The sequence below is a fragment of the Streptomyces sp. NPDC048462 genome (assembly GCF_043200175.1).
Taxonomy (GTDB): Bacteria; Actinomycetota; Actinomycetes; order Streptomycetales; family Streptomycetaceae; genus Streptomyces.
Genome location: NZ_JBICXG010000008.1, coordinates 135633 through 193303 on the forward strand (window position 1 = coordinate 135633; position 57671 = coordinate 193303).

The following is a 57671-nucleotide window of genomic DNA, read 5'->3' on the forward strand; positions in this document are numbered from 1 at the left end:
CTCTGGGCTTATTTTTTAATCCCCCCCCAAGCCCCACCCGTACACAAGGGGGCCCGGGGGGGGGGGGGGGGGGGGGGGCCGGTGCGTGTGTGCACGGTCCCGTACGCGCACGCACCGCCCACCGTGTGCCGCCCACCTCTTCACGCCCGGAGGGCACCGACCTGCAGACCACGCCTGTGACCGGCCACGACCACACCAGAACGAGCCAGACCGACTGCATAGGCGCGACTCCGTCCGGGGCCAGGCACCGGCCCGCGCGGGGACGGCGTCCCGCCCTGGTGGCGGTTTGTTCGCCCGCGGCTCAGCGACGCATGGGCCGTTTTGTAACCGTCTCGAGCGCATCGGAGGAGCGCGGAGCCCTTCGAGGCCGCGCAGACCGGATCGCGGATGCGCCCTGGCCGGGCGAATCGCATGATGGAGTAATGGTGGTCGTTGCATCTGACGGGAGGGCCGTCATGGGACAGCAAACGTCGGCACCGACCGAACACAAGGCGCCAGTGGGGATGGCCAGTGTCTTTCTTTCGTTCGCACCATGGATCATCTTCGGAGTGGTCGCCAGCCCCAGCACGTGGGAATTCGCGGCCCTCGCGGCTCTCATCGCGTCGGTCGTTCTCTCCGGGCAGGACCTGCTGGCCGGCCGAATCCGGGTACTCGACATAGCAGCGATCGCGTTCTTCGCGGTGCTGTCGATCCTCGCCCTGATCCTGGACCGCGGTCAGCTTGCCGATCTGGAGAAGTACGCGCAGGTCGTCTCCAACGGCCTGGTCGCCGTTGTGGCCATAGGGTCGCTTCTCGTCGACCCGTTCACCACTCCGTACGCCCGGGAGTCAACTCCGAGTAGCATCTGGAACACGCGGGGGTTCAAGCACGTCAACCGAGTCATCACCGCGGTCTGGGGACTCGCCTTCGCTCTGATGACGCTGTTCTCGTGGCTGGCCGTCAAGTACCCCTCGCAGAGCGACTGGTTGAACTGGGTCATCCCGGTAACCCTGCTCGTCCTGGCGGTCAGGTTCACTCGCGCGTACCCCGCCGCATACCGCGCCGGCCACCACTGACGATGAAGAGTGAGGCGCCTCGCACGCGCCTCGCATTACCCCGTCGAGGGAGGCCGTCATGGCCACGCACACCCCGCAGATGTTCGATCCCACGCGCGTAGCCCACCTCTCCGGCCGGTTCGCCCCGGTCACGGAGGAAGTGGACGAGACGGGGCTTGAGGTGACGGGAGTGCTGCCTGCGGAGCTGGACGGGCTGTTTCTGCGCAACGGGCCCAACCCTCGCTTCAGCCCGATCGGCTCCTACCTCTACCCGATCGACGGCGACGGCATGCTGCACGGTGTATGGCTCTCCGACGGCCGGGCCCGCTACCGCAACCGATTCGTGCGTACCCCTGCGGTGCTCGCGGAGGAGCAGGCCGGACGAGCCCTGTGGGGCGGACTCGAATCGATGATCACTCCCCAGGTCCCGGACGTCGAACCGTCGCTGGCCGGTACCTTCCGTGACCTGCCCGACATCAACGTGGTGCGTCACGCGGGGCGCCTGCTCGCACTCGCCGAGTCCGGATGCCCGTTCCGGATGACGCAGGAACTCGAGACGGTGGGCAAGGAGACCTTCGGCGACGTCCTGCCCAAGGGCATCACCGCCCACCCGAAGGTCGATCCCCTCACCGGAGAGATGGCTGTCTTCTGCTACGACATCGAGCCGCCCTTCCTCACCTGGTCCCTCATCGGGCCCTCGGGCGACGTGGTCCGCGGCCCCACAGCCGTAGAAGGGCTCAACGCCCCGATGATGATCCACGACATGGCCCTGACCGCGCGCTTCCTGGTCCTGGTGCTCGCCCCTGTCTTCTTCGACCTCGCTGCGGCGATGAACGGCGGATCCCTGATCGACTGGCGCCCGGAACAGGGCACGCGCGTGGCACTCATTCCTCGCGACGGCTCTCGGGTGCGCTGGGCATCTGACGACGCCTTCTGGCTGTGGCACACCGTCAACGCGTACGACACCGAGCCCGACGGCGGAGACGTCGTGCTCGAGTACGTGCAGTGGTCGCATCTGTCCATGGGCTCGCCGGACAAGGCGGCCGGAACCAATCCCGGAGGGCTGGCCCGCGCCGTCATCGACCCGGCAGCCAGCACGATGCACCGCACATTGCTGGACGACGCGCGGGTAGAACTGCCGCGCACGGACGACCGGTTGATCGGCCAGAGGCATCAGCAGATGGCGATGGCCTCCGAAGTAGGCGAGCTGGACCTGCTGCCGGGCGAGTACAACGCACTTCGCTGGTACGACGGGAGGGACGCCAACGGCACGAGCGTGGCGTGGGACGCCGGGGACCTGTCCGTCGGCGAGCCGGTGTTCGCCCCATCACCCGGTTCCCCGGGCGAGGGCGGCTACTGGATGACGTACGCCACCGACCGTACCGATGGCAGCAGCTGGCTTCTGGTGATCCCCGCAGACGATCCCGGCTCGGGCCCGGTGGCACGGGTGCGGATTCCGGTGCGGGTCCCTCTGGGGCTGCACGGGAGCTGGCTCCCCACCGAAGAGTGACCCGCCCGAAACCATGGCCGGACTGGGCGGACAGCTCGCCGTCCAGCTGCCCAAGCCGACGCTGGCACTCAACGGCGACGCCAACCACACGTCGTCGGCGTGTGATCCACCACCGCCCGCGGAGGGGCGACCGTCACCGCGGGCGGCAAGGGCAGTCCCTACGGACGTGGATGGCCCCTCGGATGCCCTCGAACATGCAGGTCAAGGGCATAGTTCGACTGGGCGCGGACATATCGGTGAAGTACGAGGAGACCGCCCGGGGCGGGCTCGCGGTGAACATCATCGAGTGCTAGGGCCTGTCGTCACTGCCGTCTGCCGCGCGGTGTCAGGTCCTGGTGGCGCCCCGGCTCAGTGCCCTCTCGGGACCTCGATGTCGTAGACGAGCGCGTACACGATGTCCCGGGCCTGGCGCACGTCGTAGCCCGTCGCGTCCACAACCACCTTGACCGCCCGGATGGTGTCGCCGCCCCGCATGAACATGCGCGCGTCGGTCTGCGCCTGGGCCGGCACCGGCAGGGTGCGGGCCCGCCGCGGATCCACGCTCCGCGGGATCTTCGGCAGCCCGTTCTCCTCTTTCTTCTTGCCCCACAACACCTTCGTCTCCAGCCCCTCACCCGTACGACCGACCCGTTCGTGGAGGGCATCCTACGCAGGCGGGCCCTCAGGCAGCTCCGGCGTCCTACCGCCGCCCGCCGAACTCCCAGTGGTGGACCTCGATGTCGGCGTAGCTGTCCTCGGTGAGGACGGCGCGTGCCGTGTCCGGGTCCGGGGCCCTGAGCAGCGCCGCCGTGCCCAGCCAGGTGTCGCCGTCGTCGGACAGCAGTGGCCCGAACGCGATCAGCGCGTCCTGGTCGGGCGGCAGGACGAGGTCGGCGGGCTCACCGGAGCCGAGGCCGAGCACCAGGTAGCGGTCCTCGCCGACCGGGCCGCCCGCGAAGTCCCACATGGTGCGTCCCAGCAGGTTGCGCCACCGGCGCAGCAGCACATCACGGTAGGCGCCGGCCTGGTAATTGGGTTCGTCGAAGGCGAACGCGCGAGCGGCGGCGGGATCCGGCAGGTCGGCTATGTGCACGCTGCCGATGGGCGTTTCGCCGTCGTCGGCGAAGACCGGGCCCCGGGCGATCAGCTCCTTGGCGTAACGGTCCATGTAAGACCAGTGCTCTTCCAGCAGCTCGTCGCGCAGGTCGAGGGAGTCGGAACGGTCACGGTGGTAGCAGAAGAACTCCATGCCCCGACCCTCTCCGACGGACGGCGGCATCTCAACCCCCGCCGGGGCGTGCGGCCTTGCGGCGTCCGTCACCCCGACGCCGCCGGGCTCGCGTCCACGAGGTGCGCCGGGGAACGAGCGAGGGCCCGCCCCATGACGGGACGGGCCCTGCGCGGTGCGGGGAGGTCAGCCCCGGCTGAGGTACTCGGCGTAGAAGCTGCCGCCCTCGGCCTTGATGTTGGCCTTGTCCTGCTTGGCGTACGTGATGCCGTACGGGCCACCGACGTTGAAGAACTCCGTGTTCGTACGCGAAGCGTCGACCTGGTAGTAGCTGGCGCCGATCTTGCCGGCCTCCTCGTCGTTCCCACCGCCATAGGCGGCGGCCGGGGCGGCGGCCATGAATCCTGCGGCGGCAACGGTGGCCAGCGTGATCGCGATACGGCGAACCATGGGTCACTCCTTTTGCGGTACATCACAGTTTGTGCGGGCGATTCACCATGAACCGGATCGGGCGGCGACCGGAGCAGGCACGCCAAGCCGCCACCAGCAGATGCACCGAACGGATTCCTTCATTGCCCCAACTGCCCGACGGCCGGATGGAGTGCGGGCCGGGGCGGGTCGGGGCGAGGGCCGGGGCGGGGCGGACCTACTCCGCGTCGGGGCCGCGTGCGCCCCAGCCCGGTGAGTCGAGCCGGATCGCCCGGTCCCCGACCAGGGACCGGAGCGCATACTCGAGTGCCGCGACCTGCGCCGCACCTGCCTGGGCCTCCCACTGCTCGCGCAACTCGTCGAAGACCGCTTCGCCCTGCCGCATCATCCCGAGTCCGCGCTCGGTGACGTGCAGCCGTGTCCGCCTGCCGTCGGCCGGATCGGGCCGGCGCTCCACGAATCCGCGTTCCTCCAGTGCGGCGATCGTCTTCGCGGCCGCCTGCCTCGTCACCGACATCCGCTGGGCGAGCTCGGAGGCGCTGTCGGCGCCGGACAGGATCGAGTGGAGGGCGAAGTCGTGGACCGAGCGCACATCCTCGTACCCGCGTTCGGCGAGCTCCTCGGCGGCCCGGTCCGCCAGGGTGCGGAAGCCGGCGAGCAGGAGCAGCGCGAGATCGGCGCCTGATCTGGACATACGGCCAGCATAAAGCCACCTTTGACATAGGCAACCTGGTTGCCTATCGTGGTCGGCAACCAGGTTGCCTATTTGGGAGCTCCTCGTGACCACGACCACGCCCTACGGCGCAACCCTTCCCGGCGTCACGCATCACCTCGCCGACGTCAACGGGACGCGACTGCACTACGTCTGCGCCGGCACCGACGGCTCTCCGATCCTGCTGGTGCACGGCTGGCCGGAGACCTGGTGGGCCTTCCGCAGACTCATTCCGCTGCTCGCGCGGACCCACCGGGTCCTCGCCCTCGACCTGCGCGGGTTCGGCGACTCGGGCAACGCCGACACCGAGTACGGCGAGGCGGTCGCGGCCGAGGATCTGCACCACCTCGTCGCCCACATCGGTGCGGGTCCCGTGCACGTCCTCTGCCAGGACATCAGCGGCGGCACGGGCTTCCGCTTCGCCGCGACGCACCCCGAGGACGTCCTCAGCTTCACCGGGGTCGAGACGGCCCTGGCCGGTTTCGGGTTCGAGGCCCTGGCCGACGTGAACAACCACGGCTCCTGGCACGTCGGCTTCCTGGGCACGCCGGGCATCCCCGCCATGCTGCTGCCGGGCCATGAGCGCGAACTGCTGGCCGACTGGGCCTTCCCCCTGATGAACGGCACCGAGGGCGCCATCGGCGAGGACGACATCGACGAGTTCGTCCGGACCTACGCGCGCCCGAACGCCTGGCGGGGCACCGAGGGGCTCTACCGGAGCGTCCTCTCCGACGGCGGCGCGACCAGGTCCCTGGCCGAGTCGCACCCGATCGCCGTACCGGTGCTCACCGTCGAGGCGGCCGGCCATCACAGGATCACCGAGACGACCTTCCGCCAGGTGAGCACGGGCGAGGTCACCGCGGTGCATCTCGACGGGGTCGGCCACCTCGTCGCGCAGGAGGCTCCCGAGCAACTCGCCTCCGCGCTGCTGGAGTTCACCGGAAGGGTCGACGGCGAGCGGGACTGAACCTCAGAACCCCAGCGTCAGGTGGACGACCGCGCGCCCGTCCGGACCGAGGACGCGGCCCATGCGCTTGGCCGTACGCAGGGTGCTGGTGCGGTCCTGGACGGTCAGCCGGGGGAAGCGTTCGTCGAGCAGTGACTCCAGGGCCGTGGTCCCGTCCAGGCCGCGCAGCCACACCGAGAAGAGCACACCGCGTCCTTCCGCCGGTCGCCGCGGCTGCCCGAGCCCGCCGACACCCTCCCGGTCCCCGACCCGTTGAGCCCGTAACACCAGCAGCGCCCGTAACCGCCGCACCACCCGTAGCGCCAGTATCGCCAGTAGAAAGCGAGCAGTCATGACCAGCGACTCCCCCACCGACGCCACCGGCCCCACCCATCTCGCCGATCTCACCGAGGGCCTCGACGCGCTGCTGCCCTCGCTGCGTGAGCTGTACCGGGACCTGCACGCCCACCCCGAGCTCTCGCTCCAGGAGACCAGTACCGCCGCCAAGGTCGCCGCCCGGCTGCGCGAGCAGTCCGGCTGGGAGGTCACCGAGCACGTCGGCGGCACCGGCGTCGTCGGCGTGCTGCGCAACGGCGCGGGCCCGACCGTGCTGCTGCGCGCCGACATGGACGCCCTGCCCGTCCTGGAGGCGACGGGCCTGCCCTACGCGTCGGCGGACCGGGCCACCGACCGCGACGGCAACGACGTGCCGGTGATGCACGCCTGCGGCCACGACATGCACGTCACCTGCCTGCTCGGGGTGACCGCGCTGCTCGCCGGGCACCGGGACGGCTGGCACGGCACCGTCCTCGCCGTGTTCCAGCCCGCCGAGGAGACCGCCGAGGGCGCGCGGAACATGCTCGACGACGGGTTCCGGGACCGCTTCCCGAAGCCGGACATCTGCCTCGGCCAGCACGTGGGGCCGTTCCCCACAGGCGTCGCGGTGACCCGCCCCGGGCCGCTGATGGCGGCGTCCGACAGCTACCGGGTACGGCTGTTCGGGCGCGGCGGGCACGGCTCGTCGCCCGAGTCGACGGTGGACCCGGTGGTGATGGCGGCGGCCGTGGTGCTGCGCCTGCAGACGATCGTCTCGCGCGAGGTCGGCGCCTCGCAGGCCGCCGTCGTGACGGTGGGTTCGATCCGGGCCGGCACCAAGGAGAACATCATCCCGGACGAGGCGGAGCTGAAGCTCAACATCCGCTCCGTGGACCCCGTCGTACGCGAGAAGGTCATCGCGGCCGTGCACCGGATCGTGCGCGCCGAGGCGACCGCGTCCGGTGCGCCCGAGGAGCCGGAGATTACCCCGCTGAACGCGTTCCCGCTCACCGTGAACAGCGCGGACGCCACCGCGACCACGATCGACGGGCTGCGCCGCGCGCTCGGCGAGCAGGCCGTGCTGACGCTGCCGCAGCCGATCAACGGCAGCGAGGACTTCGGTCTGTTCGGCACCCAACTGGACACACCGTCGGTGTTCTGGCACTTCGGCGGCGCCGACCCGGCCGCGTTCGAGGGGCTCGACCCGGCGGCGCTCGCCTCACGGGGGCTCCCGCCCGAGCTCCCTATGAACCACTCACCGCGTTACGCCCCGCTCCAGGACCCGACCATCGAGCTGGGCGTACGGGCGCTGCTGGGCGCCGCCCGCAGCTGGCTGGGCGGCGGGGAGTGACCGGGTGGCCGGGGCCCGCGCGCACCCCGGCCACGCGTTTGCCGAAGCGGCAACACGACTCGCGGCGGGCCCGGCCCCCGTCGCATGATCGTGTCCGAAGCCGTCGGCCGGCCGCCGGCCGCCGGCCGCCGGGCGGTACGGGTAGCGGGGCGCGGCCGTGAGACGGCTCGCACCCGGCACCGACGCAGAACCGAAAAGCTGAAGAGCCCAAGAGCCGCGGAGGATCCATGTCGCATCAGCCCGCCCCGTCCCCGGAGCTCACGCACCGCACGGTCCCCTCACCGGCCGGCCGCGTCCACCTGGTGGAGCAGGGCACCGGCCCCCTGGTGCTGCTGCTGCACGGGTTCCCGGAGTCCTGGTACTCCTGGCGCCACCAGCTGCCCGCGCTGGCCGCCGCCGGGTACCGGGCGGTCGCCGTCGACATGCGCGGCTACGGGCGGTCCTCCCGGCCCTCGGACGCCGCCGCGTACCGGATGACCGAACTCGTCGAGGACAGCGCCGCCGTGGTGCACGCGCTCGGCGAGCGCGGTGCGGTGGTCATCGGCCATGACTGGGGTGCGACGATCGCGGCGAACTCCGCGCTGATCCGGCCCGATGTCTTCCGTGCGGTGGGACTGCTGAGCGTCCCGTACGCCCCGCGCGGCGGCCCGCGCCCCAGCGAGATCTTCGCGGGGATGGGCGGGGACGAGGAGTTCTACGTCTCCCGTTTCCAGGAACCCGGCCGGGCGGAGGCCGAGATCGAGCCGGACGTACGCGGCTGGCTCGCGGGCTTCTACGCGGCGTTCTCCGCCGACACCATGCCCGCGCCCGACGCCCCGGACCCGCACTTCGCCGGGCCCGGCAAGACGCTGCGCGAGCGCTTCCCCGACCGGCGCCCCGGCTGGCTCGGTGAAGCCGAGCTCGACTTCTACGCGGGTGAGTTCGAGCGGACCGGGGTGAGCGGGGCGCTCAACCGGTACCGGAACATGGACCGGGACTGGGAGGATCTCGCGGACTTCGACGGCGCACCCGTCACCCAGCCATCCCTGTTCGTCGGCGGCTCCCTGGATGCCTCCACCACCTGGCTGGCCGACGCCATCGCGGCGTATCCGACGACGCTGCCCGCGCTGGTCTCGTCGCACATCCTGGAGGGCTGCGGCCACTGGATCCAGCAGGAGCGTCCCGAGGAGATCAACCGGATCCTCACGGACTGGCTCGCCTCGCTGCCCGCCTGAACCGGCTCTACGGTGAGAGGGACCGGTACGGACAGAGGCCGGTGCGCCGGACGGGCGAGCCGGAAACGGACCCTCGAACCGGCCAGGCGCATGCCTGCCGTACCCCACCCCGGTCGACACAGGAGTACCCCAACTGCTCATAACCGAGCAGACGTTCATGGCGAACACACATTTTCAGTCACAAGCGGCTTCCCTCTCTCGCATACTGGGAGTTCACTGGTCGTGACGAGTGGTGACGCGATCGCCGTGCACGTCAGGCGGTCCGCTGCCGTGGACCCCGCGGGGCCCGGCTCCGATGCCCATGCCCCGGCGGAGGAAAGAGGACAGCGATGACAGCCGCCCCTCCCGTGACGCTCCCACGACGGGATCCGGCCGTCCGGCCCGGTCGCGCCGTTTCGCGAAACGCTCCGCGCCCCCCTCGTAGCGACCAGCCGCCCCGCCGCCGCTGATCCGTCCCTGCGGCGGTCCGCCGCAGCCGGCTCCACGGCCTCACCGCCCTTCTGCCGGGCCGGTGCGGACAGCAGTCCCCGGTGACGCGACCCCGGCGATGCGCCGATCGACAGGGCCACGCTCACCGCTCGCCGCCCCGGCCGGGCGTGCGCGGTTCGCCTCGCGCATCCCCCTTCCCTGTCCGTATCGTCTCGACGAGGTGCACCATGAGCCAGATCGCGCTTCCAGAATTCCACATGCCGTTCGAGAGCGCGGGATGTAATCCGGGAGTTGAGAAGACCAGGCAGGCCGCCTGGGAATGGGCCGAGTCCAGCAATCTCGTCCTGTCACCCGTGGCCCACAAGAAAATGATCCGGACCCGCCCAGAACTCTGGATATCCCTGATATTTCCGGAGGCGTCGCAGAAACACCTCGACCTGTTCTGCCAGTGGCTTTTCTGGGCCTTCCTCGTCGACGACGAGTTCGACGACGGCCCGGCCGGCCGCGACCCCAGGCTGTGCGAATCGGCGATCACACATCTGGTGGACGTGCTCGACGGCGCCCGCGCACCGGTCGGCCCCATGGAGCACGCCCTGGACGAACTACTGGCTCGGACCTGCACGGGCCGGCCGCCGCACTGGGTGCGGCAGTTCCGGAGGGACACGGCCGCGTGGCTGTGGACGTACTACGCCGAGGCCGTCGACCGGGCGGCGGGCCATGTGCCGAGCACCGCGGACTTCGTGAAGCACCGCCGCGACTCGGTGGCCATGCAGCCGTTCCTCGACCTGCATGAGATCACCGCCGGAATTGACCTCCCGGAATCCGCCCGAAGCCTCCCCGCCTATATCGCTCTGCGCAATGCGGTGACCGATCATTCAGGTCTCTGCAACGACATCTGCTCATTCGAGAAGGAGGCCCTGCTCGGTTATGAGCACAACACCGTCCGGCTGATCCAGCGGGACCGGGGAGGCACACTCCAGGAGGCGGCGGACGAGGCCGGAATCCTGCTGGCCCGTATTGCCGACCGCGTACAGCGGGCCGAGAAGGAACTCGTCGAGGAGATGGAGGCGGCGGGCATCGAGGGCCTCCCGCGAGCCGCCCTGGAACGCTGCGTCCAGGACTACCGGGGGCTCGTCCGGGGAGACTTCGACTACCACGCGCGGGCCGAGCGCTACACCCGGCCCGACCTCGTGGAGATCGACGAACAGGACTCGATGTCCCGGAACTTCGCAGCCTGACGCGAGGGCCGGCGGGGCACCGGCGGGGTCCGGCACCCCTGCCGGGCCCCGCACCGGCGGCGCCCGGCACCGGAACGCGGGCACCCGACAGCGATTTCCGGACATTCACCGTCCCCGTGCGTCACCCGGCCCCGGCCGGGCCCGCACCTGACCGGAAACGCGCGCCGGTGAAAGCGGCCGCTGTCCGGGCTCCACCGCTCTCACAAATGGTCCGTCGCCCCCTGCCGTGGTGTGCTGGTACGTACGCCCGGTGGCAGGCGGCGGTCCGGTCAACCGAACTCGCCGGCCGTACCGCAGAAGGGCTGGAGGCACCCATGACTGCCCTACCTCCTCCGATACCCGCCCACGACACCGCCGACGGCCGGACCGCCCCGCACGCGGACACCGTCCACGGCACCGTCCGGGGCGCGTACGAGCCGGGCGTCGCCGTCTTCCGCGGCATCCCGTACGCCGCGGCGCCGGTGGGCGCCCACCGGTTCCGCGCCCCCGCGCCGCCGCAGCCCTGGGAGGGGGTACGGGACGCGGTGGCCTTCGGGCCGACCGCGCCCAAGCGGCCGTACGCGTCGCCGCTCGACCGGCTGCTGCCCGACCCCGAGGTGCCCGGCGACGGCTGCCTCAACCTCAACGTGTGGACCCCGTCGCCCGCCCGCACCGGACTGCCCGTCCTCGTCTGGATCCACGGCGGCTCGCTGCTGCACGGTTCGTCCGCCGTTCCGCTGTACGACGGGGCCGCCTTCGCCCGCGACGGCGTGGTGCTCGTGTCGGTCAACTACCGCCTCGGCATCGAGGGGTTCGGGGTGTTCCCGGACGCGCCCGCCAACCGGGGGCTGCTCGACCAGCTCGCGGCGCTCGGCTGGGTGCGGGACAACATCGCGGCGTTCGGCGGCGATCCGGACCTGGTGACGGTGTGCGGGGAGTCGGCCGGGGCCATCAGCATCGCCGCGCTGCTCGCCGCCCCTCGGTCCCGGGGGCTGTTCCGGCGCGCGGTGCTGCAGAGCGGGGCCCCGTCCGCGCTCCCCGTGGACAAGGCCCGCCGCACCACCGAACTGATCGCGAAACGGCTCGGCGTCGCGCCCACCGCACGGGCCCTGGCGGCTGTGGACCCCGCCGCGCTGCTGGCGGCCCAGACCTCGGTGACGAGCGGCGGCTCCCCGCTGACCGGCGGGAACTCCTTCCAGATCGTGGTGGACGGCGAGCTCCTGCCCCGGGAGCCGGCCGAGGCGCTGCGGGACGGCGCCGCCTCCGGCATCGATCTCCTGATGGGCTCCAACACCGAGGAGTACCGGCTCTGGTTCGTACCCAGCGGGCTCACCGAACGGCTCACCCGCACGAAACTCCGTCTCGCCCTGATGAAGTTCAGGGTGCCGGGTGCCACCGCCCGTACCTACCGCGCCAACCGGCCCGACGCCACCCCCGGCGAACTCCTCGGCGCTCTCGCCACCGACCTGCTGCTGCGCGTACCGCTGAACCGGCTGGCCGACGCCCGCGCCGGCGCCGCCGGCTCCACCCATCTCTACGAGTTCGGCTGGCCGTCCCCCGTTCAAGGGCTCGGCGCCTGCCACGGGCTGGAGATCGGCTTCGTGTTCGACAACCTGGACCGGCCGGACGCGGTGCTGCTCACGGGCCCGGACGCCCCCCGGGAACTGGCCCGCGCGACGCACGCGGCGTGGGTGCGGTTCGCGGTCTCCGGCGATCCGGGATGGCCCGGCTGGGACGCCTCGCGCCCGGTGATGCGCTTCGGCCCCGGCGCTCCGGCGACGGTGCGCGCCCCGCGCGACGACGAGCTGCGCGGCTGGGCGGCGTACCGCGGCGGGCGCTGAGCGCGGCGGTCAGCGGGTGCCGAGCCAGTGCGGGTCGGGCACGACGGTCAGCACCGCCGACACGAGCACGACAGCCGCCGGCGCGGCCAGTTCACGGCGAGCCCGGCGCCGGGCGACCGCCGGGTCGCGGTCCGCCGCCAGGCCGCGGTGGGCGCCGAGCGCCAGCACGGCTGACGACGGCCACCAGCACCCAGTTCGGCCAGCAGGGTGCGCCCGTACGCCGAGCTGAGGACGACATCGGGCGGCAGCCGGCGCAGGGCACTGAAGGTCCCGGTCACCGCCAAGGCCGCGTACAGCCAGCCGGCCAGCCGGGCGTAGCGGCCGAGCAGCGCGCGGGCGTCGGCGGGCCCGGTCCGCCGCCACAGCCGCATGGTGCGCAGCACGTGCAGCAGCCCGCCGCACCAGAGCGAGGCCTCGGTACGGCCGCCGTCGGCCTGCGGCGGGCGGATGCGGACATGCGTGAGGTAGGCGCCACCCGCCTCCCCCTCCTGACTGACAACCACACAAACAGGCCCGTGGCGTCCACGGCACCATCAAACATTCACCCAGAAGGACGCATTACGGCAGGCGCGAACGTTTCTGCGTCCCCACCCGGCGCGAGCCTCGGGTTAGGTTCACCGACTGTCACCTCACTGACAGCCACCAAGGCCCGGGTGCCTCAGCGGATTCGGCGCTGCGAGGAGAGGCATCATGACCGAGAGGCTGCCCCCCACGGCATCCGCCACGCTGGTCCCCCTGCCCGAGCCGTGCGGCCACGTGTACCGCAGGAACGGCCGGACGGTGGTGGCGCTGCGCGACGAGATCGACATCGCGACAGCGGCGCTCATCGCACCGGCACTGGACGTCGCCACGTCGGACGGGTCACCGCATGTGGTGGTGGACCTGACCGAGGTGAGTTTCCTCGACTGCTCGGGGCTGACGCTGCTGTGCCGGGCCCGGCGCCGGGCGCTGGACCGGGACGGGCGGTTCTGGCTCGTCTGCGACTGCCCGCGCATCCTGCGGCTGCTGCGCGCGGGCCGGCTGCACGATCTGTTCCGCCCGGTGGCGACGCCGGACGCCGCCTTCGGCCCGGACGAGCCGCCCGGTCCGTGACCGGGCCGGGGTTCGCGGCCCCCGGCCCCCGGCCCGCCGGCCGGGGGTCCTGGGCCGGCCGTCAGCCCTTGTTCTGCGCGGACCAGAACTCGTCGAAGGTGAGCAGTCCGTCACCGTTCCCGTCGTGGGAGTTGATCACGGCCTGCGCGACCGGCTCGGTGACATAGGGGTCCCCCAGCTGAGCCATGACGCTCTTGTACTCGGCAGCCGAGATCAGCCCGTCGCCGTTCAGGTCGAACCGCTCGAACGCCTTGCGCGCCGACTCGATGTCCGCCACTGTTCCGCCCCTTCGTAATGCCTATATGACGGAGGTCAGATTAACGGGCGGTACGGATGGCGATCGCGGCGGCCGGTCACCGATCATGGGTGGGACCCTCCGCCGCCCGGCGGACGGCGGCCCGGAGCGGGGAGGGAGCGGCACGATGGCCGAGGCACTGGCGGGCATTCTGGAAGCCGCGGCGCAGGGCCGGTTCCCGCCGCCGGACGGGTCCACGACGGTGGTGCGGCAGCCGAACGCGCGGGACGCCGGGGTGCTGGCGTTCACCGCGCACTCGGTGGTGTTCACGGACGAGGACCCGCGGTGGGTGCGGGCGGCCCTGGCCGGCACCCCCGGTGACGCGCTCGCCGCGACGATGAACCCGCACTTCCTGGGCGCGCTGATGGCGCGGACCGGACGGCACATGAACACCATCGACCTGCTCACGGTGGCGGCTGCGCTGCCGGGCGCTCCGGAGCTGGAGCTGCGCGAGCTCCGGGACCCCGGGCACCCCCGGGTGGCGCGGGCGATGGGCTTCCGCGACGAGGTGCGGGTCTGGCGGGCGGCGGGCGGTGTGCTGATCCTCGGCCGCGGGGTCGCGGGGCGCTGGGAGGCCGCGATCGAGGTGGACGGGGAGGCGCGCGGGCGACGGCTCGGCGAACGGCTGGCGCGGGCGGCCCGCCATCTGGTGCCGGGTCCGGTGGTGTGGGCGCAGCAGTCGCCGGGGAACGCCCGCAGTGTGCGGACGTTCCAGGCGGCGGGCTACCGGCCGGTGGGCTCGGAGGCGCTGCTGATCGGCCGGGCCCAGGGCCTGTTTTCGAACTGCCGTCCGCCGGGCGACACCATGCACGCACCTGACGCCGCCCGGCCGCCCTTCGGGCGACGAGGACAGTTCGACGACAGGCCCTAGCGGAAGACGCCGGTGTGGCCGAGCGAGTAGCGGCCGGGCTGCGGGTAGACGGCGAGGCCGTGCGGTCCGCTGCCCACCGGGATCCGGGCGAGCTGCTTGCCGCTGGTGGTGTCGATCGCGTACACCTCCGAGTTGTAGCGCCCGGTCAGCCAGAGGACCTTGCCGTCGGCGGAGACGCCGCCCATGTCGGGGCTGCCGCCGCCCGGCAGGTGCCACTTCTTCGCCAGCTTCTTCGTCGCGAAGTCGAAGACGGAGACGGAGCCCTCGCCCCGGTTGGAGATGTACATCTCCTTGGCGTCGCGGCTGACGTAGAGGCCGTGGCAGCCCTTGCCGGTGGGCAGCAGCTCCGGGGTGGTGAACTTCTTCCCGTCCAGCACCCACATGCCGTTCGCGATCATGTCCGCGATGTAGAACGTGCTGCCGTCGGGCGACAGCTTCACGTCCTGCGGCATGGCGCCCTTGAAGGGCAGCTTCTGCTGGCCCACCACCTTCATCTTCGCCGTGTCGACCTTGAGGAGTTCGCCGGAGAACTCGCAGGAGACGATGAAGTACCGGCCGTCGGCGGAGAAGTCGGCGTGGTTCACGCCCGCGCAGCTGACCGGGACGGCCTTGGCCGTCTTCATGGTGTGCGCGTCGCGGAAGACCAGTTGACGGTCCATCGAGGCCATCACGATGGCGTACTTGCCGTTCGGCGTGAAGTAGAGGTTGTACGGGTCGGAGACGTCGACCGTCCGGCCCGCCTCGCCGGTCGCCGGGTCGATCGCGGTGAGGCTGTCACCGACGTCGTTGTTGACCCAGAGGGTCTTCAGGTCCCAGGACGGCACGACGTGCTGCGGCTGGCGGCCGACCGGGATGGTCTTGATGACCTTGTAGGTGGCGGGGTCGATCACCGTCACCGTGTTGGAGTTGGTGTTGGGTACGTAGACCCGGGACGGGAAGTCCTTGACGACCGGTGACAGCTTTCCGGCCGCGTCGGCCGCGTACACGTTCGAGGGGTCGAGCACCGGCGGCATCCCGGCCAGTCCGGGTGGCGCGGGCGGCGACACGTGCTTGGCCCTGGCGGGTGGGGCGGCGGCCTCGGTGGCGGTGTCGGTGGCCCCCTTGCCGGCGGGGGTGCCGCAGCCGGTGAGTGCGGCGAGCAGGACGCCCCCGAGCAGAGCCGCGGTGCGCGTGGTGGAGGGATGCATCAGGTCAACAGCTCCGTGGTCGTCACCGCACGCAGTCGGCGGCGGTCGAGTTCGGTGAGTAGGAGGGGCAGCGCGGCGACCGTGTCCGCGTAGCCGAAGTGCATGCTCACCACCGATCCGTTACGGATCTCGCCGGCCACCTTGCGGGTGACGGCCGCGGCGCCGGGCGAGGTGAAGTCGAGGGAGTCCACGTCGTAGGAGAGGACGTGCGGGTAGCCCGCGCGGACGGCGAGCCGCTGGACGAGCGGGGTGGCGTACTGGGTGCGCGAGGGGCGGAACCAGGTGCCGATGGAGCCGGTGAGCCGGCGCAGCCGCTGGGCGCAGCCGGTGATCTCGGCGTACGCGCGGGTCTCGTCCATCGCGGAGATGTCGGTGTGGTGCTGGGTGTGGTTGCCGAGGTCGTGGCCGCCGTCGAGGATGCGGCGGGCCATCTCGGGATGTTCGTCGAGCCAGCTGCCGACGGCGAGGACGGTGACCCGCGCCCCGGCCCGTTCGGCCTCGGCCAGCACGGTCCTGGCGATGGCCGGGTCGCCCTGGCCGTGGAAGGTGAGAGCGACGCGTGCCCGGTCGCGGGGGCCGTGGCCGATCTGCACCGGCTGCCCGGGGAAGCGGCGCGGGGCGGGCGCGGGGGCGTGCGCTCCGGCGGTGGCGGCCGGCTTCTTCGGAGCCGGGTGGGTGAGGGGCCCGGCCGAGGTGCCGGCGGTGTTCCGGTCCCCGCAACCGGTGGCGAGGCCTGCGGCGAGGGCGGCCCCGGCTCCTGCGCGCAGGGCGCTGCGGCGGTGCACCGGTGTGTCGGAGACGTTCATGCGCAGAACAGTAAGTGTGGACTGTCAGGAAAATGACAATTGACCGTTTTCGCCACCTTCGCGGATTACACGGATGCGCGACACCGGCGGCCACTGCGATCAATGAATCAGCCGCGAAGCCCCGGCAACGTTCATGGATTTACAGGCAAGTGACCCAGCACACCTAGGATTCATCACAGAAATAACCGCATGCATACCACTATGTACGCTTTGCGGCTTTGGCGATGTAGTCGCCCGTCTGCCATAGTCGGTGACACGACCCGCACTGACCCGGGCCGGGTCGTCATAAGCGGCCGTGAACACACCCCCCATTTCGCGGCCCCCACACAGCAGCCCCCGCAGCGCCTCACCACGGCCGGACCGGGGGCTTCTGTGCATCCGGGAGCCCTCCGGGCCAAGCGGCCACCGGGGTCTCAGCGGTCGGAGATCCGCATCTCGAACCAGGTGATCTTGCCGCGCGGCAGCAGATCCACGCCCCAGCGGTCGGAGAGCTTGTCGACGAGGAAGAGACCCCGCCCGCTGATGTCCATCTCCTGCACGGGCATGAGGCAGGGCAGTCCGCGCGAGGGGTCGCGCACCTCGATCCTGATCCAGCCGCGGCGGCGCAGCATCCGCAGACCGAAGACCCTGGCACCGGTGTGGCGGACCGCGTTGCCGACGAGTTCGGAGACGAGCAGGACGGCGTGCTCGCCGGTCTGCGGGGAGAGCGCCCACTGACGCAGCACCACACAGGAGGTGAGCTGGCGCGCGGTGGCCGCGGACTCCGGCCGGGAGGGCAGCCGGACTTCGTCCTCCGTCGGATTTCCGAACAACTCAAGCGCTTTGAACGCCTGTTCGTCCTCGACGGCCGGCATCCTCCGTGCCGCTGTCGCGCTGCTGCGCTGTCGCGGCTGCTCCACACCCTCCAGGCCCGCCATGGACACCATCATGGCCGCAAGCCGGGCACTCCGGGGCCGTTCCGGGGGAATCCCCAACCCGGAATCAGCAATTCCGCAGAGGCCTCCCGGCATATGCCCCTGGCAGAATGCCCCCGCGCACACCCCCGCCGACCTGCGCGAACGCCACACCCTGACGGGTTTGCGGGGGCGGACGGCGCGCTGAGCCTTAAGGTTGTCTTAAGGCTCAGCTAATCCGCCCGCATGGATGAACGCGCCGCGATCTGTTCCCAACTGGCGTTCGGTCAGAGGAATTTGGCCTTGCCCGGTCCCTCGTCCACAAAGCTCCGCATTCCGCGTTCCCGGTCCTCCGTGGCGAACAGACCGGCGAACCAGGTGCGTTCGATCGTGAGGCCCGTGTCGATGTCCGTCTCCAGCCCGGCGTCCACGGCCTCCTTGGCGGCGCGCAGCGCGAGGGCGGGGCCCTTCGCCAGCTTCGCGGCCCAGGCGTGCGCGTGCTCGTACACCTCGGCGGCGGGCACCACCCGGTCCACCAGGCCCATGGCGAGGGCCTCCTCGGCCTTCACGTGGCGGCCGGTGAAGATCAGGTCCTTGGCCTTGGCGGGACCGATCAGCCGGGCGAGGCGCTGGGTGCCGCCGGCGCCCGGAATCAGTCCGAGCATGATCTCCGGCTGCCCGAGCTTGGCGTTGTCGCCGGCGATCCGGAAGTCGGCGCACAGGGCCAGCTCGCAGCCGCCGCCCAGCGCGTATCCGGTGACGGCCGCGACGACGGGCTTGGGAATCCTGGCCACCGCGGTGAAGGACTCCTGCAGCGCCTTGGACCGGACCACCATCGCCGGGTGGTCCATCGCCTGCATCTCCTTGATGTCCGCGCCCGCCGCGAACACCTTCTCGCCGCCGTAGAGCACCACGGCGCGCACGTCGTCGCGTTCCGAGGCCTCCTCCGCCAGCTCGCGCAGCCGGTCCTGGGTGGCGATGTCCAGGGCGTTCATCGGCGGCCGGTCCAGCCGGATCGTGCCGACGCCGCCGCTTACTTCGAGGGTTACGGTCATGGGAGGCAGGTTAACCGGCGCTAACGGCGGGCCGGACAGGCCCGGGGCCGGTGCCGTTCGTCACAGCCGCCGGGCGGCGCCCGGCCCGCCCGGCCCCCGGCCGTTCTCAGCCCTCGACCCAGCCGTGCTTCTTGGCGAAGTGCAGCAGCCCCTGGCGTGCCTGAAGGATGTGCGCCGCGGTGAGACCGGGCGCCGATTCCAGCAGCACCTCCGTGACGTCCCGCACGTACTCCTGCGAGTTGAGCACGTCGCACATCACGTCGTCGCCCTCCGCGATCTGCCTGGCCGGGGCCTCGGAACGCCCCGGGAACCCGGACCCCGGGTCCGCCGCGCCGCCGGGGGCGAGGCGCACCGAGGAGGCCTTCAGCCCCCGGTCGCCCTGCTCGACCTCGAACTCGACCATCAGTCCGGGCCTGAGCGAGGCCTCGGGGATCCGGAGGTCGTTGACATGCAGGAAGACGTCCTCACCCCCGTGATCGGGAGCGATGAACCCATAACCCTTGACACCGTCGAACCGCACCACACGACCGCTGACCATCAGAACCAACCTCTCAACGAAACCCCGGGCCCGTGTCCGGGATACCCCTGTCGCAGCGGCCGGCCCGGACCTCGTACACCACTCCGGACACACCGTGCGACTACCTGCCCCCACTGTGCCAGCAGTCGTCGGCCCGCAGCCACCGGGCGGAGGATTTCGGTCCCGGTCCGTGTCCGTCGCGGGACGCCCGCGGTGCCGGTCCCGGGCCGCCGCGTGCGGAGCACCTCGCACGCCGGCCCCGGACCACAGTGTGGTCCGGGGCCGGCGTCACTCGCGTCCGCGGTCAGTGCCGCGGGGCTACTCGGTCCACTCGGACCAGGCCATGTTCCAGCCGTTGAGGCCGTTGTCCGGCGGGATCGTCTTGTCGTGCGAGTTGGTCACGACGACGACGTCACCGATGAGCGAGTTGTTGAAGAACCAGGCCGCCGGGGTGCCCGGGTCACCGCCGCCGCGTGCGTCGAGCATGCCGACGCAGCCGTGGCTGGTGTTGGTGTTGCCGAAGACGCCCGAACCGCCCCAGTAGTTGCCGTGGATGAAGGTGCCCGACGTGGACAGGCGCATCGCGTGCGGCACGTCCTTGATGTCGTACTCGCCGCCGAAGCCGACGGTGTCACCGTTCATCCGGGTCACCCGGAGCTTCTCGCTGATGACCATCTTGCCGTTGTACGTGGTGGTCGCCGGGGCGCCCGCGGAGATCGCGATGTCCCTGATCTGCTTGCCGTCGCGGACGACCTTCATCCGGTGGGTGTTCGCGTCCACGGTGCTGACCTGCCGGCGGCCGACGGTGAACGACACCGTCTTGACCTGCTTGCCGTAGACCCCCGGGCGTCCCTCGACACCGTCGAGGTTGAGCTTCACGGTCACCTTGGTGCCGGCGGCCCAGTAGTCCTGCGGCCGGAAGTCCAGGCGGTCGTTGCCGAACCAGTGGCCCGCGATCTCGACGGCCGGCTCGGCCGTCACCTTGATGGCCTTCTCGACGGCCTCCGGGTCGGTGATGCCCCGGGTGAAGTGGATCGAGACCGGCATGCCGACACCGACCGTGGAACCGGCCTCCGGGGTGTACTGCCCGATGAAGGTGTTCTTCGGGACCAGCGTGGTGAAGGCGGTGTCCTTCGCGGACTCACGGCCCTTCTCGTCCTTGGCCACGGCGTGGACCTTGTACTTGGTCGCCGATGCCAGGTGCTGGTCAGGCACCCAGCTCGTGCCGTCCGCCGCGATCTTCCCCTCGACCTCGGCCCCCTTGGGGTCGGAGACCTTGACCGTGGAGAGCTTGCCCTGCTCGGCCGAGATCTTCAGCGCCCCGTTGGTGGCGACGGAGTCGGCGCCGTCCTGCGGGGCGACCTTCACCACGGCCTGGGAGGCGCTGGTGTCACCGGTCTTCGTCCCGCCCTTGCCGGCGCCGCCCTTGCCCGCGTCCCCGGTGTCCTCCCCGCCGCATGCCGTCACCAGCAGCAGCAACGCTCCCAGCACCAGGGCCAGCAGTCCGGTGGTCCCACGCCCCCGCCGCCCGCTGTCCGCCCTGACCGATGTCCCCGATATCGGCTGCCCGTTCAATGTGGTCGTCTCCCCTCGCACGGCCCGGCCCCGCCGAGGCCGTCCCTGGGAGCTCGCAGGCTCCCGCCCCCGCGCGCTGCATATGCGCGCTCAGCGAAAGATAATCACACCGACTGCGGGCAGATCTCCCGCAGAATGTCACCGTTCCGTCCCAACTCGTTCAGCACTTGCCCTGGTCGGGGGCACTGCCCGTGCGAGGGGCTGTACGGCACGGCGGCCCGGCCCTCCCGGAGGTGTCCGGGAGGGCCGGGCCGCGCAGGCGGGAGCCGGGCCGGGATCAGCGCACGGCGGAACCCGCCTTCCACTGCTGCCAGTTCAGATTCCAGCCGCTGAGCCCGTTGTCCGGGGCCACCTGCTTGTCCTTGGAGTTGACGACCTCGACGACATCCCCGATGAGTGTCCGGTCGAAGAACCAGCCGGCCGGGGTGGACCCGCTGCCGCCCTGCTCGTCACGGAGCCCGATGCAGCCGTGGCTGACGTTGGCCGAGCCGAAGATGTCGTCGTCCGACCAGTAGTTGCCGTGCAGGAAGGTGCCGGACTCGGTGAGCCGGATGGCGTGCGGCACGTCCTTGATGTCGTACTCGCCGCCGAAGCCGACGGTCCGCCCGTCCATCCGGGTCACCTCGTGCATCTCGCTGACCACCATCTTGCCGTTGTACGTGGTCGTCGTCGGGGAGCCCGCCGTGATCGGGACCGTGGAGACGAGCTGCCCGTCCCGGCGCACCTGCATGGTGTGCGCGGCCGAGTCCACCCGGGACACCTGCTCCCGGCCCACGGTGAACCGCACGGTCTTGCGCTGGCTGCCGTACACCTGCGGCGCCCCCTCCACATCGCGCAGCCCCACCTCGACGGTGACCTCGGTGCCCGGCTCCCAGTAGGTCGCCGGGCGGAAGTCCAGCCGGTCGGAGCCGAACCAGTGCCCGGCCACCTCCACCGGCGGATCGCTGGTCACCCGGATCGCCCGCTGCACGGCCGCGCGGTGGGTGATGGGGCGGTTGAACTCGAAGGAGACGATCATGCCGGTGCCGACCGTGGACCGGTTCTCCGGCTTGAAGTAGCCGATGAAGCGGTGTTCGGGCACCACCGTGGTGAAGGTGGTGTGGCGGGCCGAGCGGTGCCCCGAGCCGTCCAGGGCCACCGCGTCGACGCTGTACTTGGCGGCGAGCCCGAGCCGGCCCGCCGAGCCCTGGGGAGCCCACGAGAGACCGTCCTTCGCGATCAGGCCCCGCACCTCCTGCTGCTGCGCGTCCTCGATCCGGGTGACTCTGACGCTCTCCAGCCGCCCGTCGGGGACCTTCACCCCGACCTCGGCGTCCGCCTTCACGTCCTCGGCCCGGTCCTGCGGGGTGATCCGGATCGCCTCCTGCGGTGACCGGGACTTCCCGCCGATGATCGAACCGGCGCCCGAGCAGCCGGTCAGAACAGCCAGTACGACCAGTACGACGAGCAGTCCCGACCGTCTCAGTACGGTGACCGGGCTCGCGCCTGCCTTCTTCGCTACGTGGTTCACGTCCCCCCCAACGACCGCGCCCGTCGGGGGAAACGTGAGTGCGGGGCCACTCGTGGGCAGAACAGAGGGGACGACCACACTCGGGGAGCCGCGGCCGGGACGCCGCGCGCTCCCTTTCGGTGCCGGTCCCCCACGAGCCGCGGGAGGCGAGCAGGTGTCGAGCGCAGCCGAGCAGGAGACAGTGCCGAAGACGTTTCCGGGACGGTCCGGACGGGCGGTGGAACGGCCGGCCACCGCTCCGGCCGGCCCCGGACAGCTGCCCGCCGCCGGGCCCGGACAGCGGCCGCCAACCGTGTGGCCCGGTACGCCGATGCCGCTCGGAGCCCGCTTCCGGGTGGGGCCCGACGGGGTGGCGGGCACCAACTTCGCGCTCTGGGCGGGCGGCGCCGAGGCCGTGGAGCTGTGCCTCTTCGAGGAGGACGGCGCCGAGACCCGGCTGCCGCTGACCGAGCTGACCCACGAGATCTGGCACGGCTTCGTGCCCGGCGTACGGGCCGGTCAGCGTTACGGCTACCGGGTGCACGGCCGCTGGGACCCGTGGACGGGCGCCCGCTGGAACGCGGCGAAACTGCTCCTCGATCCGTACGCACGTGCCGTGGACGGCGATTTCACCCTTCCGGCCGAGGTGTACGGCCATGTGAGGGACTGGCCCCAGCAGCAGATCGCGGACACCGTGCGCGACGAACGGGACTCCGCCCCGCACGTCCCCAAGGGTGTGGTCGTCCACGATGACGACGACTGGGCCGAGGACCGGCGGCCCAAGACCCCCTGGGCCGACTCCGTCATCTACGAACTGCACGTCCGCGGCTTCACCAAACTCCACCCGGGCATCCCCGAGGAGCTGCGTGGCACCTACGCCGGACTCGCGCATCCCGCGGCGATCGGCCATCTGAAGCGCCTCGGGGTGACGGCCGTGGAGCTGCTGCCGGTGCACCAGTTCGCCCACGAGGACCATCTGCTGCGGCGCGGGCTGCACAACTACTGGGGCTACAACTCGATCGGCTACTTCGCCCCGCACGCCGGATACTCCGCGAGCGGCACCGCGGGCCAGCAGGTCGGCGAGTTCAAGCGGATGGTCCGCGCGATGCACGACGCCGGGATCGAGGTGATCCTCGACGTGGTCTACAACCACACCGCGGAGGCGGGCGAGCTCGGCCCGATGCTGTCGCTGCGCGGCATCGACAACCGGGGCTACTACCGCCTCCAGTCCGACGCCCGCAGATACGCGGACTACACCGGCTGCGGCAACACCCTGCACGTGGTGCAGCCGAACGTACTGCGGCTCATCACCGACTCACTGCGCTACTGGGTCACCGAGATGGGCGTCGACGGCTTCCGCTTCGACCTGGCGGCGGCGCTCGCCCGCTCGATGCACGACGTCGACATGCTCTCGCCGTTCCTCGCGGTGATCGCCCAGGACCCGGTGCTGCGCCGGGTGAAGCTGATCGCCGAGCCGTGGGACGTCGGCAACGGCGGCTACCAGGTCGGCGCGTTCCCGCCGCTGTGGACCGAGTGGAACGACCGCTACCGGGACGCCGTACGGGACTTCTGGCGCGGCGCCCTGCCCGACGTGCGCGACCTCGGCTACCGGCTGACCGGATCCAGCGACCTGTACGCCTGGGGCGGCCGGCGCCCGTACGCCTCGGTCAACTTCGTCACCGCGCACGACGGGTTCACCCTGCGCGACCTGGTGAGCTACGAACACAAGCACAACGAGGCCAACGGCGAGGGCAACCGCGACGGCACCGGCGACAACCGGTCCTGGAACTGCGGCGCGGAGGGCGAGAGCGACGACGCCTCGGTCAACGCGCTGCGCCGCCGCCAGCTGCGCAACCTCCTCACCACCCTGCTCCTGTCGACGGGGGTGCCGATGCTGGTCGCGGGCGACGAGATGGGCCGCACCCAGGGCGGCAGCAACAACGCCTACTGCCAGGACAACGAGGTCAGCTGGCTGGACTGGTCGCTGCTGGAGCAGCCGCGGTGGCGGGAGCTGACCGAGCTGACGGCCCGGGTCCTCGCCCTGCGCCACACCCACCCGGTGCTGCGCCGCCGCGCGTTCTTCTCCGGCCGGGCGCAGGCCCCGGACGGGCTGCGGGACCTGGCGTGGTTCACCCGGCAGGGGACCGAGATGACGGAGGAGGACTGGTACGCACCGGCCGCGACGGTCGGGCTCTACCTCTCCGGCCGCGACATCCCGGGCCGGGACGCCCGGGGCGAGCAGGTGAGCGACGACAGCTTCCTGGCGGTGCTGCACGCCGGTGACCGCCCGGTGGACTTCCGGCTGCCGGGGCCGCCCTGGGCGCGGGACTACGAACTGGTCCTGGACACCGCACGGGAGGACCAGTCCACCGCGCCGGGCACGGTCCACCGCGGCGACACCGGTCTCACGGTGCCCGCGAGATCGGTCCTGCTGCTGCGGGTACGGGAGTGAGCCCGGCGCTCAGCCCAGGATGCCCCGGTCGTACCCGACTGCGACGGCGGCCGCGCGGTCCTTGGCGCCCAGCTTGGCGAAGACATGGCTGAGATGGGTCTTCACCGTGGCCTCGCTGATGAACAGCAGGGCGGCGATCTCCCGGTTCGACGTGCCCCGCGCGACGAGTTCGAGCACTTCGCGCTCCCGCGCGGAGAGTGTCCCGCTGCCGGACGCGGCGGGCGCGCGCACCCGTGAGATGAGACGGGAGGCGATGGCGGGCGACAGGACGGTACGGCCGTCGGCGGCGGCGCGCACCGCGGTGAACAGCTCCTCGCGCGGGGCGTCCTTGAGGAGGTATCCGGTCGCACCGGCCTCGATCGCGGGCAGGGTGTCGGAGTCGGTGTCGTACGTGGTGAGGACCAGGACCCTGGAACGGGCACCGCGCCGGGTCAGTTCGGTGATCGCCGCGACCCCGCCGCCGCCCGGCATCCGCAGGTCCATCAGGACGACGTCCGGGTCGAGCCGGACGGCCGTCTCCACGCCCTCGACGCCGTCGGCAGCCTCACCGAGCACCTCGAACTCCGGCGCCGCCGCGAACATGCCGCGCAGCCCGTTCCGTACGACGGGGTGGTCGTCGACGACGATCAGCGTGATGACGCGCGCGGGTTCCTGGGCCATAGCCGCCCACCGTACTGTGCCGGTGCGGGGCCGGGCGGCCGTGCCCTGTCAGTCGTGCCGGACGAGCGGGACCCGGGCGCAGACCGCGGTTCCCAGACCCGGTCCGGTCTCCACCTCGACCGTCCCCGCGATGCGCTCGGCGCGCGCCCGCATGCCGCCGAGCCCGAATCCGCCGGCGCCCCGGTACGGCTCCAGCGCGCCCGGGTCGAAGCCGCGGCCGTCGTCCCGCACGTCGAGGGTGATCTCGTCGCCCATGTAGGACAGGGTGACGCCGGTCCGGGAGGCGGCGGCATGGCGGCCGGCGTTGGCGAGGGCCTCCTCCGCGATCCTCAGCAGGGTGGCGCCGACCTCGTCGTGCAGCGGCTCGGCCGTGCCGGTGACGGTGAACTCGGCGCGGACGCCGGTCCGTTCCGACCAGGTGGTGACCGTCTTCTCCAGGGCGCCGGGGAGGTCGTCGTGCTCCAGCGCGGCCGGCACCAGATTGTGCACCGAGCGGCGCGCCTCGCCCAGGCTGTGCCGGGCGAGTGCGGTGGCCCGGACGAGGTGTTCCCCGGCCAGCTCCGGATCGGTGGCCGCTGCCGAGGTCACCGCCTGGAGCTGGGCGATGATGCCGGTCAGGCCCTGGGCGATGGTGTCGTGGATCTCGGCGGCCAGCCGCCCGCGCTCGTCGGCCACTCCGGCCTCGCGTGCCTGGACCAGGAGCTGGGCGTGCAGCCCGGCGTTCTCCGCCATGGCCTGTTCGAGCCGGGCGTTGGCGGACTCCAGGGCGGCGATGGTGTCGGACTGGGTACGGGCCTGCTCCGCCTCCCGGTTGCCGATCTGCGCGAAGACCATCGTGAGGGTGCCGTGCAGGGCGAAGAGGATGACGAAGGCGAGCCAGTTCATGAGGCTGACGGGCGGCAGGCCGCTGCCGGACTGCGAGCCCGCCATGATGACGGCGGTGGCCAGCAGACCGGCCCGCACGGCCCGTTGCGGCAGCAGCCGGACGGCGTCGAAGTATCCGGCCGTCGCGAAGATGGCGAAGAACGGGTTGCACCAGGTCAGCGCGAAGGCGAGGAGGGTGCGGGCGACGAAGTAGAGCTGCGGTGTCCGCCCCGACGTGGTCCGGACCCGCCCCCACCAGAGCTGGAGCGCGAACGCCACCGGAACGAGGACAGCGACGGCGTACACGTCCTGGCGGGACATGATCAGGTCGACGGTCGTCGCCGAGACCGAGGTGGCCAGGGCGAGCAGTCCGTACGGTCCGTACCGGAAGAACCGCTCCCACCACTGCTCGGCCGTCGCCGCCCGGATCACGGCCACCGTCTCCCCCGCGCTCATGGCCGCAGTCTCCCCGAACCCGGGGCCGAAGTCTCCCCTGCCGCGGCTACTCCCACCGGAACGTACGGATCGCGACCGCCGCCACCGCCGCGGCCCACAGCACCATCACCCCGAGGTACGCCCAGCTGGGCCAGGCTCCGGAGGCGGCCCGGTCCAGCGCCTGGGAGGCCGCGCCGAACGGCGTGACCTGGACGATGCGGCGGAGGGTGTCCGGCATGGTCTGCACCGGCACCCAGACGCCCGCGGTGAACATCATCGGGAAGAAGACGACCGAGCCGATGGCGGCCGAGATCTTGGTGGTGCGGGAGACCGCGCAGACCAGCGCGCCCAGGGCCAGCACGCAGGCCACGGCCAGCAGCAGCGCGAGCAGGTAGCCGAAGGGCTGTCCGGGCAGCCGCACCCCGAACGCGAGCCGGCCGACCACCATCACCAGCACGGCGGAGCCGAGCGCGGCGATGCCGTGCAGGACGATCTGCGCGCCGAGCAGGGCGGCGGGCCGCACCGGGGTGGTGGACATCCGGCGCAGGATGCCGCGCTCGCGGTAGCCCGTCAGTACGGGCGGCATGGCCTGGAGCCCGGCCATGATCATGGCGAGCAGCACCGCCACGGGGACGTACAGGTCGATGACGCGCCGGCCGCCGAGTCCGTCGTCGTGCTCCCGGAAGGACGGGATGAGTCCCAGGACCGTCATCAGTACGGTCGGGAAGACGAGGATCCAGAAGAGGCTGCCGGGTTCGCGCAGGAAGAGCCGGGTCTCGGACCTGAGCACCGCGAGCGGGGCGCCGGCGGGCGCGGTGCGGGGGCCGGGCGCGGGTGCGGTGTGCGAAGTGGCCATCTCAGACTGCCCGTTCCGTGAGGTGGTGGCCGTCGGCCGGGGCGGAGTGCTCGGTGAGGTCGAGGAAGGCGTCGTCCAGGGTGGCTTCGGAGACGCGCAGTTGGTGTGCGGTGACACGGAGCCGGGCCAGCAGCGAGATCACGGCGTTGACGGTCTCGTCGGTGCCGTTGATGACGACGCGGCCGTTGCGGCTCTCGCACGAGGCCGCGCCGGGCAGCCGGTCCAGCTCCTCGTCGTCGAGCGGCCGCGAGGGCGTGAACGCGATGACGGTGGAGCTGCCGGCCTTGGCGATCAGCCCGGAGGGCGTGTCGAGGGCGGCGATCCGGCCCTTGTCGATCACGGCGATCCGGTCGCAGAGCCGCTGGGCCTCCTCCATGAAGTGGGTGACGAGCAGGACCGTGACGCCGCTGTCCCGTATCTCCTCGATCAGCTGCCAGGTGTCGCGCCTGGCGCGCGGGTCGAGGCCGGTGGTCAGCTCGTCCAGGACCACGACCCGGGGGTTTCCGACGAGGGCGAGCGCGATGGAGAGCCGCTGCTTCTGGCCGCCGGAGAGCTTGCCGAACCGGGTGGTGAGCCTGGTGTGCAGGCCGAGGCGTTCGGCCAGGGACCGCCAGTCGGCGGGGTCCGGGTAGAACGCGCTGTACAGCTCCAGTGCCTCGCCCACCGTGATCCTGGGCTGGAGTTCGCTCTCCTGGAGCTGGGCGCCGAGCAGCAGCGTCACCCGCTCGTGGTCGGCGACCGGATCGAGCCCGGCGACCCGGACCGTGCCGGCGTCGGGGACCCGCAGTCCCTCGACGCATTCGACGGTGGTGGTCTTGCCCGCGCCGTTGGGGCCGAGGATCCCGAAGATCTCCCCCTCGTCGACGGTGAAGCTCACCCCATCCACCGCGGGGCGTCCGGCGTAGGCCTTGCGCACCCCGTCCACTTCGATGATTGCCATGCCCCGAGCATCCCGGCCCCGGCCCGCGCGCGGCATCCGCCATCGCGCTCGAACCGGCATCAGCCGATCGGCTGATGCCGGACCACGACCGTCCTACGGGCCGTCAGGCGCCGGCGTCGGCCGCGGTGGTGGCCGGCCCGGTGGCGGCAGCGGCCTCCTCGCTCCCCGACAGCCGTGCCTCCAAGCGTGCCACGGCCAGCCGTTCGGCCTCCTTGCGCACCGACGTGAGCCGTGCGTCGGCCAGCAGCATCGGCACCATCCACAGCAGCCCCCAGGGACCGAACCCGTGGACCACTCCGGTCGTCCGGAGCAGCAGACTCGTCAGCGCCGAGAGCGCGAACGACACCGCCCACGCCTCCGCACGGTGCCGGGCGGCCCGGCGCAGCCAGCCGTTCCCCGGTCCGGAGAGCGCTTCGAGTGTGTCGGCGAGAACGGCGGCCCGCCGGTCGTCGGGCCGGGCCTCGGCGGCCGCCCGGGCCTCGGTCCGCGCCTCCCCCGGTCCCCGGCCCCTGAGGGCTTCGGCGATCTCGTCGCTCCGGGTCTCGCGCTCCAGCCGCTTCGCCCCGGCCTCGGCGGCCGACATCCGCAGGTCCTGCCAGTAGCTGCGGCCGGCCCAGCGCCGGGCGGCCCGCAGCTGAGCGTTCTCCGCGGAGTCGGGGGCGAGCTCTTCGAGGCGCCGGGTCAGCCCCGCGGCGCGGGCGGCCCGGCCCGGGTGGTCGAAGGAGTCGCTGCGCAGGCACAGCTCGGCGTATCCGGCCAGCAGTCCGAGGTGGTCCGCGTCCAGGGCCAGCCCTCTGCGGAAGGCGCGTTCGGCCTCGGTGTCGTGGTCGTCGTCGTCCTCCGAGGCGTGCGCAACGGCCAGCCAGCAGTACAGATCCGCGTGCGGTCCCGCCTCGTCGAGCCCCTGGGTCGCGGTGCGCCGGACCCCGGCGAGGCCTCCCGCGAGAAAGAGCTGCTCACAGCGCTCGTTGTACACGTCGGTCGTCGTCATGTTTCCCGCCCCTGATGTTCACCACCCCGGCCGCGCGTGACCCGCGACAGCCGCCCCTCCCCCGGGGCCGACCAAATATCGGACGCGGTGCGCTTTGCGTCAAGCTGCGGCCGGGGCCGAAATTCGGATGAGCGATGTCAGTGGTGAACCGTAGGCTCGCTCGTGATGCCCGAAGAACATGTAGAGCCCAAGGACCGTTCCGCCGCACGCTCCCTCATGCGGCTGTGGCCGTATGTGAGGCCGGTGCGGGCCCGGCTCTCGTCCGCCGTCCTGATCGCGGTCGTCGCCTCCTGCCTCGGGCTGGTGATCCCGCTCGTGCTGAAGTGGATGGTCGACGGTCCGGTCGCCGACCGGGATCCGGGCGGTGTCTGGCTCGGGGCGCTGTACCTGCTGCTGCTCGGGATCGCGGAGGCGTTCCTGTTCGGTCTCCGGCGCTGGGTGGTGGCGCGTCCGCTGGCCGGTGTCGAGGCGGCGATGCGGGACGGCCTGTACCGGCATCTGCAGCGCCTGCCGGTGGCCTTCCACGACCGCTGGCCGTCGGGCCAGTTGCTGTCGCGCGGGACCACGGACCTGATGCTGGTGCGGATGTTCCTGGCCTTCCCGCTGACCTATCTGGTGGTCAACTCCACCACGATCGTGGTCGGTTTCGTGATTCTGCTCGGCCAGGAATGGACGCTGGGCCTGGTGCTGCTGATCCCCGTCGTGCCGCTGATGATCCTGTGCTCGGTCTTCGAGGCGAAGTACTCACTGGTGGCGCGCAGGGCCCAGGACCAGGTCGGGGACCTGACGACGGTGGTCGAGGAGAGCGTGCTCGGCATCCGTATCGTGAAGGGATTCGGCCGGCACCGCAGCCAGGCCCTCGCGTTCCGCGCCCTCGCGCAGCGGCTGCGGGCCACCGAGCTGGAGAAGGCGCGGCTGCTCGCGGGGATCTGGGCCTTCATCACGACGATCCCCGAACTCGCCATCGGGGCGGCGCTGGTGCTCGGCACGGTCCAGGTGGCGGACGGCGGCCTTTCGGCGGGCACGCTGGTCGCCTTCCTCTCCACGGCGCTGGCGCTGCGCTGGCCGGTCGAGTCGATCGGCTTCCTGCTGGCGATCAGCCAGGAGTCGGCGTCGGCCACCGAGCGGTTCTTCGAGGTGATGGACGTGGCCGAGGAGGAGGGGACCGTGGCGCGCGGGGCGGCGGCCGCAGGCCCGTCCGGTGACGCCGCGTCGGACGTCCTCCCGGATGCCTCCGGGGCGGGCGGCATGGTCTTCGAGGGCGTCCGGTTCCGCTACCCGGACGCGGCCGAGGACTCCGCTCCCGTACTGGACCGGATCGATCTGCGCATCCGACCCGGCGAGACGATGGCCCTGGTCGGGGCGACGGGCTGCGGCAAGACCACGCTCACCGCGCTCGTGCCCCGGCTGCACGACGCCACCTCGGGGCGGATCACGCTGGACGGCGAGGACATCACCGCGATGCCGCGCGAGCGGCTGCGGGAGCTGGTGTCCGTGGCGTTCGAGGAGCCGACGCTCTTCTCCGCGACTGTCGCGGAGAACGTCCTGATGGGCGCCGAGGGAGCCGGCCAGGACGAGTTGCGGCGGGCCCTGTCGGTCGCCCAGGCCGATTTCGTCCACGATCTGCCGCACGGCACGGACACCCAGGTGGGCGAGCAGGGGCTGAGCCTCTCCGGCGGTCAGCGCCAGCGCCTCGCGCTGGCCCGCGCCGTCGTCGGCCGGCCGCGCTTCCTGGTCCTCGACGACCCGCTCTCCGCGCTGGACGTGCACACGGAGACGCTGGTCGAGGCGGCGCTGCGCAGCGTGCTGCGGGACACCACGGCGGTAGTGGTCGCCCACCGGCCGTCCACCGTGATGCTCGCGGACCGGGTGGCGCTGCTGTCGGAGGGCCGGATCAGCGCCGTCGGCACCCATCAGGAACTGCTGCGCGGCAACCCCGAGTACGCCCGGCTGATGTCCGGCGCCGACCTGCCGGACGCCGAGGACGCGTTTCCCCCGGGCCCCGGCCCCACCGACAAGATCCTGGGCGCGTACGCCCCTGCCGAGGAGGGCAGCAGCCGATGACCAGCACCACGACGGGGCGGCCCACGGAAGACGACGACGAGAAGGCCGCGCCGGCCCCGGCGCCCAGGGACTCCTTCGACCGCGACGACCTGCCCACGCCCCGTGGCGCGACGCGCGAGCTGCTCCTGTCGCTGCTGCGCCCGCACCGCGGCCGGGTGGTGGTGGCCGCGCTGTTCCTGCTGGTCCAGCAGATCGCGGTGCAGGCGGGTCCGTTGCTCGTCGCGTACGCCATCGACAGCGGGGTGCCCGCGTTCCGGGACGAGGACTACGGTCCGCTGATCGCGGTGGGCCTCGGCTACGGCCTCTGCGCGGCCGGCGGCGGAGCCATGCAGTACGCGTTCATCAGGGCTTCGGCGGGGGTCAACCAGGACGCCCTGCTCGATCTGCGCGGCCGGATCTTCCGCCATGCCCAGGCGCTGAGCGTGGACTTCCACGAGCGGTACACCTCGGGCCGGCTGATCTCCCGCTCCACCACCGATGTGGAGGCGCTGCGCGAGCTGCTCAGCGAGGGGCTGCAGGAGCTGATCGGGGTCGTGCTCTCCTTCGTCTCCATCTCCCTGGTGCTGCTCTGGCTGGATCTCGCGACGGGCGCGGTCGCCGTGCTCTCGTTCGCCCCGCTGTATCTGCTGGTACGGCAGTACCAGCGCCGGGCCGGAGTCATCTTCGCCGCCCGGTCGACGGCGATCGCCGCGGTCATCGTGAAGTTCGCGGAGACGATGAACGGCATCCGCCCCGTCCAGGCGTTCCGCCGGGAGCCGGTCAACGACGCGGTGTTCCGGGAGCTGAACCACGAGCACCGGCGGACCAACGGCGACGCGATGATCGAGAACGCGCGTTACGTCGTCGGGTCCCGGCTGATCGCCAACACCGCGGTGGCCGCGATCGTGCTGTGGGGTGCCTACCGCGTCGCCTCCGGCACCCTGGCCCTGGGCGTGCTGGCCGCGGTGGTGCTGTATCTGCGGCGGCTCTACGACCCGATCGACCGGCTCAGCATGTTCCTGAACTCCTACCAGTCGGCGGCGGCCTCACTGACGAAGATCGCGGGTCTGCTGGCCCAGACCCCGACGGTCCCGGAGGCCTTGGAGCCCCGGGAGCTGCCGCCGCTCAAGGGCGAACTGCCGGGCCGCGAGGTGGCCTTCGACTCGGTGAGCTTCGCCTACCGCACGGGTGGCGAGGTGCTGCCCCGCTTCGATCTGACCGTGCCGGCCGGCCAGACGATCGCGGTGGTCGGCTCGACGGGCGCCGGCAAGTCGACGCTCGCCAAGCTGCTGGCCCGCTTCTACGACCCGACCGACGGCCGCGTGCTGCTGGACGGCACCGATCTGCGGGACCTCGCCGTGCCCGAACTGCGGCGCGGGGTGGTGATGGTGACGCAGGAGGCCTTCCTGTTCTCGGGGACCGTCGCCGAGAACATCGCGATCGGCAGCCCGGACGCGACCCGTGCGGAGATCGAGCGGGCCGCCGGGGCGATCGGCGCCCACGAGTTCATCAGCGGCCTGCCCGACGGCTACGACACCGACGTACGCAAGAGGGGCGGCCGGATCTCGGCGGGCCAGCGCCAGCTGGTCGCCTTCGCCCGCGCCCTGCTGGCGAACCCGGCGGTGCTGATCCTCGACGAGGCGACCAGCTCCCTCGACATCCCGGGCGAGCGTGCGGTGCAGCGGGCGATGGACACCGTGCTGCACGGCCGCACCGCGGTGGTGATCGCCCACCGGCTGTCCACCGTGGAGATCGCGGACCGGGTCCTGGTGATGGAGGACGGCCGCATCGTGGAGGACGGCGCTCCCGCCGAACTCATCGGCGGCACGGGCCGGTTCGCGGGGCTGCACCGGGTGTGGCGGGAGAGCCTGGTCTGAGGGCTGTCCGGACCGGCACTCCGGTCCGGACAGAGCCCCGCGCCTCGCTGGACAGCTTGATCCGTTCCCAGTACCCGCCCCCGGTCCGGCGGCCCCGGGACGCGAGGTCTGCGCGGCGCTGGTCACTCAGCGCACCACGTGCTACCGGCTCCGGGACCTGTCGGGGTCGTGGACTGCGATGTGGCGATCCGCCGCCGTCCTCATGCGGAGGCAGGCCGATGACCCGCACCGTGCTCCGCCACCTCCCCGGTAGCGGCACAGGCCTCCGTATCCGCCTGCGCCTCCTCCCCCGCCCGCCGCAGCAGCACCACGGAAACCAGCGCGGCCAGCACCATCGCCCCGGCCGCGCCCGCCGCCGCCGTGTTCAGGCCGTGGGTGAAGGCCTTGGACGCGGCGGAGAGCAGGGCCTCCTGGCCACGAGACGGAAGCTGCCCGGCGACGGCCACCGCGCCGCCCAGGGTCTCCCGGGCCGCGTCGGGGGCACCCGGTGCGGCGTCGGCCATGTCGCGCCCGTAGACGACCGCGCCGAGCGAACCGAGCAGGGCCATGCCCAGCGCGCCGCCCAGTTCCTGGCCCGATTCGAGCACGGCGGCCGCGGAGCCGGCGCGCTCGGGCGGTGCGGCGCCCAGGGCGAGTTCGTTGGCCAGGGTCATCGCGGCGACCAGGCCGCCCGCGTAGACGGCCGAGCCCGCCAGCGTCACCCGGAGCGGGGAGCCGGTCTCGATCCCGGTGAGCCAGAGGAAGCCCGCCGCCGAGACGAGGAACGCGCCGCCCATGACGTATCCGCGGTCCAGGCGTTTGGCGAGGGCTCCGGCCGCCGGGGCGGCGACGACGACGCCGGCGGACGGCACCAGGCTCCACATCGCGGCCTCGAACGGACTCTTGCCGAGGACGGACTGCACGTACTGCGAGAAGAAGGCGGCGAAGCCGATCGTGGCGCCCATCGCCAGCAGGTTGACGAGGACCGGGCCACCGTAGGCGCGGCGGCGCAGGAGTGCCAGGTCGACCATCGGCTCGGCGAGCCGGCCCTGGCGGCGGACGAAGAGGAGGCCGAGGACGAGGCCGGCGGCGATTCCGAGGGCGGGCAGCGGCCGGTAGCCGTGCTTGGCGAGCTCCTTGATGCCGTGGATCACCGGCAGCAGCGCGGCGAGGGAGAGCACCGCGCTCAGGACGTCGAAGCGCGCCCGCACCGGGCTGCGGGACTCCGGGAGCAGTACCGGCGCGAGCACCAGCAGGAGTGCCATCGCGGGCAGGTTGATCAGGAAGACCGCGCCCCACCGGAAGTGTTCGAGGAGGATTCCGCCGACGACCGGGCCGAGTGAGATCCCGGTGGCCATCACGGTCGTCCACAGCGCGACGGCCCGGGAGCGCTGGCCGCGGTCGTGGAACAGGTTGCGGACGAGCGCGAGCGTGGACGGCATCAGGCAGGCGCCGCCCACCCCGAGCAGCGCACGGGCCGCGATGAGGGCTTCGGGAGACCGTGCGAGGGCGGCGGCGAGGGAAGCGGCGGCGAAGACGACCGTGCCGGCCATCAGCACCTTCCGGCGACCGATCCGGTCACCGAGCGCGCCCATGGTGATGAGCAGGCCGGCCAGCACGAAGCCGTACATGTCCAGGATCCACAGCTGCTGGGTGGAGCCCGGTTCCAGGTCGGCGCCGATGGCGGGCAGTGCGTAGAAGAGGATGGAGACGTCCATCGAGACGAAGAGCAGCGGCAGCATCAGCACGCCGAGTGCGGTCCATTCACGGCGGCCCGCGAGGGCGGCCGGCGGTGAGGAAGTCATGCCGGGAGCACAGCAGTGGGCCCGCGTACACCACAAACAGCGCCGTAGTGCATGACCCCTTCCCGGAAAGGGACTTGAGCGGTTCGGGCAGGCCGGAACCGGTGTACGACGTCCTGGGTGCACTAGTACAGTCCGCTCCGTGCCGACCGAACCGCCCTACCTCAGGATCGCCGCCGAGCTGCGCCGGCGGATCGTCTCGGGTGAACTCGCCCCGGGTGAGCGGGTGCCCTCCACCCGCGCCGTCGTCCGGGAGTGGGGTGTCGCGATGGCGACGGCCACCAAGGCGCTGTCCGTGCTGCGCGCGGAGGGGCTGGTGCGGGCCGTGCCGGGGGTCGGCACCGTGGCCGCGGAGCGCGGGCCCCGGCTCGCGGCCGGGGAGGGGCCGGCGCTGAACCGCGACCGGATCGTGCGCACCGCCGTCGAACTGGCCGACGCCGAGGGCCTGCCGGCCGTGTCGATGCGCCGGGTCGCGACCGTTCTGGCCACGTCCACGATGGCGCTGTACCGCCATGTTCCGGGCAAGGCCGAACTGGTGCGGCTGATGTCGGAGGCGGCCTTCGGTGAACGCCCGCTCGGTCCCGTACCCCGGCACTGGCGGACCGGGCTGGAACTCGCCGCCCGCTGGCTGCGCGCGGTGTACGGGCGGCATCCGTGGATGGTCCAGGCGATGGCCTCCTTCACCCGGCCCACCGCATCGCCGCACGCGATGAGTTACACGGAGTGGGTGCTGCGGGCCCTCAGGGGCACCGGGTTGCCTCCGCACGCCATGCTCCACACCCACCTCACCCTCTTCGCCTATGTGCAGGGGCTGGCGCTGGCGGCCGACATGGAGGCGCAGGCGCTCCAGGACACGGGGCTGTCCGACGAGGAGTGGATGACGCGGAACGAGCCACAGTTCGAAGCCGTCTCGACAGGTGGTCACTTCCCCGTTCTCCACCGTCTTTTCGAACACGACGCCTTCGAGCTCGACCTCGACGTCCTCTTCGAATTCGGGCTCCGCAGGACCCTGGACGGCATCGCGGTGATGATCGGCGAAACGTCCGCTTAACGAACATGACCATTACGGCAACGGACGAATTCCGGCCATCTTGTTGACGCGGTCCTGACAGGAACACCTTTCTACTGCCACTGTTCACCCCGTTCTGCGCACTGCCTGCTCTGCCCGGACGGCTCACCCAGCCGCCGGTACCCCCCTTGCAGAAGGAGTCCGCGTGAGATCCACGCCCAGCCGTCGTGCCACCGCGACCGGCGCTCTGATAGCCGCAGCAGCCCTTCTGGCCGCCGGAGTCCAGACCGGCACAGCCACCGCTACACCGGCCGGCGCGAACAGCGCCGCCGCCACCGTCGCCGCGGCATCCGCAGGCGCCGACCACGGTGCGCTGCCCAAGCAGCTCTCTCCGTCCCAGCGCGCGGAGCTGATCCGCGAAGCGAACGCGAGCAAGGCGGCCACCGCCAAGGACCTCGGTCTCGGCTCGCAGGAGAAGCTCGTCGTCCGGGACGTCATCCAGGACAACGACGGCACCACGCACACCCGTTACGAGCGCACCTTCAGCGGCCTCCCGGTTCTCGGCGGCGACCTGATCGTCCAGGAGTCGAAGGCCGGCGCGACCGAGAACGTCACCAAGGCGTCCAAGGCGACCACCGCCCAGCTGAAGGCCGTCGGCACCACCGCGCAGGTCGCCCCGGCCGCGGCCGAGAAGCAGGCGCTGGGCGCGGCCAAGGCCGACGGCTCGGACAGGACCACGGCCGAGAAGGCGCCCCGCAAGGTCGTCTGGATGGCGAGCGGCACACCGCAGCTCGCCTACGAGACCGTGGTCGGCGGCCTCCAGGACGACGGCACGCCCAACGCGCTGCACGTCGTCACGGACGCGAGCAGCGGCGCGAAGATCTACGAGTGGCAGGCCATCGAGAAGGGCACCGGCAACACCGAGTACAGCGGGCAGGTCACCCTCGGTACCGCCCCCTCGTACACGCTGACCGACACCGGTCGCGGCGGCCACAAGACGTACAACCTGAACCACGGCACCTCCGGCAAGGGCACCCTCTTCTCCGGCTCGGACGACATCTGGGGTGACGGCACCCCCCAGAACGCCGAGACCGCCGCCGCCGACGCGCACTACGGCGCGGCCGAGACGTGGGACTACTACAAGAACGTCCACGGCCGGACGGGCATCCGGGGCGATGGCGTCGGCGCGTACTCGCGCGTCCACTACGGCAACAACTACGTCAACGCCTTCTGGGACGACAGCTGCTTCTGCATGACGTACGGCGACGGCAGCGGCAACGCCTCCCCGCTGACCGCGCTCGACGTCGCGGCGCACGAGATGACGCACGGCGTCACCTCCAACACCGCGGGTCTGGTCTACAGCGGTGAGTCCGGCGGCCTCAACGAGGCGACCAGCGACATCTTCGCCACCGCCGTGGAGTTCTACTCCAACACCAGCGCCGACCCGGGCGACTACCTCATCGGCGAGAAGATCGACATCAACGGCGACGGCACCCCGCTGCGCTACCAGGACAAGCCGAGCAGGGACGGCGCCTCCAAGGACGCCTGGTACTCCGGCATCGGGAACGTCGACGTCCACTACTCGTCGGGCCCGGCCAACCACTTCTTCTACCTTCTCTCCGAAGGCAGCGGCGCCAAGACGATCAACGGCGTCTCGTACAACTCCCCGACCTCCGACGGTCTGCCGGTGACCGGCATCGGCCGCGACAAGGCCGCGCTGATCTGGTTCAAGGCGCTCACCACCAAGTTCAGCTCCAACACGAACTACGCGGCCGCCCGTACGGGCACGCTCGCCGCGGCCGGTGAGCTGTACGGCACGACCAGCGCCGAGTACAAGTCCGTGGCCGACGCCTGGGCCGGCATCAACGTCGGCTCGCGTCCCGGCGGCGGCACCGACCCCGGCGGCACGGTCTTCGAGAACACCACCGCCACGGCCATCCCGGACCACGGCTCGGCCGTCACCAGCGCGGTCAACGTCACCGGCCGCACCGGCAACGCCCCCAGCACCCTCAAGGTCGGCGTGGACATCACCCACACCTACCGCGGTGACCTGGTCATCGACCTCGTCGCCCCGGACGGCACCGCCTACCGGCTGAAGAACTCCTCCTCGTCCGACTCGGCGGACAACGTCAAGACGACGTACACGGTCAACGCCTCCTCGGAGGCGGCGAACGGGACCTGGAAGCTGAAGGTCCAGGACGTCTACTCGGGTGACACGGGGAAGATCAACAGCTTCAAGCTGACCTTCTGAAACCGGCCGCACCGCGGCTGACACCCCGCGGCTGACACACCGGCATCCCGCCCGGGAGGAGTACCCACTCCTCCCGGGCGGCTCCGTGCTCAGCCGGGGTTGTTCGCGTGGGTCAGCGTCTCCCAGGCGACGAACAGGTTGTCGGTCCCGGCGGGCCTGCGCTGTTCGGTGAGCGTCTGGGTGTTGGTCATCGCGATGCCCATCCGGTTGTGCAGCGCGTTGAACCCGACCTCGGTGACCGGTCCGAGGTTGTCCTTGAGCGATCCGCCGCACAGCGACGGGGGAACGGCCGCCCCCAGCTGGTACTTGGCGTGCAGCCCCAGCGCGTGGCGCAGCCGGTCCGCGATCTCCGGGTAGAGGTCCTGCCCCTGGATGCGGCTGGTCTCGGCGATGTGCGAGATGGCCGAGAGGCCGTAGCCGGTGTGGGTGAGGTCGCGGCAGGTCTCCTGGGAGAGCCCGTCCATGAAGGCCGACTGGCCCTGCCAGTAGTTGACGATCTTGTCGCGGGTGTCGAGACCACTGCCGGGCGCGGTCTTGGGCAGCGCACCGTCCGAGGTCAGATAGATGTACGCGGGAACCCGCCCGCGGAACTTGGCCACCGCCTTGTCGTACGAGGTGCGGTCCTCCAGGAAGACCGAGATGCCGATGGCGGCCTCGGTCATGCTCAGTTCCCAGTTCCCGTTGCTGTTCGAGCCGTTGATGACCTTGGGCAGGTAGACGTCGCGCAGCATGGTGGCGAACCGGCCCGCGTTCGGCCAGCTGCTGTACGTGTACTTGATGATCTCGGCGGCGCGCGGCCAGGAGGAGCCGGCCCAGCCGGTCTGCAGCGGGGCGTTGCTGTTGGTGTGGTCCTTGATCACGGCCGACCAGGCGTCCATCAGCTCGACGGCCTTGGTGGCGTAGCGGCTGTCCTGGGTGATGTACCAGGCCAGCGAGAGCGTGTACGCGGCTATCGCGTCCTCGCGCTCGTCGGTGCAGCCGTAGTTGGGGTTGGAGTACGAGCCGCACTCCACGACGGCCCTGGGCTTGGCCGTCCGGGTGAGCGAGGCGTACTTGCTCGCCATCATCTGGTCGTACGCGCCCTTCCAGGGCTGCGCGCCCGCCCGCACCTTCTCGCGTACGAAGTCCAGCTGCGGGCGGCTGACGAGTACGCCGGGGTGGGTGAAGGCGGCGGGGGCCGCGACCGCCGCCGGGGCCGGGTCGGGGGCGGCCCGGCCGGCCGAGGCGGGGGCCACGGAGAAGCCGGTGAGCAGTGCCGCGAGAGCGGTGGCGAGGCCGAGGCCGCGCCCGATGGTTCCGGTGCGCATGTGGGGGTGCCTTCCGGTGCGGGGGAGGTCCGGCAACTCGGCCCGGAACCAATGGAGTTCATACACATGAACTCTGAGCCGAGTTGTGAACCCTGCGATGAGTGAGGAACTTAAAGGCATCGCATGAGCACGTCAAGCACTTGTGTTCAGAAGACGAAGGGCCCGGCACCGTGGAGCGGCACCGGGCCCGTCGCATGGGGCGGGAGAACGCGACGTCAGCGCATCAGCAGACCCGCGCCTTCACCCGTGGCCCCCGTCGGCTGCGCGACCAGACCGAGTTCTGCCCCGTCGGCCAGCAGCCGGTGCGCGGGCAGCACCCGGACCGTGTAGCCGTAGGGGCCCGTGCGGTCGAGGGCGAGCGGGCCGTCGTACAGCCAGCGCCCCTCCAGGTCCTGGCCTCCGGCCGGCTTCAGCGGGAAGATCTGCGCGTCCGTGATGGCGTCGGCCGCGTCCACCCGGCCGGCCACCGCCTGCACCTCCACATCGTCCGGCTCCAGCGCCCCCAGCGTGATCCGGACCCGCAGCGCCAGCGTCGAACCGAGCTCCGCCGAGCCGCCCGCCCCGGTGGGCGTCACCGCCTCGACATGGTCGACCGCCACCCGGGGCCAGGCCGCCCGGACCCGGGCCTTCCAGTCGGCCAGCTCCCGGGCGGTGGTGGCGTCGAGGGCGCGCTGGGCGAGCGCGGCGGGGGCGTACAGCCGCTCCACGTACTCACGGACCATGCGCCCCGCGAGGACCTTGGGGCCCAGGGTGCCCAGGGTGCGGCGGACCATCTCGATCCAGCGGTCCGGGAGGCCCTCGCCGCCGTGGTCGTAGAAGCGCGGGGCGACCCGGTCCTCGATCAGCTCGTAGAGCGCGTTGGCCTCCAGGTCGTCACGCCGGTCCTCGTCCATGGCGGAGCCGTCGGCCGTCGGGATCGCCCAGCCGAAGTCGGGCTCGAACCACTCGTCCCACCAGCCGTCCAGGACCGACAGGTTGAGGCAGCCGTTGAGCGCCGCCTTCATCCCGCTCGTACCGCAAGCCTCCAGCGGGCGCAGCGGGTTGTTCAGCCAGACATCGCAGCCCGGGTAGAGCTTCTGGGCCATCCCCATCCCGTAGTCGGGCAGGAAGACGATGCGGTGGCGCACCCGGGGGTCGTCCGCGAACCGGACCAGCTCCTGGACCAGCCGCTTCCCGCTGTCGTCGGCCGGATGCGCCTTTCCCGCGACGACGATCTGGATCGGCCGCTCCGGATGGAGGAGCAGCCCGCGCAGCCGGTCGCGGTCGCGCAGCATCAGCGTCAGCCGCTTGTACGAGGGCACCCGGCGGGCGAAGCCGATGGTCAGCACGTCGGGGTCCAGCACGCCGTCGATCCAGCCGAGTTCGGCGGCCTCCGCGCCCCGAGTGCGCCAGGAGGCGCGCAGCCGCTCCCGCACCTCGGTCACCAGCTGCTCGCGCAGTGTCCGGCGCACATCCCAGAGCTGCCGGTCGGGGATGCCTGCGGCGGAGTCCCACCGGCCGGGGGCGGCGCCGGAGTCGGTGCGCAGCCGGTAGATCTCGGGGGCGACCCAGGTGGGTGCGTGGACCCCGTTGGTCACGGAGGTGATCGGCACCTCGGGGGCGTCGAAGCCCGGCCAGAGCCCGGCGAACATCTCCCGGCTGACGGCCCCGTGCAGGGTGGAGACCCCGTTGGCGCGCTGGGCGAGCCGCAGGCCCATCACGGCCATGTTGAAGACGCCGGGGTCGCCGCCCCCGTACGTCTCGGCGCCCAGGTCCAGGACGCGTTCGGCGGGGACGCCGGGCAGTTCTCCGTCGTCGCCGAAGTGCCGGGCGACGAGTTCGCGGTCGAAGCGGTCGATCCCGGCCGGCACCGGGGTGTGGGTGGTGAAGACGGTGCCCGCCCGTACGGACTCCACCGCGGAGGCGAAGTCCAGGCCCTCGCCGGAGAGCTCCCGGATGCGTTCCAGGCCCAGGAAGCCGGCGTGGCCCTCGTTGGTGTGGAACACCTCGGGCGCCGGGTGGCCGGTGAGCCGGCAGTAGCTGCGTACGGCGCGCACGCCGCCGATGCCCAGCAGTATTTCCTGGAGCAGCCGGTGCTCGCTGCCGCCGCCGTACAGCCGGTCGGTGACCTCGCGCTCGCCGGGGGCGTTGCCCTCCACGTCGGAGTCGAGCATGAGGAGCGGCACCCGGCCGACCTGGGCCTGCCAGATGTGGGCGCGCAGCGAGCGGCCGCCGGGCAGTGCCAGGACCACCTCGCTCGGTGCCCCGTCGGCCTCGCGCAGCAGGGTGAGCGGCAGCTCGTTGGGGTCGAGGACGGGGTAGTGCTCCTGCTGCCAGCCGTCCCTGGAGAGGCTCTGGCGGAAGTAGCCGTGGCGGTAGAGCAGGCCGACGCCGACCAGGGGGACGCCCAGGTCGCTGGCGGCCTTGAGGTGGTCGCCGGCGAGGATGCCGAGCCCGCCGGAGTACTGGGGCAGGGCCGCGGTGACCCCGAACTCGGGTGAGAAGTAGGCGATGGCGGCGGGCAGCGCGACGCCCTGCGCCACCTGTTCCTGGTACCACCTGGGGCCCTGGAGGTAGTCCTGGAGACCGGCGGACACCTCGGCCAGCCGTCCGAGGAACTCCTCGTCCCGGGCCAGTTCGGCGAGCCGGCCGGCGGAGACGGCACCGAGCAGGCGCACGGGGTCGCCGTCCGCGGTCCGGCCGGCCACCGGATCGACGGCCTGGAAGAGCTCACGGGTCTCGGTGTGCCAGGACCAGCGCAGATTGCGGGCGAGGTCGCTGAGCGGTCGAAGGGGGTCGGGGAGGACGGGACGCACGGTGAATCGACGAATGGCCTGCACGTATTCCACCTTTACAGGGGACGTCCGGATCCGAGGGGACGCACCACGCTGTGCGCCGCTCCGTCACCCTCGACGTTAGCCGTGCGCGGCGCTCGGCAACCACGGCGCACGGCCGTCCGGCGGCGTGCGACCCCGCTCGCTCCGACCGCCCCTTCCGCTCCGAGCGCGCGTGCACCGCCAGCCACGGGACATAGATCCAGGCACTTCCGTCACAGGGGTTATGGCCGATTCCCTCACCTCATGCGGCCTTGTGGGCCTTCGCCCCACAGGGAAGGCTTCCCAGTGGCGCCCGCCGTCCCCGCGTGCGCCGGCTTTCCGCAATCCCGCGCATGCGCGGCGGAGCCCGGCGCATTCGGACCGTTACAGATACGCCCGAGTAGTTAACAAACCACCGGATTGGCCCACCGGCATCCGTGGGAAGGCTTCTCCGGTACCCGGAACGAATGCGTTCGGATGACAGTTCAAGGCGATCCGGCTCGGACCCCGCAGCCGGTTCATCCGCCGTTCGGCGGCAATCCGCCCACGGTTCGTATGCAATCGGTACGGCCCGTGCATTCGGTCCACGCCCGTGCACCACACCCGCGACCCACGCATTCGAGTGCCATTCGAGTGAACGCGGACAGGAGCGGCCATGCCCACACCCCACCAGTCGTCAACGGAGCAGCTAGAAAGGACGGAACCCCACCATCGCGGCGCGCGCGTTCAGCCCTCCGCGGCCGCAACGCGCCCTGCCGAGTCCGAGCTCCAGTCCCCAGGTGATTTCATGATCGGTCGCATTCCCGTCCTCGACGTCCGCCCGCTCGTCGACTGCGGAAGAAGGCCTGCCAAGGCGGTCTCCGGCGAGACCTTCGAGGTCTCGGCGACCGTCTTCCGCGAGGGTCATGACGCGGTCTCGGCCAATGTGGTCCTGCTGGACCCGAACGGGCGGCCGGGCCCCTGGACGCCGATGCGCGAACTCGCCCCGGGCACCGACCGCTGGGGCGCCGACGTGACGCCCGACGCCGAGGGCCGCTGGACGTACACCGTCGAGGCCTGGAGCGATCCGGTGGCCACCTGGCGGCACACCGCCCGGATCAAGATCCCGGCGGGGATCGACACGGCGCTCGTCCTGGCGGAGGGCGCCGAGCTGTACGAGCGGGCCGCCGAGGGCGTGCCCAAGCGGGACGGCCGCGAGGCGGTGCTGGCCGCGGTCGACGCCCTGCGCGACGCCTCCCGTCCGGCCGCCGCCCGGCTGGCCGCGGCCCTCGCCCCCGAGGCGGCGGCCGCGCTGGACCGTCATCCGCTGCGTGAGCTGGTCACCGCCTCGCGCCCGCTGCCGCTCGTCGTCGAGCGCAGGCGTGCCCTGTTCGGCTCCTGGTACGAGCTGTTCCCCCGGTCCGAGGGCGCCAGGGCCGAGCCGGCGAAGGCGCCGCGCAAGAGCCGTACGGGCAGGCCGGCCCCGGCCCCGAAGCCGCCCCGGATCATCAGCGGCACCTTCCGGACCGCGGCCGAGCGGCTGCCGGCGGTCGCGGCGATGGGCTTCGACGTGGTGTACCTGCCACCGATCCACCCCATCGGGACCACCCACCGCAAGGGCCCGAACAACTCCCTGTCCCCCGCCCCGCACGATGTCGGGGTGCCCTGGGCGATCGGCTCGGCCGAGGGCGGCCACGACGCGGTCCACCCCGACCTCGGCACCCTCGACGACTTCGACCACTTCGTCGGCACCGCCCGCAACCTGCGCATGGAGATCGCGCTGGATTTCGCCCTCCAGTGCTCCCCCGACCACCCGTGGGTCACCGAGCACCCCGAGTGGTTCCAGCACCGCGCGGACGGCTCCATCGCCTACGCGGAGAATCCGCCGAAGAAATATCAGGACATCTATCCGATCGCTTTCGACAAGGATCTGCGCGGAATTGTCGCGGAGACCGTCCGTATCCTGCGCTTCTGGATGGATCACGGCGTGCGGATCTTCCGCGTCGACAATCCGCACACCAAGCCGGTGATCTTCTGGGAGAAGGTGATCGCCGACATCAACCGCACCGATCCCGATGTGATCTTCCTGGCCGAGGCATTCACCCGTCCCGCGATGATGCACGCGCTTGCCACCATCGGATTCCAGCAGTCGTACACCTACTTCACCTGGCGCAACAGCCGGCAGGAAATCACCGAGTACGTGACGGAACTGTCCGGCGATTCGGCCTCCTGCATGAGGCCCAATTTCTTCGTGAACACCCCCGACATCCTCCCCGGATATCTCCAGGAGGGCGGCAGGCCCGCCTTCGAGGCACGGGCGGTGCTCGCGGCGACGCTCTCCCCGTCCTGGGGGGTGTACGCGGGGTACGAGCTCTGTGAGAACGCCCCGGTCCGCGGCGGCAGTGAGGAGTACCTCGACTCGGAGAAGTACGAGATCCGGCCCAGGGACTGGGAAGCCGCCGAGCGCGAGGGCCGGTCGCTGGCCCCGCTCATCACCACGCTCAACCGGATCAGGCGCCGCCACCCGGCGCTGCAGCAACTGCGTGACGTGCACTTCCACTCGTCCGACAACGACGCCCTGATCGTGTACAGCAAGCGCTCCGGTTCGAACATCGTTCTGATGGTCGTCAACCTCGACCCGCACCACACCCAGGAGGCGACCGTCTCGTTGGACATGCCGCAACTCGGCCTCGACCGGCACGAGAGCGTGCCGGTGCGCGACGAGCTCACCGGCACTTCCTATCACTGGGGCAGGACCTTCTATGTGCGCCTAGAGCCGGGCGTCACGCCCGCGCACATCGCCGTCCTGCGACCGTCCCCGCCGACCGGAGGGTCACCCACACCATGATCGTCAATGAGCCCGTCCACGACACGTTCGAGGACACCCCGGCCAAGGACCGCGATCCCGACTGGTTCAAGCGAGCCGTCTTCTACGAGGTACTCGTCCGTTCCTTCCAGGACTCCAACGGCGACGGCATCGGAGACCTGAAGGGCATCACGTCCAAACTGGACTACCTCCAGTGGCTGGGCGTCGACTGCCTCTGGCTGCCGCCGTTCTTCAAGTCGCCCCTGCGCGACGGTGGTTACGACGTCTCCGACTACACCGCCGTGCTCCCGGAGTTCGGCGACCTCGCCGACTTCGTGGAGTTCGTCGACGCCGCGCACCAGCGTGGCATGCGCGTGATCATCGACTTCGTCATGAATCACACCAGCGACCAGCACGACTGGTTCCAGCAGTCCCGTTCCGACCCCGACGGTCCGTACGGCGACTACTACGTCTGGGCCGACGACGACAAGCAGTTCCAGGACGCCCGGATCATCTTCGTCGACACCGAGACGTCCAACTGGACCTTCGACCCGGTGCGCAAGCAGTACTACTGGCACCGGTTCTTCTCGCACCAGCCCGACCTCAACTACGAGAACCCGGCGGTGCAGGAGGAGATCATCTCCGCCCTGCGCTTCTGGCTGGACCTGGGCATCGACGGCTTCCGGGTCGACGCCGTGCCCTACCTCTACCAGCGTGAGGGCACCAACTGCGAGAACCTCCCCGAGACCCACGGCTTCCTGAAGCGGGTCCGCAAGGAGATCGACGCCAACTACCCGGACACCGTGCTGCTCGCGGAGGCCAACCAGTGGCCGGAGGACGTCGTCGACTACTTCGGCGACTACCGGGCGGGCGGCGACGAGTGCCACATGGCGTTCCACTTCCCCGTGATGCCGCGGATCTTCATGGCGGTGCGCCGCGAGAGCCGCTACCCGGTCTCGGAAATCCTGGCGAAGACCCCGGCGATCCCGTCCGGCTGCCAATGGGGCATCTTCCTGCGCAACCACGACGAGCTGACGCTCGAAATGGTCACGGACGAAGAGCGCGACTACATGTACGCGGAGTACGCCAAGGATCCCCGGATGCGGGCCAACATCGGGATCAGGCGGCGCCTGGCACCCCTGCTGGACAACGACCGCAACCAGATCGAGCTGTTCACCGCCCTGCTGATGTCGCTGCCCGGCTCCCCGATCCTCTACTACGGGGACGAGATCGGGATGGGCGACAACATCTGGCTGGGCGACCGGGACGCGGTGCGCACCCCGATGCAGTGGACGCCCGACCGCAACGCGGGATTCTCCTCCAGCGATCCGGGCCGGCTCTTCCTGCCCACGATCATGGACCCGGTCTACGGCTACCAGGTCACCAACGTCGAGGCGGCGATGGCCTCGCCGTCCTCGCTGCTGCACTGGACGCGCCGGATGATCGAGATCCGCAAGCAGAACCCGGCGTTCGGCCTCGGCTCGTACACCGAACTGCCCTCGTCCAACCCCGCGGTGCTCGCCTTCACCCGTGAGCACGGGGACGACCTCGTGCTGTGCGTGCACAACTTCTCGCGGTTCGCGCAGCCGACGGAACTCGATCTGCGGTCCTTCAACGGGCGCCATCCGGTGGAGCTGATCGGCGGGGTGCGCTTCCCCGCCGTCGGCCAGTGGCCCTACCTGCTGACTCTCGCCGGACACGGCTTCTACTGGTTCCGCCTCCGCAAGGACGCGCCGCCGAGCTGACCGGCGGGGTGCGCGCAGGCTCTGGTGCGGGGCGGTTTCCGCCGCTCCGCACGGGGCACTCTCCACCCATATCGAGCGCTTCAGGGCCCTTCCTGGTCCTCCTGGCGTTTCGTTCCCTCCGAGTCGAGTCCGTACGGACCATCCTGACCCGACACGTCCCGCACAGCCGGACAGCCAAAGCCGCAATCCGGGACACTCTTCGCATCCTGTGGTGTGCCCGGGGAAAGGACGCGATGCCATGTCGGAGGCTGCATCCGCTCAGGTCACCCTGGCGAACAGCACAGCCCTGCTCCCGTCTCTCGGACCGCTGCTCCACGAATGGCTGCCCCGGCAGCGCTGGTTCGCGGGCAAGGGACGGCCGATCACGGCCTTCTCGCTCGTCTCGGCGACCGAGATACTGCCGGTCGAGAAGCCCGGCTCCACCGTCGCCGACGCCGGCCCAGGCCTGCTGCACCTGCTGGTCCGGGTCCATCAGCCCACCATGCCCGCCCAGCCGCCCATCGACAGCTACCAGTTGCTGCTCGGCGTGCGGCCCACCCTGCCGACCCGTCTGGCGCCGGCCCTCATCGGCCATGTGGCGGACGGTCCGCTGGCCGGTCTGACCGTCTACGACGGGCTGCACGACCCACGCCTGGCCGCCCTGCTCCTCGAACGGCTGCGCACCCCCGGCGCGCTCGGCGCGCTCCGGTTCGGCCGGGGCACGGCCCCGGTCCCGGCGGGCCTCGCGCCCCGGGTGCTGGACACCGAGCAGTCCAACTCCTCGCTCGTCTACGGCAACGCCTACATCCTCAAGATCTTCCGCCGGGTCTTCCCGGGCACCAACCCCGATCTGGAGCTTCCCCTCGCGCTCTCCCGCGAGGGGTGCGGGCGCGTGCCGGCCCCCGTCGCCTGGTTCGAGTCGGCCGTGCCCGAACCCCTCACCCTCGGGGTGCTCCAGCCGTTCCTGAACGGTGCGCAGGACGGCTGGCAGCTCGCCCTGAGCGCCCTCGCGGCCGGCGAGGACTTCGGCCCCGAGGCCCACGCGCTGGGGCGGGCCACCGCCGAGGTGCACACCGCGCTCGCCGCGGCGCTGCCCACTCCCGCGCCGCACCGCGGCGAGAGCGAGGAGCAGGCGGCAGGCATGGTGCGGCGGCTGGAGGCGGCCGCCCACGCGGTGCCGGAGCTGGCGCCGTACGTCCCCGGGCTGCGCACGGCCTTCGACGCCGTGACGGCACTGGGCCACCGCGGACACAGCTGGGCCGCCCAACGGGTGCACGGCGATCTCCACCTCGGCCAGACCCTGCGCGGGACCGACGGCTTCTGGTCGCTGATCGACTTCGAGGGCGAACCGGCCCGCCCGCTCCCGGAGCGCCGCAGCCCGCAGCCACCGGTGCGCGACATCGCCGGGATGCTCCGCTCCTTCGACTACGCGGCCCGCTCGCACCGGCCCTGGGACGCCGACTGGGCGGCGCGCTGCCGGTCCGCCTACTGCGACGGCTACGCGCAGGCCTCGGGCATCGACCCCCGCGCCGAACCGGAGCTGCTGCGGGCCCACGAGACCGACAAGGCGGTGTACGAGGTGCTGTACGAGGCCCGGCACCGGCCCGACTGGCTGCCGGTCCCGATGGCCGCGATCCACCGCCTCGCCGCCGCCAGCGGCTGACACCCGCCGCCGCGCGGACCGGCCCGCACCCGGCCCCCGGCGGCCCCACCTCTCCCGCCCCGCCCCGCCCACTCCCCCGAGGAGGCTGTCCCTGTGACCGCCCGCAAGCCGTCCCGCAAAGCACCCGACACCGCTCCCGCGCCGACCACCCCCGAGGCCACCCTCGCACCGCTGGAGGCGAGCGCCCCGCCCCCGGAGCCGGTCACCACACCGATGCCGACGCCGGACGCGGCCCCGCCCGTCGCGCCCACACCATCCCCGGCCTCCGCTTCCACTCCCGCTCCCGCCAAGCGGGCGAAGCGGGCGGCGGCCCCGCCCCGGCCGAGGCGGGCCGGTGGGGGCCAGGGGGTCCGCCCGGTCCGCGCCCTGGACGACGGCGAACGGGCCCGTCTCCTGGCGGGTGAGCACCACGCCCCGCACGACCTGCTCGGCGCGCACCAGATCCGCGGCGGGGTGACGTTCCGGGTGCTGCGGCCCTTCGCCCGGTCGGTCACCGTGCTGGCGAAGGGGCTCAGGGCCCAGCTGCAAGACGACGGCGACGGCTTCTTCTCCGGCCTCCTGCCGATGCCGGCGGTCCCCGAGTACCAGCTCCTGGTCGCCTACGAGGACAACGAGATCGAGATCCAGGACCCGTACCGCTTCCTGCCCGCGCTCGGTGATCTCGATCTGCATCTGATCGGCGAGGGCCGGCACGAGGAGCTGTGGACCGCGCTGGGCGCGCAGCCGATGACGCACCAGGGCTTCACCGGTACCCGGTTCACCGTCTGGGCGCCCAACGCGCGCGGGGTCCGCGTCGCCGGTGACTTCAACTACTGGGACGGCACCGGCTTCCCGATGCGCTCGCTCGGCTCGACCGGGGTGTGGGAGCTGTTCCTGCCCGCGATCGCGGAGGGCGCGCTCTACAAGTTCGACATCTGCCGCCCGGACGGCACGCACACGCTGCGCGCCGACCCGATGGCCCGCCGGGCCGAGGTCCCGCCGTCCAACGCCTCGGTCGTGACGGCCGCGCACCATGTCTGGCAGGACCAGGAGTGGATGGCGCGTCGCGGGGACGTCCCGGTGCACGAGGCGCCGCTGTCCGTCTACGAGGTGCACCTGCCGTCCTGGCGCCCCGGCCTCACCTACCGCCAGCTCGCCGACCAACTCCCCGCGTACGTAGGCGATCTGGGGTTCACGCATGTGGAGCTGATGCCGGTCTCCGAGCACCCCTTCGGCGGTTCCTGGGGCTATCAGGTGACCGGCTTCTACGCCCCGACCTCCCGGATGGGTACGCCGGACGACTTCCGCTTCCTGGTCGACGCGCTGCACCGGGCCGGGATCGGCGTCATCGTGGACTGGGTGCCCGCGCACTTCCCGCGCGACGCGTGGGCACTCGCGGAGTTCGACGGCCGGCCGCTGTACGAGCCCTCGGACCCGCAGCGCGCCGCGCATCCGGACTGGGGCACGCTCGAATTCGACTTCGGCCGCACCGAGGTGCGCAACTTCCTGGTGGCGAACGCCACTTACTGGTGCGAGGAGTTCCACATCGACGGCCTCCGGGTGGACGCCGTCGCCTCGATGCTCTACCTCGACTACTCGCGCGAGGACGGCGAGTGGTCCCCGAACGAGCACGGCGGCCGGGAGAACCTGGACGCGGTGGCCTTCCTCCAGGAGATGAACGCGACGGTCTACCGGCGCAGCCCCGGCGTCGTCACCATCGCCGAGGAGTCCACCGCCTGGGACGGCGTCACCCGCGCCACCCACCACGTGGGCCCCGGCGGCTTCGGCGGCCTCGGCTTCGGGCTGAAGTGGAACATGGGCTGGATGCACGACTCGCTGGAGTACGTGTCGAAGGAGCCGGTGCACCGCAAGTACCACCACAACGAGATGACGTTCTCGATGGTGTACGCGTACAGCGAGAACTACGTGCTGCCGATCTCGCACGACGAGGTGGTGCACGGCAAGCGGTCACTGGTCAGCAAGATGCCCGGCGACTGGTGGCAGCAGCGCGCCACCCACCGCGCCTACCTCGGCTTCATGTGGGCCCACCCCGGCAAGAAACTCCTTTTCATGGGGCAGGAGTTCGCCCAGGGCGCGGAGTGGTCGGAGGGCCACGGCCCGGACTGGTGGCTGCTCGATCCCTCGTACGCGGCGGAGAGCGACCACCGGGGCGTACGGACCCTGGTCAGCGATCTGAACGCGGTGTACGGGTCGGTGCCCTCGCTCTGGCAGCGCGACACGGTCCCGGAGGGGTTCGCCTGGGTGGCGGGGGACGCCGCGGAGGACAACGTCTTCGCGTTCGTCCGGTACGACGCCGACGGGTCGCCGCTGATCGCCCTCTCCCACTTCTCCCCGGTGGTGCGGCACGACTACCGCATCGGGGTGCCGGACGGTCCGGCGGCGTGGGCGGAGGTCCTGAACACGGACGCGGCGCGGTACGGGGGCGGCGACGTGTGCAACGAGGAGCCGCTGAAGCCGGAGGCGGTGGCGGCGCACGGCAGGCAGACGAGTGTGACGCTGACGCTCCCGCCGCTCGCGACGGTGTGGCTGCGGCCCGCCTGACACGGAGCCGGCGGCGGCCCCGGGCACTTTCCCGGGGCCGCCGCCGGCGTCCTCATGTCCTGGTCCCGCGTCAGTACACCGTGTCCCGCTGGTCCGGTACGACACTGCCGTCGCCGCGCCGCACGGGGCCGAAGGCTCCGCCCGGCTCGGTGTAGGCGGCGGTGGCGCAGGGGTAGGGCGTGGTCCTGCGGGGCAGCGGCTCGATGAACATGGGGTTCACGACCCAGCGGCCGTCGGCGTTGTCGTAGGCACGGCACATCACCTCGTTCTTGTTGCGGTTGAGCACGAGGTGCGCGCCCGTGGCATCACCGACGAACGTCACGTCGGTGTCGGCGTCACCGCCGCCGAGTGTGATCCGCCGGTCCGGGGCCTGCTTGTGCCAGGCGGCCCGGCCCTTGATCCCGTAGATCTCCTGGTTGATCCAGCAACGTTTGCCGTCGATGTACGGGATGGCCTCGCCCATGGTGGCGCCCACCCCGCCGCAGCCCTCGTTGCGGGTCGTGATGCGGCCCTTTCGGTCGAGTACGGAGCGGATCGCGACGGTGTGCGCGCGGTCGATGCCGATGCCGCGCGACCAGACCTCGGTGACCGGCTCGGAACCCGCCGAGACGATCCAGACGTCGAACCCGGCCTTCTGGAGCGTACGGACGAGGTCGCGCTGCTGGTCGTAGTAACGGACGTAGGCGGGCAGGACGTGGGTGCCGACGGTGCGGGTCGCACCGACGGGCGCCGCGAGCGCCTCCTCGCGGGCGGCCGCCGTGTACGCGCGCAGTTCGGGGACGGTGTGTCCGGCGAACAGCTGGGGCACCCACGCGTACTGCGGAACGGTTCGCCGGTGGTTCCACTCCCCCGCGAAGGCGGCCTCGCCGCTCATCGTGGTGCCGTCCTCACGGATCTGGAGGATCTCGTCGGCGCAGCGGGCGTCGGTGGAGGTGGGCAGGGGCGCTCCCACCGGGACTTCGGTTCCGCAGGCCTCGGTGAGGGCCTTGTCCGCGGTGGCGGTCAGCCACTTGCTGGTGTCCTTCCAGCGGGCGGGCCGGAGGATCTTGTCGTGCCGCAGGGACCAGCTGATGGTGGCGTCGGTGACGTCGTTCTTGGTGATGGTGTTGTCCCAGTCGAACGCCGCGACCGGGCGCGGTCCGCCCTTGCCGTGGCAGGTGCCGCGCTCGTCGATCACGCGCTGCAGCTGGGCGCGGTTGTGGCCGTACCAGGTGAGTTCGGCGGAGAGTCGGGGGCAGCGGGCCGTCGGCGTCAGGGACGCGCGATCGGCCGGGGCGGCGGCCCCGGGGCCGGCTGCGGCCAGGACCGCGAGTGCTGCGGCCAGGACCGCGAGTGCTGCGGTCACGGCTGAGGTCCACGCGAGAACTAGTCGGTTACGCATGCGAGTGGACCGTACATCAACATTTCCGCGATGTTGAGGGGGCGCGCGCCGGTCCCGGGACGCGGGCCGGGGCGCGCCCGAGTCCTCAGACGGCCGCCCCGAGCACCTCCTCGAGCTCCTGGAGCAGCCGCCGCTTCGGCCGGGCGCCGACCATCGACTTCACGGGCTCGCCCGAGCGGAACACCATCAGGGTCGGCATCGACAGGACCGCGTAGCGGGAGGTGATCCCGGGGTTGCGGTCGACATCGATCTGGACGATCTTGATGCGCTCGCTCTCCTCGGCCGCGACCGCGGCGAGCACCGGGGCGAGCTGGCGGCACGGTCCGCACCAGTCGGCGGTGAATTCGACGAGGACGGGGAGCCCGGCTCCCAGCACCTCGGCGTCGAAGCTCTCGTCGGTGACCTCGGCCACGCCTTCCACCTGGATCATGTCTCGTCCTCCCAGTTCATCGCACATCGTGGTTCGGGGCCGCCGGGCAGTTCGGCGGAAGCCTCCAGCTCGGCGCGGGCCAGCTGGGCGCCCACCTCCGTGCGGACCGACTGCAGCTGGCCGATGAGCGCGTCCAGCTCGCCGAGCTTGCGCCGGTAGACGGCCAGCGAGGCCGGACAGCTGTCGCCGGCCGGATGACCGGCGCGCAGGCAGTCGACGAAGGGCCGGGTCTCCTCCAGGTCGAACCCGAAGTCCTGGAGGGTCCGGATCTGCTGGATCAGCCGCAGGTCGCCCTCGTCGTAGGTGCGGTACCCGTTCTCCGCCCGCCGCGCGGGCAGCAGCCCGCGCGACTCGTAGTAGCGCAGAGTCCGCGTCGTCGTTCCGGCGCGCTCGGCCAGCTCCCCGATTCGCATGCCTCGACGGTAATCCTTGACGTCGGCGTCAAGGCAAGGACGGCCGGGCGAGGGGCGGGCCGTGCGCGAACACACGCCGGGCCGGTACGGAGGCTCCGTACCGGCCCGGCGCGCATGGGGGCTGCTCACACCTGCTTACGCCTTCGCGAGCGAGGGCTGCTCCTCGCCGCCCCTGGCCTCGGGGACCTGCGGCTCGGCGGGGCCCTCGTCCGAGAGCATCGACTCGTCGAACGGCAGCGCGCCGGAGAGGACCTGGTCGACCCGCTCCCGGTCGATCTCCTTGGTCCAGGTGCCGACGAGCACCGTGGCCACGGCGTTGCCCGCGAAGTTCGTCAGGGCACGGGCCTCGCTCATGAAGCGGTCGATGCCGACGATCAGGCCGACGCCGTCCACCAGTTCGGGGCGGTGCGACTGGAGGCCGCCCGCGAGGGTGGCGAGACCGGCGCCGGTGACACCCGCGGCGCCCTTGGAAGCGATCACCATGAAGACGAGGAGCGAGATCTGCTCGCTGATGCTGAGCGGGTCGCCCGTCGCGTTGGCGATGAAGAGCGAGGACATCGTGAGGTAGATCGCGGTGCCGTCGAGGTTGAAGGAGTACCCGGTCGGCACGGTGATGCCGACGACGGGCTTGCTGACGCCCATGTGCTCCATCTTCGCGATCAGCCTCGGCAGGGCCGATTCGGACGAGGAGGTGGAGAGGATGAGCAGGAACTCCCGGCCGAGGTACTTCAGCAGGGAGAAGATGTTGAGCCCGGCCACGAGGCGCAGGATCGTGCCCAGGATCAGGAACACGAAGAGGCCGCAGGTGATGTAGAAGCCGATCATGATGACCGCGAGCGACTTCAGCGCGTCCACGCCGGTCTCGCCGACCACCGCGGCCATGGCGCCGAACGCCCCGACGGGGGCCAGCCACATGATCATGGCGAGGATGCGGAAGACCAGGCGCTGGAGGTGGCCGATGCCGCGCAGGACGGGCTCGCCGGCCGATCCCATGGCCTGCAGCGCGAAGCCCGCGAGCAGGGCGATGAGCAGGGTCTGCAGGACCTCGCCCGAGGTGAAGGACGACACCATGGTGTCGGGGATGATGCCGAGCAGGAAGTCCGCGGTGGACGCGCTGTCCCCGGCCTGCGCCTCACCGGCGGCGCGGGTCGCCTCGGTGATGTGGAGGCCGGAACCGGGCTCCAGGATGTTGCCGACGACCAGGCCGATGGCGAGTGCGACGGTCGACATCACCAGGAAGTAGCCGAGGGCCAGACCGCCGACCGCGCCGACCTTGGCGGCCTTGCGGACCGAGCCGACCCCCAGCACGATCGTGCAGAAGATGATCGGCGAGATCATCATCTTGATGAGGTTGACGAAGCCGGTCCCGATCGGCTTGAGCTCGACGGCGGCGTCCGGGGCCACGAGGCCCACCAGGATGCCCAGCCCCACCGCCACGATCACGGCGAGATACAGATACTTCGTACGGTCCCGCTTGGCGGCGGCCACTCCCACGGGGGTCTCCTCGGCTCGTTCTTGTCCCTCCCCCGTCCCTGGGGGCCCCGGCGACTATTCCGCGCCCTGTGACGCCGGTCACCCTTACGTGCATTTCGTTCATATGTTTTCGGCCAGGTACTGGCGTGCGCCCGTGGCCGCGGAGAGTCTGATCGCGTCAAGCAGACGGTGCACTCGCAGGCCCGCGTCGAAATCCGGGGAGTCGCGCGAACCGGTGCGGAGGTCGCGGGCCAGCCGGGCGTACATCTGCGCCACGTTGAAGCCCTCCGCGTCCGGGCCGGTCCCGGACGTCCGGCGGTACCGGCCGGGGATGGGCAACTCCTGACGGGTCCCGCCCGGGGCAGGGGTTCCCAGCAGGCGGAGTTCACCGATCTGGATGCCCGCAGCGCCGCCCGTCCCGGTGGAGACGATGACGAGATCACCCCTGGTACCGGAGATTTCCAGCCGGGTCCGGGCACCGGTGACCTTGGCGTCGTGGATGTGCGCCGACACGACGGCGCCGCCGCCGAGGGTCGCGTTCAGCAGGAGATGGTCGGGGCCGGTCGCCTCGACCGTGTCGCCGGTTTCGGCAACGGTGTAGCGGGGGCGCTGGACGGACAGCGAGGCCGAGAGGTCACTGATGCCGCCCAGTACGCACTGCAGCGCGTCGAGCGTGTGCCCGCCCGCGACCTCCAGGAGTCCGGCGCCGCTGCCGGAGTCGAGGGTGTAGGCCGCCCAGGCGGGGATCCGCTCCCCGGCGCCCTTGTCACGGCTGGCGTACACCGTCGCCGAGGTGACCCGTCCCACGTGACCGGCGGCGACCAGGTCGCGCGCGTAGACGATCGCGGGGGCGTTGCGCGCCTGCAGCCCGACCACGTGGTGGACGCCCGCCCGGTGGGCCGACTTCGCGAGTGCGGCAGCCTCCTCGGTGGTCCGGGCCAGCGGCCACTCGCAGTACACGTGCTTGCCGGCCGCCAGCGCCGCCCCCACCAGTTCGGCGTGAGCGGGAACCTTCACGGTGACGGCGACCAGATCGACTTCGGGGTGCTCGGCGAGCCGCCGGGCATCGGTGAAGGCATGCGCGGCACCGAACCGGCGCGCCGCCGCGCGGGCGCTCTCGGGGCGACTGGTGCCGACCGCGGTGATCTCGTAGTCCGGCAGCGCCGTCAGGGCCGGGATATGCGCCCGAGCCGCCCAGCCCCGGTCGGGGCTCGCGCCGATGACACCCACCCGGATCTTCTTCGCTTCCACGTCCATAACTCCAGCCCCCTTAAGCGGACAACGTTTGTCCGCTTAAGGGACTCTAGCTAAGCGGACAGAGAGTGTCCACTTATTGCTAGAATCAGCTCATGAACCAACCGGACAGTGCCGTGGACCGCTTGTTGGCCGACGAGTCCGGACGCCGGCCGCGGGCCGATGCACGGCGGAACGTCGAGCGCTTGGTGGCCGCGGCCCGGATCGCGGTGGCCGAGGTCGGCGTCGGCGTCTCCGCGCACGAGATCGCGCGCCGGGCCGGCGTCGGCGTCGGCACCTTCTACCGACGCATCCCCTCCCTCGATGTGCTGCTGGAGACGGTGCTCGACGAGGTGCTCGACGAGATCGCGGACCTGGCCGACCACGCTCTGGACGACCCCGATCCCTGGCACGGGCTGTGTACGTTCGCCACGGCCTACGTCCGTCTGCGCACCGAGAGCTGCGGCATCAGCGAGGCGCTCGGAGGCGCCTGCGGGGATGCTCTGGACCAGCGCCTGACGGGGCTGCGGGAACAGATCCGGCGCCTGGTGGAGCGCGCCCAGGCGGCCGGCGTCATGCGCTCGGACGTGACCTGGCAGGACGTACCGTTCCTGTTCGCCGCCGCCGCGACCGGCGCCCACACACTGGGCATGCAAGCGGGCGAGCAGCAGTGGGAGCGCAATCTCCACATCGTTCTCGATGGCCTGCGCCCCACCCGGGCGGATTCGCTGCCGGGCACACCGCCGGGCCGGAGCCTGCCGCACTGACTTCCGCTCCGCTCCCACCTGGCAGGCAGACTGAAACCATGCGTATCCCCCGCCCCCGTGCCCGTCCGCGCAGCCTGGCCGGACAGCTCTTCGCCATGCAGGTGGTGCTGGTGGCTGCCGTCGTGGCGGGGTGCGCCTTCTTCGCGTACGTCTCGGGCAGCGCGCAGGCCCGCGAGACCGCGACCCGGCAGGCGCGGGCGGTGGCCCTGTCGGTGGCCGGTTCACCCTCGGTACGGGAGGCGATCCGCACCCCGGACCCGTCGGCCGTCCTCCAGCCGTACGCGGAGCGGGTCCGCAGGGACACCGGGATCGCCTTCGTCACGATCATGGATCCGCACCGGGTCCGCTGGACGCACCCGGACACCGGCCGGATCGGTGAGACCTTCCTCGGGCACACCGCGCGGGCGCTGCGCGGCGAGACGTTCTCGGAGACGTACACCGGCACGCTCGGCCCGTCCATCCGGGTCGTCACGCCGGTCCGGGACGGCGGCCGGATCGTCGGGCTGGTCAGTGCGGGCATCACGGTCGAGCGGGTCTCCACGCAGGTGCGGGCGCAGTTGGGCGCGCTGGGGCTCGCGGCGGGTGGGGCGCTGGCGCTCGGCGGCATCGGCACGTACGTGATCAACGCCCGCCTTCGGCGGCACACCCACGGGATGAACGCCGCCGAGCTGAGCCGGCTGCACGACTACCACGAGGCCACGCTGCACGCGGTGCGTGAGGGGCTGCTGATGCTGGACGGGCAGCGCAGGATCGCCCTGATCAACGACGCGGGCCGGGAGCTGCTGGGGCTGGCACCGGGTACGGTCGGGCGCCGGGTCGCCGAACTCGACCTGCCGGCGCCGCTGACCGGGGCGCTGCTCGCCTCCGAGGAGCGGGTCGACGAGGTGCATCTGACGGCGGACCGGGTGATCGTGGTCAACACCCGTCCCGTGGTGGGCGGCGAGCGGCGCGGCACGGTCATCACCCTTCGCGACCACACGGAACTCCAGGCGCTCTCCGGTGAGCTGGACTCCGA

General features: G+C 71.5%; 45 protein-coding genes and 2 pseudogenes (1 of these 47 only partly in view). 20 read left to right on the plus strand and 27 right to left on the minus strand.

Annotation, left to right across the window (positions count from 1 at the left end; translation table 11 throughout):
- Positions 1-422 precede the first annotated feature (422 nt).
- Positions 423-1055, plus strand: a complete 633-nt coding sequence (locus ACGFU6_RS16365; protein ID WP_393611381.1) for a hypothetical protein — start codon at positions 423-425, stop codon at positions 1053-1055.
- Between the two features lie 58 nt (positions 1056-1113).
- A complete protein-coding gene (locus ACGFU6_RS16370; RefSeq protein ID WP_393611383.1) occupies positions 1114-2544 on the plus strand; it encodes a carotenoid oxygenase family protein in 1431 nt (476 codons plus the stop codon).
- A gap of 348 nt (positions 2545-2892) precedes the next feature.
- Here ACGFU6_RS16370 and ACGFU6_RS16375 read toward each other — a convergent pair whose 3' ends face one another.
- The 4 genes from ACGFU6_RS16375 to ACGFU6_RS16390 all read right to left on the minus strand — a co-directional run bounded on the left by ACGFU6_RS16375 (position 2893) and on the right by ACGFU6_RS16390 (position 4874).
- Positions 2893-3138: a hypothetical protein gene (locus ACGFU6_RS16375; RefSeq protein ID WP_393611385.1), complete on the minus strand. Its 246-nt coding sequence runs from the start codon at positions 3136-3138 to the stop codon at positions 2893-2895.
- Between the two features lie 85 nt (positions 3139-3223).
- The gene (locus tag ACGFU6_RS16380; RefSeq protein ID WP_393611386.1) at positions 3224-3772 is read right to left on the minus strand and encodes a YciI family protein; all 549 of its coding nucleotides are present in this window, start codon (positions 3770-3772) and stop codon (positions 3224-3226) included.
- A 165-nt stretch (positions 3773-3937) separates the two neighbouring features.
- Entirely contained in the window at positions 3938-4201 is a 264-nt protein-coding gene (locus tag ACGFU6_RS16385) for a hypothetical protein (RefSeq protein WP_393611387.1), read from the minus strand.
- Positions 4202-4397: 196 nt separating this feature from the next.
- Positions 4398-4874 carry a MarR family winged helix-turn-helix transcriptional regulator gene (locus ACGFU6_RS16390; protein ID WP_393611388.1) on the minus strand — a complete coding sequence of 159 codons (477 nt, stop codon included), beginning with the start codon at positions 4872-4874 and terminating at the stop codon, positions 4398-4400.
- Between the two features lie 85 nt (positions 4875-4959).
- Between ACGFU6_RS16390 and ACGFU6_RS16395 the strand changes: the two genes are divergently transcribed.
- Positions 4960-5859, plus strand: coding sequence for an alpha/beta fold hydrolase (locus ACGFU6_RS16395; RefSeq protein ID WP_393611389.1), 900 nt, complete (start codon positions 4960-4962; stop codon positions 5857-5859).
- A gap of 3 nt (positions 5860-5862) precedes the next feature.
- Here ACGFU6_RS16395 and ACGFU6_RS16400 read toward each other — a convergent pair whose 3' ends face one another.
- On the minus strand, positions 5863-6192 hold the full coding sequence (locus tag ACGFU6_RS16400; RefSeq protein WP_393611391.1) for a hypothetical protein: 330 nt from the start codon (positions 6190-6192) through the stop codon (positions 5863-5865).
- Between ACGFU6_RS16400 and ACGFU6_RS16405 the strand changes: the two genes are divergently transcribed.
- The 4 genes from ACGFU6_RS16405 (at position 6191) to ACGFU6_RS16420 (ending at position 12205) form a co-directional block, all read left to right on the plus strand.
- Entirely contained in the window at positions 6191-7504 is a 1314-nt protein-coding gene (locus ACGFU6_RS16405) for an amidohydrolase (RefSeq protein WP_393611393.1), read from the plus strand. The two genes, ACGFU6_RS16400 and ACGFU6_RS16405, sit on opposite strands and share 2 nt — an antisense overlap.
- A gap of 227 nt (positions 7505-7731) precedes the next feature.
- Positions 7732-8718, plus strand: a complete 987-nt coding sequence (locus ACGFU6_RS16410; RefSeq protein ID WP_393611395.1) for an alpha/beta fold hydrolase — start codon at positions 7732-7734, stop codon at positions 8716-8718.
- Positions 8719-9404: 686 nt separating this feature from the next.
- Complete coding sequence (locus tag ACGFU6_RS16415) at positions 9405-10385, plus strand: terpene synthase family protein (RefSeq protein ID WP_393611580.1); 981 nt, start codon at positions 9405-9407, stop codon at positions 10383-10385.
- Between the two features lie 314 nt (positions 10386-10699).
- Entirely contained in the window at positions 10700-12205 is a 1506-nt protein-coding gene (locus tag ACGFU6_RS16420; protein ID WP_393611396.1) for a carboxylesterase/lipase family protein, read from the plus strand.
- A gap of 9 nt (positions 12206-12214) precedes the next feature.
- Here ACGFU6_RS16420 and ACGFU6_RS16425 read toward each other — a convergent pair.
- Positions 12215-12624 (minus strand): annotated as a pseudogene (locus ACGFU6_RS16425) (CopD family protein); the annotation flags it as partial.
- Positions 12625-12895: 271 nt separating this feature from the next.
- Between ACGFU6_RS16425 and ACGFU6_RS16430 the strand changes: the two are divergent.
- Complete coding sequence (locus ACGFU6_RS16430; protein ID WP_393611398.1) at positions 12896-13297, plus strand: STAS domain-containing protein; 402 nt, start codon at positions 12896-12898, stop codon at positions 13295-13297.
- Positions 13298-13358: 61 nt separating this feature from the next.
- Here the strand turns inward: ACGFU6_RS16430 and ACGFU6_RS16435 are convergent, their stop codons facing one another.
- A complete protein-coding gene (locus ACGFU6_RS16435; RefSeq protein WP_123523435.1) occupies positions 13359-13574 on the minus strand; it encodes an EF-hand domain-containing protein in 216 nt (71 codons plus the stop codon).
- Between the two features lie 145 nt (positions 13575-13719).
- Here ACGFU6_RS16435 and ACGFU6_RS16440 point away from each other — a divergent pair.
- Positions 13720-14349, plus strand: a pseudogene (locus ACGFU6_RS16440) (GNAT family N-acetyltransferase); the annotation flags it as partial.
- A 110-nt stretch (positions 14350-14459) separates the two neighbouring features.
- On the opposite strand, the gene ACGFU6_RS16445 reads toward ACGFU6_RS16440, so the two are convergent.
- The 7 genes from ACGFU6_RS16445 to ACGFU6_RS16475 form a co-directional block, all read right to left on the minus strand.
- Positions 14460-15650: a hypothetical protein gene (locus tag ACGFU6_RS16445; RefSeq protein ID WP_393611400.1), complete on the minus strand. Its 1191-nt coding sequence runs from the start codon at positions 15648-15650 to the stop codon at positions 14460-14462.
- A complete protein-coding gene (locus tag ACGFU6_RS16450) occupies positions 15650-16456 on the minus strand; it encodes a polysaccharide deacetylase family protein (RefSeq protein WP_393611401.1) in 807 nt (268 codons plus the stop codon). The genes ACGFU6_RS16445 and ACGFU6_RS16450 overlap by 1 nt, the downstream gene beginning before the upstream one ends.
- 413 nt (positions 16457-16869) lie before the next feature.
- On the minus strand, positions 16870-17385 hold the full coding sequence (locus ACGFU6_RS16455; protein ID WP_393611402.1) for an ATP-binding protein: 516 nt from the start codon (positions 17383-17385) through the stop codon (positions 16870-16872).
- A gap of 251 nt (positions 17386-17636) precedes the next feature.
- A complete protein-coding gene (locus ACGFU6_RS16460; protein WP_393611403.1) occupies positions 17637-18404 on the minus strand; it encodes an enoyl-CoA hydratase/isomerase family protein in 768 nt (255 codons plus the stop codon).
- Positions 18405-18510: 106 nt separating this feature from the next.
- A complete protein-coding gene (locus ACGFU6_RS16465) occupies positions 18511-18942 on the minus strand; it encodes a cold-shock protein (RefSeq protein WP_393611404.1) in 432 nt (143 codons plus the stop codon).
- Between the two features lie 297 nt (positions 18943-19239).
- Complete coding sequence (locus ACGFU6_RS16470) at positions 19240-20496, minus strand: Ig-like domain-containing protein (RefSeq protein ID WP_393611406.1); 1257 nt, start codon at positions 20494-20496, stop codon at positions 19240-19242.
- Positions 20497-20773: 277 nt separating this feature from the next.
- Positions 20774-22006 carry an Ig-like domain-containing protein gene (locus ACGFU6_RS16475; protein WP_393611408.1) on the minus strand — a complete coding sequence of 411 codons (1233 nt, stop codon included), beginning with the start codon at positions 22004-22006 and terminating at the stop codon, positions 20774-20776.
- A 154-nt stretch (positions 22007-22160) separates the two neighbouring features.
- Between ACGFU6_RS16475 and glgX the strand changes: the two genes are divergently transcribed.
- Complete coding sequence (glgX, locus tag ACGFU6_RS16480) at positions 22161-24437, plus strand: glycogen debranching protein GlgX (RefSeq protein WP_393611410.1); 2277 nt, start codon at positions 22161-22163, stop codon at positions 24435-24437.
- Positions 24438-24446: 9 nt separating this feature from the next.
- Here the strand turns inward: glgX and ACGFU6_RS16485 are convergent, their stop codons facing one another.
- The 5 genes from ACGFU6_RS16485 to ACGFU6_RS16505 form a co-directional block, all read right to left on the minus strand.
- Positions 24447-25097 (minus strand): response regulator, encoded by a 651-nt coding sequence (locus ACGFU6_RS16485; protein ID WP_393611411.1) that lies wholly within the window; start codon positions 25095-25097, stop codon positions 24447-24449.
- A gap of 48 nt (positions 25098-25145) precedes the next feature.
- Positions 25146-26417, minus strand: a complete 1272-nt coding sequence (locus tag ACGFU6_RS16490; RefSeq protein WP_393611412.1) for a sensor histidine kinase — start codon at positions 26415-26417, stop codon at positions 25146-25148.
- A 46-nt stretch (positions 26418-26463) separates the two neighbouring features.
- Positions 26464-27252, minus strand: coding sequence for an ABC transporter permease (locus tag ACGFU6_RS16495; protein ID WP_393611414.1), 789 nt, complete (start codon positions 27250-27252; stop codon positions 26464-26466).
- 1 nt (position 27253) lies between these two features.
- Positions 27254-28192 (minus strand): ABC transporter ATP-binding protein, encoded by a 939-nt coding sequence (locus ACGFU6_RS16500; RefSeq protein ID WP_393611415.1) that lies wholly within the window; start codon positions 28190-28192, stop codon positions 27254-27256.
- 103 nt (positions 28193-28295) lie between these two features.
- Positions 28296-29183, minus strand: a complete 888-nt coding sequence (locus ACGFU6_RS16505) for a hypothetical protein (RefSeq protein ID WP_393611417.1) — start codon at positions 29181-29183, stop codon at positions 28296-28298.
- 165 nt (positions 29184-29348) lie between these two features.
- On the opposite strand from ACGFU6_RS16505, the gene ACGFU6_RS16510 reads away from it, so the two are divergent.
- Positions 29349-31247, plus strand: coding sequence for an ABC transporter ATP-binding protein (locus ACGFU6_RS16510; RefSeq protein ID WP_393611419.1), 1899 nt, complete (start codon positions 29349-29351; stop codon positions 31245-31247).
- On the plus strand, positions 31244-33103 hold the full coding sequence (locus ACGFU6_RS16515; protein WP_393611421.1) for an ABC transporter ATP-binding protein: 1860 nt from the start codon (positions 31244-31246) through the stop codon (positions 33101-33103). Before ACGFU6_RS16510 ends, ACGFU6_RS16515 begins: the two co-directional genes overlap by 4 nt.
- 200 nt (positions 33104-33303) lie before the next feature.
- On the opposite strand, the gene ACGFU6_RS16520 is transcribed toward ACGFU6_RS16515, so the two are convergent.
- Positions 33304-34887 carry an MFS transporter gene (locus tag ACGFU6_RS16520; RefSeq protein WP_393611422.1) on the minus strand — a complete coding sequence of 528 codons (1584 nt, stop codon included), beginning with the start codon at positions 34885-34887 and terminating at the stop codon, positions 33304-33306.
- Positions 34888-35026: 139 nt separating this feature from the next.
- Here ACGFU6_RS16520 and ACGFU6_RS16525 point away from each other — a divergent pair, with 139 nt between their 5' ends.
- Together ACGFU6_RS16525 and ACGFU6_RS16530 are read left to right on the plus strand one after the other, a co-directional pair.
- The gene (locus ACGFU6_RS16525) at positions 35027-35935 is read left to right on the plus strand and encodes a TetR/AcrR family transcriptional regulator C-terminal domain-containing protein (protein ID WP_393611424.1); all 909 of its coding nucleotides are present in this window, start codon (positions 35027-35029) and stop codon (positions 35933-35935) included.
- Between the two features lie 163 nt (positions 35936-36098).
- Positions 36099-38144 carry a M4 family metallopeptidase gene (locus tag ACGFU6_RS16530; RefSeq protein WP_393611426.1) on the plus strand — a complete coding sequence of 682 codons (2046 nt, stop codon included), beginning with the start codon at positions 36099-36101 and terminating at the stop codon, positions 38142-38144.
- Positions 38145-38233: 89 nt separating this feature from the next.
- Here ACGFU6_RS16530 and ACGFU6_RS16535 read toward each other — a convergent pair whose 3' ends face one another.
- Together ACGFU6_RS16535 and glgP are read right to left on the minus strand one after the other, a co-directional pair.
- Positions 38234-39451, minus strand: a complete 1218-nt coding sequence (locus ACGFU6_RS16535) for an alginate lyase family protein (RefSeq protein ID WP_393611428.1) — start codon at positions 39449-39451, stop codon at positions 38234-38236.
- Between the two features lie 215 nt (positions 39452-39666).
- On the minus strand, positions 39667-42270 hold the full coding sequence (gene glgP, locus ACGFU6_RS16540; protein ID WP_393611429.1) for an alpha-glucan family phosphorylase: 2604 nt from the start codon (positions 42268-42270) through the stop codon (positions 39667-39669).
- A gap of 763 nt (positions 42271-43033) precedes the next feature.
- Here glgP and ACGFU6_RS16545 point away from each other — a divergent pair.
- From ACGFU6_RS16545 to glgB, 4 genes are all read left to right on the plus strand, one after another.
- On the plus strand, positions 43034-45073 hold the full coding sequence (locus tag ACGFU6_RS16545; RefSeq protein ID WP_393611431.1) for an alpha-1,4-glucan--maltose-1-phosphate maltosyltransferase: 2040 nt from the start codon (positions 43034-43036) through the stop codon (positions 45071-45073).
- Positions 45070-46776 (plus strand): maltose alpha-D-glucosyltransferase, encoded by a 1707-nt coding sequence (gene treS / locus ACGFU6_RS16550; protein WP_393611433.1) that lies wholly within the window; start codon positions 45070-45072, stop codon positions 46774-46776. Before ACGFU6_RS16545 ends, treS begins: the two co-directional genes overlap by 4 nt.
- A gap of 238 nt (positions 46777-47014) precedes the next feature.
- A complete protein-coding gene (locus ACGFU6_RS16555) occupies positions 47015-48418 on the plus strand; it encodes a maltokinase (protein ID WP_393611435.1) in 1404 nt (467 codons plus the stop codon).
- A 93-nt stretch (positions 48419-48511) separates the two neighbouring features.
- Positions 48512-50959, plus strand: a complete 2448-nt coding sequence (gene glgB, locus ACGFU6_RS16560; RefSeq protein ID WP_393611437.1) for a 1,4-alpha-glucan branching enzyme — start codon at positions 48512-48514, stop codon at positions 50957-50959.
- A gap of 70 nt (positions 50960-51029) precedes the next feature.
- Here the strand turns inward: glgB and ACGFU6_RS16565 are convergent, their stop codons facing one another.
- The 5 genes from ACGFU6_RS16565 to ACGFU6_RS16585 form a co-directional block, all read right to left on the minus strand.
- A complete protein-coding gene (locus ACGFU6_RS16565; protein ID WP_393611582.1) occupies positions 51030-52283 on the minus strand; it encodes a haloacid dehalogenase-like hydrolase in 1254 nt (417 codons plus the stop codon).
- Between the two features lie 142 nt (positions 52284-52425).
- Positions 52426-52770 (minus strand): thioredoxin, encoded by a 345-nt coding sequence (gene trxA, locus ACGFU6_RS16570; RefSeq protein WP_393611439.1) that lies wholly within the window; start codon positions 52768-52770, stop codon positions 52426-52428.
- Entirely contained in the window at positions 52767-53183 is a 417-nt protein-coding gene (locus ACGFU6_RS16575; protein WP_393611441.1) for a MerR family transcriptional regulator, read from the minus strand. The genes trxA and ACGFU6_RS16575 overlap by 4 nt, the downstream gene beginning before the upstream one ends.
- A gap of 135 nt (positions 53184-53318) precedes the next feature.
- The gene (locus ACGFU6_RS16580; protein WP_393611443.1) at positions 53319-54677 is read right to left on the minus strand and encodes a cation:dicarboxylate symporter family transporter; all 1359 of its coding nucleotides are present in this window, start codon (positions 54675-54677) and stop codon (positions 53319-53321) included.
- A 99-nt stretch (positions 54678-54776) separates the two neighbouring features.
- On the minus strand, positions 54777-55913 hold the full coding sequence (locus ACGFU6_RS16585) for a Gfo/Idh/MocA family protein (protein ID WP_393611445.1): 1137 nt from the start codon (positions 55911-55913) through the stop codon (positions 54777-54779).
- Positions 55914-56005: 92 nt separating this feature from the next.
- Here ACGFU6_RS16585 and ACGFU6_RS16590 point away from each other — a divergent pair, with 92 nt between their 5' ends.
- Together ACGFU6_RS16590 and ACGFU6_RS16595 are read left to right on the plus strand one after the other, a co-directional pair.
- Positions 56006-56656 carry a TetR/AcrR family transcriptional regulator gene (locus ACGFU6_RS16590; protein WP_393611447.1) on the plus strand — a complete coding sequence of 217 codons (651 nt, stop codon included), beginning with the start codon at positions 56006-56008 and terminating at the stop codon, positions 56654-56656.
- Between the two features lie 38 nt (positions 56657-56694).
- Positions 56695-57671 carry the 5' portion of an ATP-binding protein gene (locus ACGFU6_RS16595; protein WP_393611449.1) on the plus strand. Its footprint extends 715 nt past the window's final position, so the window shows 977 of its 1692 coding nt (coding positions 1-977); the start codon lies at positions 56695-56697; the stop codon falls past the right edge of the window.

What these genes read in the sequence shown, in the direction of transcription:
- ACGFU6_RS16365 (WP_393611381.1), top strand. Translation starts at nt 423, where the DNA reads ATGGTGGTCGTTGCATCTGACGGGAGGGCCGTCATGGGACAGCAAACG.
- ACGFU6_RS16370 (WP_393611383.1), top strand. Translation starts at nt 1,114, where the DNA reads ATGGCCACGCACACCCCGCAGATGTTCGATCCCACGCGCGTAGCCCAC.
- ACGFU6_RS16380 (WP_393611386.1), bottom strand. Translation starts at nt 3,772, where the DNA reads ATGGAGTTCTTCTGCTACCACCGTGACCGTTCCGACTCCCTCGACCTG.
- ACGFU6_RS16385 (WP_393611387.1), bottom strand. Translation starts at nt 4,201, where the DNA reads ATGGTTCGCCGTATCGCGATCACGCTGGCCACCGTTGCCGCCGCAGGA.
- ACGFU6_RS16390 (WP_393611388.1), bottom strand. Translation starts at nt 4,874, where the DNA reads ATGTCCAGATCAGGCGCCGATCTCGCGCTGCTCCTGCTCGCCGGCTTC.
- ACGFU6_RS16405 (WP_393611393.1), top strand. Translation starts at nt 6,191, where the DNA reads ATGACCAGCGACTCCCCCACCGACGCCACCGGCCCCACCCATCTCGCC.
- ACGFU6_RS16400 (WP_393611391.1), bottom strand. Translation starts at nt 6,192, where the DNA reads ATGACTGCTCGCTTTCTACTGGCGATACTGGCGCTACGGGTGGTGCGG.
- ACGFU6_RS16410 (WP_393611395.1), top strand. Translation starts at nt 7,732, where the DNA reads ATGTCGCATCAGCCCGCCCCGTCCCCGGAGCTCACGCACCGCACGGTC.
- ACGFU6_RS16415 (WP_393611580.1), top strand. Translation starts at nt 9,405, where the DNA reads ATGCCGTTCGAGAGCGCGGGATGTAATCCGGGAGTTGAGAAGACCAGG.
- ACGFU6_RS16420 (WP_393611396.1), top strand. Translation starts at nt 10,700, where the DNA reads ATGACTGCCCTACCTCCTCCGATACCCGCCCACGACACCGCCGACGGC.
- ACGFU6_RS16430 (WP_393611398.1), top strand. Translation starts at nt 12,896, where the DNA reads ATGACCGAGAGGCTGCCCCCCACGGCATCCGCCACGCTGGTCCCCCTG.
- ACGFU6_RS16445 (WP_393611400.1), bottom strand. Translation starts at nt 15,650, where the DNA reads ATGCATCCCTCCACCACGCGCACCGCGGCTCTGCTCGGGGGCGTCCTG.
- ACGFU6_RS16450 (WP_393611401.1), bottom strand. Translation starts at nt 16,456, where the DNA reads ATGAACGTCTCCGACACACCGGTGCACCGCCGCAGCGCCCTGCGCGCA.
- ACGFU6_RS16455 (WP_393611402.1), bottom strand. Translation starts at nt 17,385, where the DNA reads ATGATGGTGTCCATGGCGGGCCTGGAGGGTGTGGAGCAGCCGCGACAG.
- ACGFU6_RS16460 (WP_393611403.1), bottom strand. Translation starts at nt 18,404, where the DNA reads ATGACCGTAACCCTCGAAGTAAGCGGCGGCGTCGGCACGATCCGGCTG.
- ACGFU6_RS16465 (WP_393611404.1), bottom strand. Translation starts at nt 18,942, where the DNA reads ATGGTCAGCGGTCGTGTGGTGCGGTTCGACGGTGTCAAGGGTTATGGG.
- ACGFU6_RS16485 (WP_393611411.1), bottom strand. Translation starts at nt 25,097, where the DNA reads ATGGCCCAGGAACCCGCGCGCGTCATCACGCTGATCGTCGTCGACGAC.
- ACGFU6_RS16490 (WP_393611412.1), bottom strand. Translation starts at nt 26,417, where the DNA reads ATGAGCGCGGGGGAGACGGTGGCCGTGATCCGGGCGGCGACGGCCGAG.
- ACGFU6_RS16495 (WP_393611414.1), bottom strand. Translation starts at nt 27,252, where the DNA reads ATGGCCACTTCGCACACCGCACCCGCGCCCGGCCCCCGCACCGCGCCC.
- ACGFU6_RS16500 (WP_393611415.1), bottom strand. Translation starts at nt 28,192, where the DNA reads ATGGCAATCATCGAAGTGGACGGGGTGCGCAAGGCCTACGCCGGACGC.
- ACGFU6_RS16505 (WP_393611417.1), bottom strand. Translation starts at nt 29,183, where the DNA reads ATGACGACGACCGACGTGTACAACGAGCGCTGTGAGCAGCTCTTTCTC.
- ACGFU6_RS16510 (WP_393611419.1), top strand. Translation starts at nt 29,349, where the DNA reads ATGCCCGAAGAACATGTAGAGCCCAAGGACCGTTCCGCCGCACGCTCC.
- ACGFU6_RS16515 (WP_393611421.1), top strand. Translation starts at nt 31,244, where the DNA reads ATGACCAGCACCACGACGGGGCGGCCCACGGAAGACGACGACGAGAAG.
- ACGFU6_RS16520 (WP_393611422.1), bottom strand. Translation starts at nt 34,887, where the DNA reads ATGACTTCCTCACCGCCGGCCGCCCTCGCGGGCCGCCGTGAATGGACC.
- ACGFU6_RS16535 (WP_393611428.1), bottom strand. Translation starts at nt 39,451, where the DNA reads ATGCGCACCGGAACCATCGGGCGCGGCCTCGGCCTCGCCACCGCTCTC.
- ACGFU6_RS16545 (WP_393611431.1), top strand. Translation starts at nt 43,034, where the DNA reads ATGATCGGTCGCATTCCCGTCCTCGACGTCCGCCCGCTCGTCGACTGC.
- treS (WP_393611433.1), top strand. Translation starts at nt 45,070, where the DNA reads ATGATCGTCAATGAGCCCGTCCACGACACGTTCGAGGACACCCCGGCC.
- ACGFU6_RS16555 (WP_393611435.1), top strand. Translation starts at nt 47,015, where the DNA reads ATGTCGGAGGCTGCATCCGCTCAGGTCACCCTGGCGAACAGCACAGCC.
- trxA (WP_393611439.1), bottom strand. Translation starts at nt 52,770, where the DNA reads ATGATCCAGGTGGAAGGCGTGGCCGAGGTCACCGACGAGAGCTTCGAC.
- ACGFU6_RS16575 (WP_393611441.1), bottom strand. Translation starts at nt 53,183, where the DNA reads ATGCGAATCGGGGAGCTGGCCGAGCGCGCCGGAACGACGACGCGGACT.
- ACGFU6_RS16585 (WP_393611445.1), bottom strand. Translation starts at nt 55,913, where the DNA reads ATGGACGTGGAAGCGAAGAAGATCCGGGTGGGTGTCATCGGCGCGAGC.
- ACGFU6_RS16590 (WP_393611447.1), top strand. Translation starts at nt 56,006, where the DNA reads ATGAACCAACCGGACAGTGCCGTGGACCGCTTGTTGGCCGACGAGTCC.